The 56378-nt window shown below is 65.0% G+C and carries 53 protein-coding genes and 1 riboswitch (2 of these 54 cut by a window edge); of the genes, 20 read left to right on the plus strand and 33 right to left on the minus strand.

The genetic code is table 11. From position 1 onward, the window contains the following. The 4 genes from mtnA to dhaL all read left to right on the plus strand — a co-directional run. Window positions 1-25, plus strand: the 3' portion of a protein-coding gene (gene mtnA / locus AC04SI_RS19665; RefSeq protein ID WP_488474735.1) for an S-methyl-5-thioribose-1-phosphate isomerase. The gene continues 1070 nt to the left of window position 1, outside the view; the window shows 25 of its 1095 coding nt (coding positions 1071-1095); the start codon falls outside the window, past its left edge; it ends in the stop codon at window positions 23-25. Between the two features lie 245 nt (window positions 26-270). Beyond that, a riboswitch (FMN riboswitch) is annotated at window positions 271-415 on the plus strand. Between the two features lie 77 nt (window positions 416-492). After that, a complete protein-coding gene (locus tag AC04SI_RS19670) occupies window positions 493-963 on the plus strand; it encodes a 6,7-dimethyl-8-ribityllumazine synthase (protein WP_488474736.1) in 471 nt (156 codons plus the stop codon). A gap of 74 nt (window positions 964-1037) precedes the next feature. Next, a complete protein-coding gene (locus AC04SI_RS19675; RefSeq protein WP_488474737.1) occupies window positions 1038-2045 on the plus strand; it encodes a dihydroxyacetone kinase subunit DhaK in 1008 nt (335 codons plus the stop codon). A gap of 8 nt (window positions 2046-2053) precedes the next feature. Beyond that, window positions 2054-2692, plus strand: coding sequence for a dihydroxyacetone kinase subunit DhaL (dhaL, locus tag AC04SI_RS19680; RefSeq protein WP_488474738.1), 639 nt, complete (start codon window positions 2054-2056; stop codon window positions 2690-2692). Here dhaL and derI read toward each other — a convergent pair. The 3 genes from derI to AC04SI_RS19695 are packed head-to-tail and all read right to left on the minus strand — an operon-like array spanning window position 2689 to window position 4698. Continuing rightward, on the minus strand, window positions 2689-3129 hold the full coding sequence (derI, locus tag AC04SI_RS19685) for a D-erythrulose-4-phosphate isomerase (RefSeq protein WP_488474739.1): 441 nt from the start codon (window positions 3127-3129) through the stop codon (window positions 2689-2691). The genes dhaL and derI overlap by 4 nt on opposite strands. A gap of 27 nt (window positions 3130-3156) precedes the next feature. After that, window positions 3157-3915, minus strand: coding sequence for a triose-phosphate isomerase (locus AC04SI_RS19690; protein ID WP_488474740.1), 759 nt, complete (start codon window positions 3913-3915; stop codon window positions 3157-3159). A 12-nt stretch (window positions 3916-3927) separates the two neighbouring features. Beyond that, window positions 3928-4698 (minus strand): DeoR/GlpR family DNA-binding transcription regulator, encoded by a 771-nt coding sequence (locus tag AC04SI_RS19695; RefSeq protein ID WP_488474741.1) that lies wholly within the window; start codon window positions 4696-4698, stop codon window positions 3928-3930. 273 nt (window positions 4699-4971) lie between these two features. On the opposite strand from AC04SI_RS19695, the gene fba reads away from it, so the two are divergent. Next, complete coding sequence (gene fba, locus AC04SI_RS19700; RefSeq protein ID WP_120014302.1) at window positions 4972-6036, plus strand: class II fructose-bisphosphate aldolase; 1065 nt, start codon at window positions 4972-4974, stop codon at window positions 6034-6036. 59 nt (window positions 6037-6095) lie between these two features. Here the strand turns inward: fba and AC04SI_RS19705 are convergent, their stop codons facing one another. The 11 genes from AC04SI_RS19705 to AC04SI_RS19755 form a co-directional block, all read right to left on the minus strand. Continuing rightward, the gene (locus AC04SI_RS19705) at window positions 6096-7037 is read right to left on the minus strand and encodes a sugar phosphate isomerase/epimerase family protein (protein ID WP_404279497.1); all 942 of its coding nucleotides are present in this window, start codon (window positions 7035-7037) and stop codon (window positions 6096-6098) included. Between the two features lie 83 nt (window positions 7038-7120). Next, window positions 7121-8194 carry a class II aldolase/adducin family protein gene (locus AC04SI_RS19710; protein ID WP_404279495.1) on the minus strand — a complete coding sequence of 358 codons (1074 nt, stop codon included), beginning with the start codon at window positions 8192-8194 and terminating at the stop codon, window positions 7121-7123. Continuing rightward, a complete protein-coding gene (locus AC04SI_RS19715) occupies window positions 8194-9711 on the minus strand; it encodes a glycerol-3-phosphate dehydrogenase (protein WP_404279493.1) in 1518 nt (505 codons plus the stop codon). Before AC04SI_RS19715 ends, AC04SI_RS19710 begins: the two co-directional genes overlap by 1 nt. 45 nt (window positions 9712-9756) lie before the next feature. Continuing rightward, window positions 9757-10797, minus strand: coding sequence for a 2-hydroxyacid dehydrogenase (locus tag AC04SI_RS19720; protein WP_404279491.1), 1041 nt, complete (start codon window positions 10795-10797; stop codon window positions 9757-9759). Window positions 10798-10807: 10 nt separating this feature from the next. After that, window positions 10808-12361 carry an FGGY-family carbohydrate kinase gene (locus AC04SI_RS19725; protein WP_404279489.1) on the minus strand — a complete coding sequence of 518 codons (1554 nt, stop codon included), beginning with the start codon at window positions 12359-12361 and terminating at the stop codon, window positions 10808-10810. After that, window positions 12361-13485, minus strand: coding sequence for an ABC transporter ATP-binding protein (locus AC04SI_RS19730; protein WP_404279487.1), 1125 nt, complete (start codon window positions 13483-13485; stop codon window positions 12361-12363). The genes AC04SI_RS19725 and AC04SI_RS19730 overlap by 1 nt, the downstream gene beginning before the upstream one ends. After that, window positions 13482-14600 (minus strand): ABC transporter ATP-binding protein, encoded by a 1119-nt coding sequence (locus tag AC04SI_RS19735; RefSeq protein WP_006206390.1) that lies wholly within the window; start codon window positions 14598-14600, stop codon window positions 13482-13484. The genes AC04SI_RS19730 and AC04SI_RS19735 overlap by 4 nt, the downstream gene beginning before the upstream one ends. A gap of 5 nt (window positions 14601-14605) precedes the next feature. Continuing rightward, on the minus strand, window positions 14606-15463 hold the full coding sequence (locus AC04SI_RS19740; protein ID WP_192183112.1) for a carbohydrate ABC transporter permease: 858 nt from the start codon (window positions 15461-15463) through the stop codon (window positions 14606-14608). A 9-nt stretch (window positions 15464-15472) separates the two neighbouring features. Next, window positions 15473-16396, minus strand: a complete 924-nt coding sequence (locus AC04SI_RS19745; RefSeq protein ID WP_404279483.1) for a carbohydrate ABC transporter permease — start codon at window positions 16394-16396, stop codon at window positions 15473-15475. Window positions 16397-16554: 158 nt separating this feature from the next. Then, window positions 16555-18000 carry an ABC transporter substrate-binding protein gene (locus tag AC04SI_RS19750; protein ID WP_006206393.1) on the minus strand — a complete coding sequence of 482 codons (1446 nt, stop codon included), beginning with the start codon at window positions 17998-18000 and terminating at the stop codon, window positions 16555-16557. Between the two features lie 45 nt (window positions 18001-18045). Continuing rightward, window positions 18046-19020 (minus strand): sugar-binding transcriptional regulator, encoded by a 975-nt coding sequence (locus tag AC04SI_RS19755; RefSeq protein ID WP_404279479.1) that lies wholly within the window; start codon window positions 19018-19020, stop codon window positions 18046-18048. Window positions 19021-19217: 197 nt separating this feature from the next. Here AC04SI_RS19755 and AC04SI_RS19760 point away from each other — a divergent pair, with 197 nt between their 5' ends. Beyond that, window positions 19218-19943, plus strand: a complete 726-nt coding sequence (locus AC04SI_RS19760; RefSeq protein ID WP_404279477.1) for an MgtC/SapB family protein — start codon at window positions 19218-19220, stop codon at window positions 19941-19943. A 25-nt stretch (window positions 19944-19968) separates the two neighbouring features. Here the strand turns inward: AC04SI_RS19760 and AC04SI_RS19765 are convergent, their stop codons facing one another. The 5 genes from AC04SI_RS19765 to AC04SI_RS19785 all read right to left on the minus strand — a co-directional run bounded on the left by AC04SI_RS19765 (window position 19969) and on the right by AC04SI_RS19785 (window position 27372). Further along, a complete protein-coding gene (locus tag AC04SI_RS19765; RefSeq protein ID WP_404279475.1) occupies window positions 19969-21192 on the minus strand; it encodes a VWA domain-containing protein in 1224 nt (407 codons plus the stop codon). Between the two features lie 10 nt (window positions 21193-21202). Further along, window positions 21203-23452 carry a DUF5682 family protein gene (locus AC04SI_RS19770; protein WP_488474742.1) on the minus strand — a complete coding sequence of 750 codons (2250 nt, stop codon included), beginning with the start codon at window positions 23450-23452 and terminating at the stop codon, window positions 21203-21205. Between the two features lie 5 nt (window positions 23453-23457). After that, window positions 23458-24537 carry an ATP-binding protein gene (locus AC04SI_RS19775; RefSeq protein WP_404279471.1) on the minus strand — a complete coding sequence of 360 codons (1080 nt, stop codon included), beginning with the start codon at window positions 24535-24537 and terminating at the stop codon, window positions 23458-23460. Between the two features lie 19 nt (window positions 24538-24556). Further along, window positions 24557-25756 carry a DUF5691 domain-containing protein gene (locus AC04SI_RS19780; RefSeq protein WP_404279469.1) on the minus strand — a complete coding sequence of 400 codons (1200 nt, stop codon included), beginning with the start codon at window positions 25754-25756 and terminating at the stop codon, window positions 24557-24559. 230 nt (window positions 25757-25986) lie between these two features. Continuing rightward, window positions 25987-27372 carry an SWIM zinc finger family protein gene (locus AC04SI_RS19785; protein ID WP_404279466.1) on the minus strand — a complete coding sequence of 462 codons (1386 nt, stop codon included), beginning with the start codon at window positions 27370-27372 and terminating at the stop codon, window positions 25987-25989. 215 nt (window positions 27373-27587) lie between these two features. On the opposite strand from AC04SI_RS19785, the gene AC04SI_RS19790 reads away from it, so the two are divergent. Together AC04SI_RS19790 and AC04SI_RS19795 are read left to right on the plus strand one after the other, a co-directional pair. Beyond that, the gene (locus tag AC04SI_RS19790) at window positions 27588-28364 is read left to right on the plus strand and encodes an ABC transporter substrate-binding protein (RefSeq protein ID WP_404279464.1); all 777 of its coding nucleotides are present in this window, start codon (window positions 27588-27590) and stop codon (window positions 28362-28364) included. A gap of 67 nt (window positions 28365-28431) precedes the next feature. Continuing rightward, complete coding sequence (locus AC04SI_RS19795) at window positions 28432-29547, plus strand: aminomethyl transferase family protein (RefSeq protein ID WP_404279462.1); 1116 nt, start codon at window positions 28432-28434, stop codon at window positions 29545-29547. A 136-nt stretch (window positions 29548-29683) separates the two neighbouring features. On the opposite strand, the gene hpaR is transcribed toward AC04SI_RS19795, so the two are convergent. The 7 genes from hpaR to AC04SI_RS19830 all read right to left on the minus strand — a co-directional run bounded on the left by hpaR (window position 29684) and on the right by AC04SI_RS19830 (window position 36322). Then, window positions 29684-30085 carry a homoprotocatechuate degradation operon regulator HpaR gene (gene hpaR / locus AC04SI_RS19800; RefSeq protein ID WP_404279689.1) on the minus strand — a complete coding sequence of 134 codons (402 nt, stop codon included), beginning with the start codon at window positions 30083-30085 and terminating at the stop codon, window positions 29684-29686. Between the two features lie 433 nt (window positions 30086-30518). Then, a complete protein-coding gene (locus tag AC04SI_RS19805; protein WP_404279460.1) occupies window positions 30519-31538 on the minus strand; it encodes an isopenicillin N synthase family dioxygenase in 1020 nt (339 codons plus the stop codon). Between the two features lie 175 nt (window positions 31539-31713). Then, window positions 31714-32370, minus strand: coding sequence for a methionine ABC transporter permease (locus tag AC04SI_RS19810; RefSeq protein ID WP_488474743.1), 657 nt, complete (start codon window positions 32368-32370; stop codon window positions 31714-31716). Next, window positions 32351-33442: a methionine ABC transporter ATP-binding protein gene (locus tag AC04SI_RS19815; RefSeq protein ID WP_488474744.1), complete on the minus strand. Its 1092-nt coding sequence runs from the start codon at window positions 33440-33442 to the stop codon at window positions 32351-32353. Before AC04SI_RS19815 ends, AC04SI_RS19810 begins: the two co-directional genes overlap by 20 nt. Before the next feature lie 83 nt (window positions 33443-33525). Next, complete coding sequence (locus AC04SI_RS19820; RefSeq protein ID WP_404279453.1) at window positions 33526-34380, minus strand: MetQ/NlpA family lipoprotein; 855 nt, start codon at window positions 34378-34380, stop codon at window positions 33526-33528. Between the two features lie 231 nt (window positions 34381-34611). Beyond that, window positions 34612-35301 carry an SDR family NAD(P)-dependent oxidoreductase gene (locus tag AC04SI_RS19825; protein WP_404279450.1) on the minus strand — a complete coding sequence of 230 codons (690 nt, stop codon included), beginning with the start codon at window positions 35299-35301 and terminating at the stop codon, window positions 34612-34614. A 160-nt stretch (window positions 35302-35461) separates the two neighbouring features. Continuing rightward, window positions 35462-36322: a MurR/RpiR family transcriptional regulator gene (locus tag AC04SI_RS19830; protein WP_404279448.1), complete on the minus strand. Its 861-nt coding sequence runs from the start codon at window positions 36320-36322 to the stop codon at window positions 35462-35464. A 141-nt stretch (window positions 36323-36463) separates the two neighbouring features. On the opposite strand from AC04SI_RS19830, the gene murA reads away from it, so the two are divergent. The 9 genes from murA (at window position 36464) to AC04SI_RS19875 (ending at window position 47081) form a co-directional block, all read left to right on the plus strand. Beyond that, window positions 36464-37720 (plus strand): UDP-N-acetylglucosamine 1-carboxyvinyltransferase, encoded by a 1257-nt coding sequence (murA, locus tag AC04SI_RS19835; RefSeq protein WP_404279446.1) that lies wholly within the window; start codon window positions 36464-36466, stop codon window positions 37718-37720. Beyond that, window positions 37717-38607 (plus strand): glucosamine kinase nucleotide-binding domain-containing protein, encoded by an 891-nt coding sequence (locus AC04SI_RS19840; protein WP_404279444.1) that lies wholly within the window; start codon window positions 37717-37719, stop codon window positions 38605-38607. Before murA ends, AC04SI_RS19840 begins: the two co-directional genes overlap by 4 nt. A 183-nt stretch (window positions 38608-38790) precedes the next feature. Further along, window positions 38791-39714, plus strand: coding sequence for an N-acetylmuramic acid 6-phosphate etherase (gene murQ, locus AC04SI_RS19845; RefSeq protein WP_404279442.1), 924 nt, complete (start codon window positions 38791-38793; stop codon window positions 39712-39714). Between the two features lie 101 nt (window positions 39715-39815). After that, window positions 39816-41339 carry an ABC transporter substrate-binding protein gene (locus AC04SI_RS19850; protein WP_404279439.1) on the plus strand — a complete coding sequence of 508 codons (1524 nt, stop codon included), beginning with the start codon at window positions 39816-39818 and terminating at the stop codon, window positions 41337-41339. 34 nt (window positions 41340-41373) lie between these two features. Then, on the plus strand, window positions 41374-42333 hold the full coding sequence (locus AC04SI_RS19855; protein WP_404279437.1) for an ABC transporter permease: 960 nt from the start codon (window positions 41374-41376) through the stop codon (window positions 42331-42333). Then, window positions 42333-43172, plus strand: a complete 840-nt coding sequence (locus AC04SI_RS19860; RefSeq protein ID WP_404279435.1) for an ABC transporter permease — start codon at window positions 42333-42335, stop codon at window positions 43170-43172. Before AC04SI_RS19855 ends, AC04SI_RS19860 begins: the two co-directional genes overlap by 1 nt. After that, window positions 43169-44917, plus strand: coding sequence for an ABC transporter ATP-binding protein (locus AC04SI_RS19865; RefSeq protein ID WP_404279433.1), 1749 nt, complete (start codon window positions 43169-43171; stop codon window positions 44915-44917). Before AC04SI_RS19860 ends, AC04SI_RS19865 begins: the two co-directional genes overlap by 4 nt. 37 nt (window positions 44918-44954) lie before the next feature. After that, window positions 44955-45959 carry a serine hydrolase domain-containing protein gene (locus tag AC04SI_RS19870; protein ID WP_404279431.1) on the plus strand — a complete coding sequence of 335 codons (1005 nt, stop codon included), beginning with the start codon at window positions 44955-44957 and terminating at the stop codon, window positions 45957-45959. A 6-nt stretch (window positions 45960-45965) separates the two neighbouring features. Next, window positions 45966-47081, plus strand: coding sequence for an anhydro-N-acetylmuramic acid kinase (locus AC04SI_RS19875; RefSeq protein ID WP_488474745.1), 1116 nt, complete (start codon window positions 45966-45968; stop codon window positions 47079-47081). Here the strand turns inward: AC04SI_RS19875 and AC04SI_RS19880 are convergent. Next, window positions 47078-47503 carry a GNAT family N-acetyltransferase gene (locus tag AC04SI_RS19880; RefSeq protein ID WP_488474746.1) on the minus strand — a complete coding sequence of 142 codons (426 nt, stop codon included), beginning with the start codon at window positions 47501-47503 and terminating at the stop codon, window positions 47078-47080. The two genes, AC04SI_RS19875 and AC04SI_RS19880, sit on opposite strands and share 4 nt — an antisense overlap. Before the next feature lie 75 nt (window positions 47504-47578). Next, entirely contained in the window at window positions 47579-48763 is a 1185-nt protein-coding gene (locus tag AC04SI_RS19885) for an MFS transporter (protein WP_488474747.1), read from the minus strand. Between the two features lie 48 nt (window positions 48764-48811). Between AC04SI_RS19885 and AC04SI_RS19890 the strand changes: the two genes are divergently transcribed. Next, window positions 48812-49351 (plus strand): Lrp/AsnC family transcriptional regulator, encoded by a 540-nt coding sequence (locus AC04SI_RS19890; protein WP_488474748.1) that lies wholly within the window; start codon window positions 48812-48814, stop codon window positions 49349-49351. 19 nt (window positions 49352-49370) lie between these two features. Here the strand turns inward: AC04SI_RS19890 and AC04SI_RS19895 are convergent, their stop codons facing one another. The 3 genes from AC04SI_RS19895 to AC04SI_RS19905 form a co-directional block, all read right to left on the minus strand. Further along, on the minus strand, window positions 49371-49859 hold the full coding sequence (locus AC04SI_RS19895) for a nucleoside deaminase (protein WP_488474749.1): 489 nt from the start codon (window positions 49857-49859) through the stop codon (window positions 49371-49373). Between the two features lie 85 nt (window positions 49860-49944). Beyond that, complete coding sequence (locus tag AC04SI_RS19900; protein WP_488474750.1) at window positions 49945-51231, minus strand: D-tagatose-bisphosphate aldolase, class II, non-catalytic subunit; 1287 nt, start codon at window positions 51229-51231, stop codon at window positions 49945-49947. Continuing rightward, on the minus strand, window positions 51228-52178 hold the full coding sequence (locus AC04SI_RS19905) for a sugar kinase (RefSeq protein WP_488474751.1): 951 nt from the start codon (window positions 52176-52178) through the stop codon (window positions 51228-51230). Before AC04SI_RS19905 ends, AC04SI_RS19900 begins: the two co-directional genes overlap by 4 nt. Window positions 52179-52487: 309 nt before the next feature. On the opposite strand from AC04SI_RS19905, the gene AC04SI_RS19910 reads away from it, so the two are divergent. After that, entirely contained in the window at window positions 52488-53510 is a 1023-nt protein-coding gene (locus AC04SI_RS19910) for a LacI family DNA-binding transcriptional regulator (RefSeq protein ID WP_488474752.1), read from the plus strand. Here AC04SI_RS19910 and AC04SI_RS19915 read toward each other — a convergent pair. Next, complete coding sequence (locus AC04SI_RS19915) at window positions 53507-54490, minus strand: alpha/beta hydrolase (RefSeq protein WP_488474753.1); 984 nt, start codon at window positions 54488-54490, stop codon at window positions 53507-53509. The two genes, AC04SI_RS19910 and AC04SI_RS19915, sit on opposite strands and share 4 nt — an antisense overlap. A gap of 13 nt (window positions 54491-54503) precedes the next feature. After that, complete coding sequence (locus tag AC04SI_RS19920; RefSeq protein WP_488474754.1) at window positions 54504-55652, minus strand: Gfo/Idh/MocA family protein; 1149 nt, start codon at window positions 55650-55652, stop codon at window positions 54504-54506. A 350-nt stretch (window positions 55653-56002) separates the two neighbouring features. Here AC04SI_RS19920 and AC04SI_RS19925 point away from each other — a divergent pair, with 350 nt between their 5' ends. Further along, window positions 56003-56378, plus strand: the start of a protein-coding gene (locus AC04SI_RS19925; protein WP_488474755.1) for an aldolase. The gene runs 425 nt beyond the window's last position; only the first 376 of its 801 coding nucleotides appear in the window; the start codon lies at window positions 56003-56005; its stop codon lies off the right edge, out of view.

A 56378-nucleotide genomic window follows, 5' to 3' on the forward strand; every position in this document is an offset into this window, starting at 1 on the left:
GACGATGTTCCCCGAGCGCGGGTGACAGTCGATCTCCCCCCTTGTGGGGGAGATGTCCGGCAGGACAGAGGGGGGCGCTGTCCCGCCAGCCTCTCCATCCATCGATGTTTGCACCAATGAGGACTGGTGACTGTAAAGATGAAATAAACGTTGGCGATCCTTCGCGCCCCCCTCTGCCCTGCCGGGCATCTCCCCCACAAGGGGGAGATCGGCAGCTTCGCCGACGGCTACAATTGACATCGGTGCACTGCCCTTCCATACAAACGCCGTTAATGTTCTCAGGGCGGGGTGAAAGTCCCCACCGGCGGTAAGGGTTTCGACCTGAGCCCGCGAGCGCTTCCCGGCAACGGAAAGGTCAGCAGATCCGGTGCGATTCCGGAGCCGACGGTCACAGTCCGGATGGAAGAGAACGAACGGAAGACGGCCGCGTCCGCGCGGTCCGGATTTCGTATCGTGCGTCCTGATTCTGGTTCGAAACGGAAGGATGGACCCATGAATCAGCATTCCCCAAAAGACTATGAAATCGTTCGCGTCGCCGTCATTCGCGCGCGCTGGCATGCCGACATCGTCGACCAGTGCGTGGCGGCGTTCGAGGCCGAGCTTGCCGTTCTCGGCGGCCGCTTTGCCGTCGATGTGTTCGACGTGCCGGGTGCCTACGAGATTCCGCTGCATGCCAAGACTTTGGCCGGGACCGGCCGCTATGCCGCGATCCTCGGCACCGCCTTCGTCGTCAATGGCGGCATCTATCGGCACGATTTCGTCGCCGGCGCCGTCATCGACGGCATGATGAACGTGCAGCTGGCGACCGGCGTGCCGGTGCTCTCGGCAGTGCTGACGCCGCACAATTATCACGACAGCGCCGAACATCACCGCTTCTTCTTCGAGCATTTTCAAGTGAAGGGCAAAGAGGCGGCCAAGGCCTGCGTCGAGATTCTCGCCGCGCGGGAACGGATCGCGGCATAAGGTTCTTTGCCGGGTGGAAATCCCGGCAACACCCGGTAATATCTGGGAAAATACCGAAAGTCGGGAGGATGCCGGTGCAGACCAAGAAGATCATCAATGACGGCAACCGCTCCGTCGACGAGATGCTCGAAGGGATCCTCGCCGCGCATTCTCGCCACCTCAGGAGCGTGGACGGCAGCCCGCGCTCGATCATCGCCCGCGACGGGCCGCGACCCGGCAAGGTTGGCCTCGTCATCGGCGGCGGCTCGGGCCACGAGCCGACCTTTCTCGGCTTTGTCGGCAAGGGGCTGGCGGATGCCGCGGCCATCGGCAATGTCTTTGCCTCGCCGCCGCCCGACCCGATCGTCGAATGCGCCAAGGCGGTCAGCGGCGGCGCTGGCGTGCTGTTCATGTATGGCAACTATGCCGGCGACGTGATGAATTTCGACATGGCCGCCGAGATGGCCGCGATGGACGACATTCACGTGCGCACCGTGCTGACCACCGACGACGTTGCGTCCGCGCCGCGCGACCAGCGAGACAAACGGCGCGGCGTCGCCGGCAATTTCTTCATCTTCAAGGCGGCGGGCGCGGCCTGCGACCGCATGCTCTCCTTCGACGAGGTCGAGCGCATCGCCCGCAAGGCCAACGACCGCACCTTCACAATGGGCGTGGCGCTGTCACCCTGCTCGCTGCCGCAAACGCGGCGGCCGAATTTCGAGATCGGCGCCGACGAGATGGAGATCGGCATGGGCATCCATGGCGAGCCGGGCATCGCGCGCGGCAAGCTCAGGACGGCCGACGAGATCACCGACGAGATGCTGGACAGGATCCTTGCCGAGATGGCGCCGTCGCGCGGCGACAAGGTCGCCGTGCTCGTCAACTCGCTCGGCTCGACGCCGCTGATGGAGCTCTACATCATGAACCGGCGGGTCAAGCAGAGGCTCGACGACATCGGTGTTGCCATCCATGCGACCTGGGTCGGCAACTACTGCACCTCGCTCGAAATGGCAGGCGCCTCGGTGACGCTGGAGCATCTCGACGGCGAGCTGCAGACGATGCTCGACCACCCTTGCGACTGCGCCATGTTCCGCGCCGGCTGAGGCACACCATGACAGCCATCGACACGGCCCGGCTGAAGCACATGTTCGATGCCATCGCAGTGGCGATCGAGGCCGACAAGGACCGGCTCTGCCAGCTCGACGGAGTCATCGGCGACGCCGACCACGGCATTGCCATGGCGCTCGGCTTCGGCGCGGTGCGCGATGCGCTGGAGCCGCTCGACCTTGCGGCGACCGAGCCGACAGCGCTGCTGAACACGGCGGCAAAATCGTTCCTCAATGCCGTCGGCGCCTCGTCGGGGCCGCTCTATGCGACGGCCCTCATGCGCGCTGCCGCCGCCGTCAAGGGCAAGGCAGCGCTGGCCGATGCCGACGTCATCGCAATGTTCCAGGCGATGGCGCAAGGCATCAAGGATCGCGGCAAGGCCGAGATCGGCGAAAAGACGATGATCGACGCCTGGCTGCCAGCGGCCGAAGCAGCGGCCGCCGCGCACGCCGCCGGCAAGTCCTTGTCGGAAAGTCTCGACGCCGCCTTCGCTGCGGCCGAGCGTGGTTCGCAAGCGACCAAGGACATGATCGCCGCCAAGGGCCGTTCCTCGCGGCTCGGCGAGCGCTCGCTCGGACACATCGATCCGGGCGCAGCGTCGGCCGTGACCGTCATCGCCGCAATGACAAAGAGCTTGGCCTAGCCCTTCGCCGCATCGAGCCGGTTGATCGCCTGGACATTGCCGGCCGATGGGCCTTTCTCGTCGAACTCCGAGGCCAGCCAGGTATCGACGATCGCCTTGGCCAGTTCCGGACCGATGACGCGCGCGCCCATGGTGATGATCTGGGCGTTGTTGGATTTCGCGGCGCGCTCGGCCGAATAGGTGTCGTGGGTGAGTGCGGCGCGAATGCCCGGCACCTTGTTGGCCGAGATCGAAACGCCGATGCCGGTGCCGCAAAACAGGATGCCGCGGTCATTCTCGCCGTCGACGATCGTCTGGGCGAGTTTTTGCGACAGGTCGGCATAGTAGCCGGCCTGGCTGAGATCGCTGACGGTGAGGCCGGTTTTGGTGGCGAGATGGGCGGCGATGACGTCGAGCAGCGGCTTGCCGGCGCTGTCGGCTCCAATGGCTATTTTCATTTTCTTGTCCTTTCCTGTTCAATTGGTTCAGATCGCCGCCGAGGCGCGGCCGAGGATGTCGATGTAGCCTTCCGCCTGCCAGGCCGAGCGGCCGATGAACAGGCCGTCGACATGCGGCTGGCCGATCAGCTCGGCGGCGTTTTGCGGATTGACGCTACCGCCATAGAGCACCGGCGGCACGGAGGGCAAATGGCCGCCGGCAACCTGCTTGATCAGCGCCTGCTGCCTGTCGGCATAGTCGGAGCTGGCCGGAATGCCCTTGTCGCCGATCGCCCAGACCGGCTCGTAGGCGAACAGGATCTTTGCGCCCTTCGCCTCGCCGTCGAGGAACTGCAGCGCGCCTCGCACCTGCGCCGTCAGCACCGCATCGGCCCGCCCGCCTTCGCGCTCGGCAAGCGTTTCGCCGACGCAGATCAGCGGCACCAGCCCGTGCTTGACCGCAGCCGCCGTTTTCAGGCCGACGGCATGGTCGGTCTCGCCGAAATGTTCGCGCCGTTCGCTGTGGCCGAGTTCGACCAGATCGAGCCCGCAATCCTCGAGCATCAGCGGAGAGATCTCGCCGGTCCAGGCGCCGGCATCGGCCCAATGCATGTTCTGCGCGCCGACCTTGATGCGCGTCGACGACAACGCAGCCTTGACCTCACGCACCGCCGTGAACGGCGGAATGACGAAGGGCTGGATACGCTCGTCGAAACCCGGTACGAAGCCGGCTAACTTCCGCGCGAAATCGAGCGCCTCGGCGAGCGTCTTGTTCATCTTCCAGCTTGTACCGACCCAGTAGACCACGCGTACTGCTCCCTAATCCTTGTTGCCAACCACCATCAGCGAAACGCCGGCGGCATCCAGCGCTTCGCGCACCTGCGGTTCCAACTGGCGACCCGTGAAGACGGTGTCGAACGCCCTGAGATCTGTGAGGAAATGCAAGGCCGTGCGGCCGAACTTGCCATGATCGACCAGCAGATATTTGCGCGCCGCGACAGCCATCATCGTGCGCTTGGTCTGCACCACTTCCTGATCCTGATGGAAGGCCGACGCGCCATGGATGGCGGACGACGACAGGAAGGCGACATCGGCGCGCAGCGACTTCAGCATGTCCTCGGTGAGCAGGCCGAAGAAGCCATGGAACTTCTTGCTGTACTGGCCGCCGAGCGCGATCAGCGTAATGCCGCCGACGCCGGCCAGTTCCTGGATGACGGCCAGATTGTTGGAGATCACCGTCAGCGGGCGAAGATCGGCGAGGCGACCGGCAATGCCGCCCGCCGTCGAGCCGTCATCGATGATCACGGTCTGGCCCGGCTCGATCATCGCCACCGCGGCGGCCGCCAGGCGCTGTTTCTCCTCGGCCGCCTGCTTCTGCCGGTAGCGGAAATCGCTTTCGAACAGGCCGCTCGGCTGGATCGAGGCGCCGCCGCGCACCTTGCGCAGGAAGCCGGTTTCCTCGAGATCGTCGAGGTCGCGATGCACGGTCATCTTCGACACGCCGAAGCGCGAGGCAAGGTCGTCGACCGACGCCGTGCCGGCGTCCATCAGAAAATCCATGATGCCCTGGCGGCGGCCGTCGCTCTTCATCCCGGCGCTTTCTCGCGCAACAAGCTGCGCGTTCAATCCATGATCGGATATATAACGCCGAAAAAGCGCGTTTGCACCAAAATTTTTGTGATAATGTTATCTTTCTCTGGGATATCGGTCCGCCTCTGATTGCGGTCCTGTAACAAGAATTGCTTCGGACGCGCGGTCCACAGGTTGCGGTCCGGCGGAAATCCGGCCAGAAGCATCAACGGGCTGGACGACGGTCGGCCAGCCAACAGACACGGTTCGAAACCAGACACGGGAGACTATTGGGTGGCTCGCATCACACTGAGACAATTGCTCGACCATGCCGCCGAACACGGCTATGGCGTGCCGGCCTTCAACATGAACAACATGGAACAGGGCCTTGCCATCATGGAGGCCGCCGAGGAGACCAAGTCGCCGGTCATCCTGCAGGCGAGCCGCGGCGCGCGCGCCTATGCCAATGACGTGGTGCTGGCCAAGCTGATTGACGCGCTGGTCGAAATCCACCCCGACATCCCGGTCTGCATGCATCTCGACCACGGCAACAACGAAGCCACCTGCGTCACCGCGATCCAGTACGGCTTCACCTCGGTGATGATGGACGGCTCGCTGAAGGAAGACGGCAAGACGCCGGCCGACTATGCCTACAATTCCGGCATCACGCGCCGCGTCGTCGACATGGCGCATTGGGGCGGCGTTTCGGTGGAAGGCGAGATCGGCGTGCTCGGCTCGCTGGAGATGGGCGGCGGCGAGCAGGAAGACGGCCACGGCGTCGAAGGCGCCGTCAGCCACGACCAGCTCTTGACCGATCCGGAACAGGCGGTCGAGTTCGTCAAGGACACGCATGTCGATGCGCTGGCGGTTGCCATGGGCACCAGCCACGGCGCCTACAAATTTTCGCGCAAGCCTGATGGCGCGGTGCTGGCGATGAACGTGATCGAGGAGATCCACCGCCGCCTGCCGAACATGCATCTGGTCATGCATGGCTCGTCCTCGGTGCCGGAGGATCTGCAGGAGATCATCAACAAGTATGGCGGCCAGATGAAGCCGACCTGGGGCGTGCCGGTGGAGGAAATCCAGCGCGGCATCAAGCACGGCGTGCGCAAGATCAACATCGACACCGACAACCGCATGGCGCTGACCGGCGCGATCCGGAAGGTGCTGACCGAGAACCCTTCGGAGTTCGACCCGCGCAAGTATCTGACGCCGGCCATGGCTGCCATGCGCAAGCTTTGCAAAGAGCGCTTCGAGCAGTTCGGCACCGCCGGCAATGCGCAGAAGATCAAGCCGCTGCCGGTCGCCGAAATGGCCAAGCGCTACAAGTCGGGCAGCCTCGACCCGAAGTTCGGCTGAGTTCTATCTGACCGGAATGACCGGTCCAAAGGGCGGGGGTCCAATCGGCTCCCGCCCTTTCATTTTGCCCGCGGCAACAAGTCCGCCCTGCCGGCGTCGATGAAAGGGGTCCAGTAGTCGACCGATTCACGGATCATGGCGACGACCTGGTGGTCGACCGGCTCGCGCTCGCGAAACGACAGTTCCAGGCAGATCTCGTTGTCGGTGCCGCCACCGCGCCGCACGGTCTCCAGGAATTTCTCCGGCGTGATGCGGCCGTCCTTGTTGTAGGCGGCGGTGAACGGCCAGTGGCCGCCCTTGTTCATCGACGACTGCTTGATGTGGATGATCGGCGATTGCAGTGGAAAGGCCTCGGCCCAGGCATAGGGGTCGATGTCGGCCGGATTGCTCGAGGTCACGTCGCCATGGTCGATGTCGACCATCATCTTGAGCGGAATGGCCATGCCGGCCCCCTCGATCTCCTGGTGCAGCGCCCGGCAGCTCTCGATCGTGTGGCCGAATTCGCGGCCAACCGACATCGGCTCCCAGAACAAATAGGTCAGCCCGGCTGCCTTGGCATGCTCGGCGACCTCGCGCCAGCATTCGAGCGCGATGTCGAGAAGCTTCGCGCGGCGCTCGGGATCGTCATAATCCTGGTGGGTGAAGATAGCGAACTGCGTGCCGATGCCGCTGGCACCGAGCTCCGCTGAGATGTCGGCGAAGGTCTTGAACCAGTCGACATAGTAGCGGCGCACATCGGCGTCGGGATGACCGAAATGATTAAGCCGGCCATAGGGGCCGGTCATGCCCGATGTGATGCGCACGCCGGTCCGGTCCAGCGCCGAACGGAACAGGCGCACGAACTTGGCGATCGTCGCCGGCGGCCAGCCCGGATTGACGAACTCATGCGTCAGCTGCACGTCCCTGATGCCGATGCCATAGGCGATCGCGTCGATCAGATCGTCTGGGTCGGCAAAGCGGTTGACCAGCGGATTGGTGTTGAGGGACAGCGTAAAGGCCAAATTCGAAACTCCTGTTCAGGCCTGCCGGGTATCGCGCTTGACGGCACGATCATCCAGACCGCCACCATCGAGGCCGAGCGCCGTCATTGCAGCGTGGTGGCGTTGCGCCGGTTGAGCTCCTGGCGGTATTTCTCGGCGTCCCAGTTCAGCAGCTCGGCATTCTGCTCGAGGCTCAGATAGTTGACGCGCGCCGCAGGATCGATGCGCGCCGCGACATCGGCGAGGCAGCGCGCCATCGCCTCGGCGCCGGCATTGGCGTCCCGGCGCATCAGGATGCCCTTGCCGGGAAAGAGGATGGACGCCGGCGCCGGCTGCCCGGCGGCCGTTGTCCTGGCCACCACGGCGGCTGCGTTCTCGTTCGGACCGGCGATCACCGATCCGGCGCCGAGGAAGATGACATGGTCCGGATAGAGGCTGCCGGATGCGGCGATGCGGCAACTGGCGAGATCGGTGGCGGCGGCATGCGCCTCGACCGCGACGGGAAGCCGGTAGCCGCTGCCCATGGCGAGCCTGATCAGCGCGTCGACATCGGGCGGTGGTGCCGCGCGCGTCGGGCGGGCGAGCAGGCCGGTGACGCGCCGCAGCAACAGATTTGCCTCGGCAACCGTGTCGGCGGCAACGACCAGCCCGTGATTGCCAAGCACCAGCACGTTGGTGCGAGGCTGCAGCCGCTCGGCGATCCCTTGCGCCAGCGGCAGCCCCGGCCGGCGATAGGGCACGAACGCCCAGTCGAGCCCGCGCAGGCGTTCCTCCAACAGGGCCTCGGCATTGGCCTGCACGGCGATCGCGATCGTCTCGACGCAATGGACATGGACGACGATCTTCTGCGGCAGCAAGGCATGCACCGTCGTTTCGATCGAAGGCCGCAGCCGGTGCGGGTTGAGATCCGCCGGTGTGAATTGATCGGCCTTCTCGGCTGCCGGGCTCTTGCGCGCCACCGCGTCGAGCAAGGGAGCCAGTTCCACCGGTACCATGATGTCGGTGGTGGCCGCGTTCATCAGCCAGGTGCCGGATGCCTTGATCCACAGCAGGCCGGCCTCTTTGAGCGAGGTGTTGCCGCCGGCACCCTGGACCAGCAGCGGGTCGGCGCCGACGTTGGCCGACAGCGCGCGCAGCGCCTCCAACTCGGCGGCATCGTGATCAATGTGAGAAGCCATCAGCCGACCTTCGCCAATCGGTTTTCGCACCAGTCCTCGAAGGAGGCTCTCTCAGCGGCGCTGAGATGCAGGCCGTGCTTGGTGCGCCGGTCAAGAATGTCGGCTGCCGTCAGCGCCCATTCGTGCGCGAAGAGGTAGCTCGCCTCGCGCTCGAAGAAATCCTTGCCGAAAGATCGGCCCATATCGGCGAGCGAGCCGGCGGCGCCGACCAGCGCGCGGGTGCGCGTGCCGTAGAGCCGGCCATAGTGCTTGACGAGCGAGGCCGGCATCCACGGATAGTCGCGAGCGAGGTCGCCGAGGAACTGCTCGAAGTCGGCATTGGCGATGTCGCCGCCCGGCAGATGCGCCTTCGACGTCCACGCCTTGCCCATCTTCGGGAAGAAAGGCTGGATCCGGTCCAACGCGTGCTCGGCCAGTTTGCGGAAGGTGGTGATCTTGCCGCCGAAGACGGAAAGCAGCGGCGCCTGCCCGTCCGACGCGTCGAGCTCGAAGATGTAATCGCGGGTCACTGCGCTCGGATTGTCGGCGTTGTCGTCGTAGAGCGGCCTGACGCCGGAGAACGAATAGACGACATCGCTGCGCGCAAGGCCGCGCTTGAAGTAGCGGTTGACGACTTTGATCAGGTAGTCGATCTCGCTCGCCTCCGCCGTAACGTCCTCGGGCCGCCCGTCATAGGGAATGTCGGTGGTGCCGATCAGCGCCAGATCGTTCTGGTAGGGGTTGATGAAGATGACGCGCTTGTCGTTGTTCTGGACGAGATAGGCCTGCCGCCCCTCCCAGAATTTCGGCACGACGATGTGACTGCCCTTGACCAGGCGCACATTGCGCTTGGAGTTCTGCCCGGCGACGCGGTTGACGATGTCGTTGACCCAGGGGCCGGCGGCGTTGATCAGCGCCCTCGCCCGGACTGTGGTCTTCACGCCGGTCCTGCCATCGCGCATTTCAACCGACCACAGCCCGTTCTCGCGGCGGGCAGCGGTGCAGGCGGTGCGGGTGAAAACCTTCGCGCCCCGCTCGGCGGCGTCGAGCGCGTTGATGACGACGAGGCGGGCATCGTCGACCCAGCAGTCGGAATATTCGAAGCCGCGCTTGAAGGCATCCTTGATCGGCGCGCCTTCGGGCGCGGTGCGCAGGTTGAGCGTGCGGGTGGCGGGCAGCCGCTTGCGGCCGCCAAGATGGTCGTAGAGGAACAGGCCGAGCCGCACCAGCCAGGCCGGCCTGTCGTCGGGGCTGTGCGGCAACACGAAGCGCATCGGCCAGATGATGTGCGGCGCTGATTCCAGCAGCACCTCGCGCTCGATCAGCGCCTCGCGCACCAGGCGGAACTCGTAATATTCGAGATAGCGCAAGCCGCCATGGACGAGCTTGCCCGAACGCGAGCTGGTGCCTTCGGCCAGATCGTCCTTCTCGCACAGGATGACGGACAGGCCGCGGCCGGCGGCGTCGCGCGCGATGCCGGCGCCGTTGACGCCGCCGCCGATGACGAAGAGGTCGACGATTTCGCTCTCGCCGCTCATCGCGCCAGACCTTCGCTGCAGACTGTCCGTTTCATGGCGGCGGCCTTAGCACGGATTGACCGGCGGCAGACCGGCGATGAAGCGACGCACCTCCTCGGCCGCCTGCTCGGCGGCGTAGGTGACGGTGCGCACGGAGGCGCCGGCGATATGCGGCGTCAGCGTCACGTTGGGCAATTGCAGCAGCGGCCAGTCGGCAGGCACCGGCTCGACCGCGAAGGTCTCCAGCATGGCGCTGGCGATGTGGCCGGACACCAGCGCATCGTAGAGCGCGTCATAGTCGACCAGCGGGCCGCGTGCGGTGTTGATGAAGATCACGCCGGGCTTCATCCTGGCGATGGTGTCCTTGTTGATCAGCCCACGTGTTTCCGCCGTCACCCGCGAATGCAGGGTGACCACATCGGAACGGGCGAGAAGATCGTCCAGCGCGACCAGCTCGACGCCGGCATTGCGGTCGTCCGCGCTCAGCTGCACATAGGGATCGGAAACCAGGATGCGGCAGCCAAAGGCGCGCAGCAGGCGCACTACCTTCGTGCCGATATTGCCGTAGCCGATGACGCCGACGGTCATTTCGCTGAGCTCGCGGCCGGTGCGGTCGGCGCGGTAGAGATCGCCGCGCCATTCGCCCTTGCGGAGCGCCTCGTGGCCGACGCGGATCAGCCTTGTCTCGGCAAGGATGGCGCCGATGGTGAATTCGGCCACCGCGCTGGCATTGCGTCCCGGCACGTTGACGACGGTGATGCCATGCGTTTTCGCAGCCGCCATGTCGATGTTGATCGGTCCGCCACGCGACACCGCGACCAGCTTGAGCCCAGGTAAGCGCCGCATCATGGCGTCGGAGAGCGGCGACAGCTGGGTGACGAAGATCTCGGCGTCGCCGATGAAATCGACCACCTCGTCCGGATCGCCGAAATACTCCTTGACCTTGTCGAGGCCGAGCGCCGGATTGCCGAACTCCATCGGCTCGTCGGGCCAGGCCATTTCGAGCGTGCGGATGTCGAGGCTGTTGCCGCAGGCCTTCTCGATCTCCGCCCGGAACACGTCCGGAAGCATGAAACGGTCGCCGATGATCGCTATTTTCTTCTGCATGCTCGACTTCTCAACGTGCTCTCGACGCGGCCATCGACCGCCAGACCGGACGCAGCGCCTCATGCGCCAATGTGTAGGACGGAGCCATCGCCTCGTAGATGGCGGCAAGTTTTTGGTCGCTCGGCTCGGCCGCACCGAGCAAGGGCGTGACCCATTCGGCGATGCAATCGTCCATCGAAGCGTATTGGCCGACGCACACCGCCGCGATCATCGCGGCACCCGCCGCACCCGCTTCTTCGCGCTCGCTGGTGCGGATGCCGGCGCCGACCGTGGCACCCAGGATTTTTCGCAAGGCCGGGCTGCGGGCAGCGCCGCCGGTGAGGCGGATTTCCTTGGGCAGCGGACCCATTGCGGCGTAGCAATCGCGCGCCGCGAAGGCCAGTCCTTCGAAGACGGCGCGCACCATGTCGGCATAACCGTGGCGCGAGGAAATGCCGACGAAGCCGGCCCTGGCATTGGCATCGACGAACGGGCCCCGCTCGCCGGCCTCCGACACATAGGGCTGGTAGATCAGCGACGCCGGCTGCGACGATGCTATCCACTGGTCGACAAGCGCGATCATTTCGCCGTTCGAGCGCGAAATCCCTTGCGAGGCGAGGATGCCGGAAGCAAGGCCGAGCACCCAGTCGATGTTGAGCGTCGCCGCCATGTTCGACTGGAGTTGCGCGAACACGCCAGGCGCCGGCATCGCCATCGTATAGCCGGTGGCAGCGTCGTTCAGCTGAACCTCGTCGGGCGTCTCGGCAAGCCGCATATGCATGCCGGTCGAGCCGATGATGGTGCAGCCCGGTTTGCGCTGCCGGTCGAACAGGCCGGCGCCGAGCGCGGTGCAGACGACGTCGACATAGGCGAGCACGACCGGCGTGCCGGCGAGCAGGCCGGTGACATCGGCGGCCGCCTTGGACAGGGCAGCGCTTTGCCTGGTGCCATCGACGATGTCAGGCAGGAGATGCCGGAGATCGCCGACGCCGAGCACATCGAGCACATCGTCGGAGTAGTCGCGGGTGCGGAAGTCGCCGAAGGTGAAGGTCCCTTCCGACGGATCGGTCGCCCGCTCGCCAGTCAGCCGGAAATAGAGCCAGTCCTTGCAGTGGAACGCCGTCGCGGCGCTCGTGAGCATGCCCGGCATGTTGCGCTTGATGAACGCGAACTGCGATCCCTGCTGGCAGGCGGCAAGACCGCTGCCGGTCTTTTCGAAGCGCAGCCGGTCCTCGGGCCGGGCGCGGATCTCCTCGACCACGGAGGCGGCGCGCGCGTCGAGCCACAGCCAGCCCTTGGCGACCGGCTCGCCGTCGGCATCGATCAGCCAGGTACCGTCGCCCTGCCCGGTCACCGCGATGGCGATGACGCGGCTGGCGAGATCAGGCACTTTGTCGGCAAGCTGGCGCAACGTGGTCGCCGTATCGGCCCAGGTGCGCGCCAGATCCTGCTCGGCGCCGCCGCCGGGCAGTGTCTCGTATTTGTTCGGCAGCGCCGCGGCTGCGATCTGCCGGCCCGCCGTTTCGAAGGCGACGGACTTGATGACAGACGTGCCGGCGTCGATGCCGATCAGCACATCCCGCATCAGGCAAGCTCCATCCCGTGCGAAATAGCATTGCCGCTCGCCTGGTCGAAGACATGCAGGTTCTTCGGGTCGATGCTGACATTGATCGGCGCGCCCAACTCCAGGCGGGTCCGGTCATGCTCGACCAGCACCAACGAGCCGCCGGCGAAATCGGCGGCGATATGCGTCTGGTCGCCGAGCCACTGGTTGGCAGAAACGGTGGCCGGCACACCGTCCTTGGAGCGGCGCACCGCATAGGGCCTGACGCCGATCACCACGCGCTCGCGGTTGAGGAGCTGGTCGCGGACCGGGGCGCTGAAGGCGTCCTTGTCGTAGTCGAGCGAGAGCCCATCGGGCAGCTTGAGACTGATCTTGCCGGCGGCATTGCCGACATAGGCCTCGAAGACGTTCATCGGCGGTTCGCCGACGAAGGTGCCGGTGAACAAATTGGCCGGCCGCCGCTTGATCATGTCGGGCGTATCGAACTGCTGCAGCACGCCGCCCTCCATCACCGCGATGCGGTCGGCCAGCGCATTGGCCTCGGTCTGGTCGTGCGTGACCAGGATCGCGGTCAGGCCGCGTTCCTTGATGAAATGCTTGATGCGGCCGCGCAGAACGGCGCGCAGCTGCGGTTCGAGCTGGCCCATCGGCTCGTCGAGCAGATGCAGGTCGGCATTGCGGATCAGCGCCCGGCCAAGGCTGGCGCGCTGCTGCTGGCCGCCGGAGATGGAGCTCGGATAGCGCTCGAGGATGTCCTCGATCTCGAGCAGCTTGGCGATGCTGGCGACCTTGGCGTCGACCTCGCTCTTCGGCAGCCGGGCCGCCTTCAGGGCGAAAGCCATGTTTTCGCGTACGGTGAGCGGCGGATAAAGCGAGTATCCCTCGAAGGCCATCGCCACATTGCGCTTGACCGGCGCCAGCGTGTGCACCTTGCGGCCGCCGACCGAGATCGCGCCGCGCGAAACCTCCTCGAAGCCGGCGATCATGCGCAGTGTCGAGGTCTTGCCGCAGCCGGACGAGCCGAGCAGCGCCACGATCTCGCCCTTGGCGATCTCCATTGTCAGGTTCTTGACCGCGTGCACGCCACGGTCGATCGGACCGTAGAACTTGTCGACGCCGGAAATGGTGATTGCCCTGGCGCTCATGCCGCTTCTCCGCTGCGCAAATTGACGACCTTGTTCGCGCCGATGCGCTCGCCGCTCGCATGATCGAACAGAAGCGCGCTTTTGCTGTCGACGGCAATGTGGGCCTTGCCTTCGGCCTGGCCCGGGGCTCCGGCCGGGCGCGAGACCAGGATTTCGCGGCCGCGCACGGTGCGCACCAGCGTGACGATCTTTTCGTTGAGCGGCGTCTCGGCCTCCACCGTCACGGGAAAAGCGCCGGGTGTGGCCTCATTGACGAAGCTCAGCGCTTCGGGCCGCAGACCGATGACGCAGTCGCGCCCGACCGCTGCCTCAAAGGCGCCGGCGAGATGGACCTGGACATTCGACAGGCCGACATAGATGCCCTTGGCGTCGCGCGCCGGCTTGACGTCGAGCAGGTTGATGGTCGGGTCGCCGAATAGCCTGGCGATCTCTATATTAGCCGGCTCACGATAGATCTGCTCGGGCGTGCCGAGCTGCCGGATGACGCCTTGCGACATCACGGCGATGCGATTGCCGAGCGCCATCGCCTCCTTGTAGTCCTGGGTGACGTAGATGACGGTCGCGCCACGATCGTGCAGAAGCCTCGGCAGCTCGAGCCGCATCTCGAAACGCAATTTGGCGTCGACGTTGCGCAAGGGATCGTCAAGCAGCAGCAGCGGCGGCGAGCCGACCAAAGCGCGGGCAAGCGCCGTGCGCTGCTTCTGGCCGTTGGACAGGGCACGCGGCTTGTGGCTCAGCACATGGTCGATCTTGAGCAGCTTTGCGACGCTTTCGACGCCGGCCTTGATCACGCCTTTCGAGGAGTGCCTGGCTTCGAGCGGCGACGCGATGTTGTCGAAGGCGGTCATGTGGGGGAACAGCGCGAAATTCTGGAACGCCATGCCGACGCCGCGGAACTCGGCATCGACGTCCGTCATGTCCTCGCCGCCGATCAGGATCTTACCCTCGTCGGGATCGATGACGCCGGCGACCAGCCGCAGCAGCACCGTCTTGCCGGCGCCGGACGGACCGAACAGGACCAGCGTCTCGCCATCGGCGACGGTCAACGACAGATCGTCCAGCACGGTCTGGCTCTTGTAGCGCTTGACGACATTTTTCAGTTCGAGGCTTGCCATCGGACCTATCCTTTCACGGCGCCGAGCGACAGGCCTTCGACGAGGTAGCGCTGCGCGTAGAGGGCAAGCGCCAGCGTCGGCGTGATCGACAGCACGATCGCGGCCGAGATCTGGCCATACTGGATGCCCGACGAGGTGATGAAGGCCAGCGCGCCGACGGTCACCGGCTGCTTGTCGGCCGAAGCCAGCACCAGGGCGAAGACGAAATTGTTCCAGGCGAAGATGAAGGCGAGCAGGCCGGCGGCCGCGATGCCGGGGCCGGCGAGTGGCAGCGCGATCTTGCGGAAGGTGGCGAACCAGGAATGGCCCCCGATGCGATAGGCGTATTCGATGTCGGCCGGAATGTCCTCGAAATAGCCGCGCACGATCCACAGGATCAGCGGCAGGCAGATCAGCTGGTAGACCCAGATCAGGCCGAAATAGGTGTTGGCCAGCCCGAGCTTCTGGAAATAGAGGGTCAGCGGCAGGAGCACCAGCAGCGCCGGCGCGAAGCGGAAGGACAGCAGCGTGAAGGCGATATCCTCAGAGCCGCGGAACTTGTGGCGGGCAAAGGCGTAGGCGGCGGGAACGCCGAGCAGCAGCGCGACGGCAACCGAGGTGACCGACAGGAACACCGAGTTCCACAGGTTGCGCATGAAGGCGATGTCGAGCGTGCCGGCCGCAGTCATCAGCTTGCCGGTGATCAAAGCGGTGTAGTTGGCCAGCGTCGGCTCGAAGACCAGCTGTGGCGGAATGCGCAGGATGGTCTCGTTGGTCTGGAACGACATCATGAAGATCCAGACGATCGGGAACATGAAGAAGATGACGACCAGCGTCAGCGCTATGCCACGCAGGATGCGTTCGAGAAGCGAGGTGTGTTCCATCCCGGCCTCCTATGCCTGGCCGCGGGCGCGTTCGCGCAGTCGCAGCCAGTTCTTGATGAAGATGTTCGACAGGAAATAGGTGATCGCCCACAGGATGATCATCAGCGCCGCCGAGCGGCCGACATTGGTCGACTGGAAGAAGTTGAGATAGGCCTCGACCTGGAAGACGGTCAGCGTGTCGCCGGGACCACCCTGGGTCATCGCGTAGATGATGTCGAACTGCTGGATGGAATCGAGCAGTCGGAACAAGGTCGCGGTCAGGATATAGGGCATCAGCATCGGCAGCGTGATGCGGAAGAAGACGAAGCTCCTCGGCACACCGTCAAGGGCGGCCGCCTCGAAGGGCTGCGTCGGCAAGCTGCGCAGGCCGGCAAGCAAAAGGATCATGATGAAGGGTGTGTAGACCCAGATGTCGACAAGGACGACGGTCAAAAGCGCCGTCGACGGCGACGAGGCCCAGCGGAAATCATGCAGGCCGATGAGGCTGGCGAGATAGCTCAGCACGCCGAAGCCCGGATTGGTCATGAGCTTCCACATCAGTGCGGCCAGCGCCGGTGCCGTCATCAGCGGCATCAAAAGCATGATCGAAATGAAATTGTTGAGCGTCGAGCGCTTCTGCAGCAGCATGGCGATGGCGAGGCCGAGGAGCAGTTCGAGCACGACGGTGATGCCGGCATAGAGCAGCGACACCTGCAGCGTGTTCCAGAACTTCGGGTCGGTGAAGAAGGAGATGTAGTTGTCGCCCCAGTTGAACTGCCGTGCCCAGGGCTGGCTCAGGCGGTAGCGCTGGAAGGAATAGACCACAGAGGTCAGGAACGGGATCAGGATGCCGATGCAGACCAGCAGGGCCGGCAGGCTGAGGAGGTAGGGCAGAACCCGCTTGCTGATCCTGAAGCCGGAGGGTCTGGCCCTCTGCACTGTCGCCGCAGTCATCTGCTGCTCCATCATTCCTGTTGCTTCGCCCTGCCGGGCCGCCCAGGGAGCCAGGCGGCCGGTCGGGCGAATTGGCGACGCCACCCGGCGCCGCATCGCGAACATGTAACCGACGGTCGAGGCTGGCCCGCCTCGGGCGGGCCAGCCTTCGTCCGATCCTAGCCGAGACCAGCTTCCTTGAGCTGACCATTGATGCTCTCGGCCAGCTTGTCGAGGCCTTCGTCGATCGGCACTTCCTTGGCCACCATCTTCTGCAGCGTCGCCGCCCATTCGGTGGTGAGGTCGAAGAAGAGCGGCTGCGCCGTGAACTTGATGCTGGCGCCCGGTGCGGAAGCGTCGAACATCTCGACATAGCCAGGATAGCTCTTGTTCAGCTTCTCGCGGAACACATCGTCCTTCCAGACCGACTGGCGGACCGGATTGACGAAGTCCATCTTGGTGGCGCCGAACAGCGCATGCTCGGGTCCGGAGGCCCACTGCATGAAGTACCAGGTGGCATCCTTGTCCTTGGAGAAGTTGGACATCGACAGCGACCAGATCCAGATGTTCGGGGTCGGCGCCTTGGCGGCCGGATTGGCCTTGAAGCCGGCGAAGGCGAGCTTGCCTGCCATCTTGTTGTCGCCGCCATTCATGAAGTAGCCAAGGATATCGGCGTCGAAGATCATCGCCGAGGCGCCGGCGCCGAGATCGGTGCCGACCTGGTACCAGGTGTAGGTCGACCAGTCCTTCGGACCGCTCTCCTGGATCATCTGCACCCACTGCTTGTGGAAGGCCTTGGATTCGGCGGTGTTCATGGCGGCCGACAGCTTGCCGTCGGCCGACACGTTCAGGTCCTTCTGGTCGAAATTGGCGTAGGCCGACAGGAAGCCGGGATGGATCGTCGCCCAGGAGCGCGAGCCGCGCACGCCGATGCCGTAGACGCCGCCACCGACATCCTTGGTGAGCTTGGCCGCCGCGGCCACCAGCTCGTCCATGTTGCCGGGCACCTTGACGCCGGCCTTCTCGAACATGCCATGATTGTAAGTGATGTTGTTCTGCTCGAAGCCCCACGGAATGCACCATTGCTTCGCGTCTTCCGAACCCAGTTCGCCGCCCGGCTTGCCGTTCCAGGCGCAGGAATTCCTGACGCCGGGCAGGAAGTCGTCCCAGGCATAGTTCGGATTGGTCTTGGCCGGATCCTTGATCCATTCGTTGAGGTCGGTGATCCAGCCGGCTGGGCCGTAGGTCCAGGTCATGTAGGCGCCGGTCATGAAGGCATCATATTCCGGCGAACTTGCCGAAAGGGCTGCGGTGACCTTGTCGAAATAGACGTCTTCCGGGAACACGTCATAGACGACGTTCATGCCGGTCAGCTGCTTGAAGTTCTCGAGGTTGGCGATCATCGCATCGGCATAGGGATGCTTGTTGAGCAAGAGCTTGATGGTCTTGCCCTTGTGCGCCTGCCAGTCGAAATCTGCGGCGAGCGCACGGGTCTGTCCGAAGTTGAGCAGCGTGCCGGCCGTTCCGGCGGCAAGGCCAAGTGCTCCGAGGCCCCTGATCAGGCCGCGGCGATCGACTTGTCCGCGCATGAACGCGTCGATCAGGTCTTTCTCTTTCTCGTACATTTTCTCTTCTCCTCCACAGGGTAGTTTCAACCAAAGCTTTGCCGGCTACCCGACCGGCGTCTGTTCCACGAGCGATCGCGCCGTCCGCTCGTCGGTTATCAGGCCCCTGAGATAGCGGCCCTCCAGCACTGACTTGATGGCACGAACCTTCACCTTGCCGCCGGCGACGGCGACAATCCTGCGATTGGCGATGTCCTCGCGCGCCAGCGCCAGCGCCCGGCTGGACACCGTCGTCGCCACCGGCTTTCCGGCCGCGTCGAAGAAATGGCCGAGCAACTCGCCGACGGCGCCGTTGCCGCGGGTCTCCTCCATCTCGCCCTTCTCGATCATGCCGGTGGCAACCAGCGAAGCCTCGCGCTCGGCGGTACCGATGCCGGCGATCAAAAGGTCGGCCGACCGCGCCAAATCGAAGACCTCGCTGATGCCCTTCTGGCCGAGCAGCACCGTGCGGTCCTCGGCGGTGTTAGCGAACATCGGCACCGGCATGACATAGGCTTCGGCACCGGTGCGTTCAGCCAGCCGATGGATGACGTCATGCGGGTTGGCCGAGAATTTGCGCGTCAGGCCGCCAAGCAGCGAGACGAAGCGGACCCCGTCGGCCGATATGCGCGGCAGGTATTCGACGCAGGCGGCGAGCGTGCGGCCGTGGCCGACGCCGATCAGCGTGCCCTCGCCGCGTTCGATCTCGCGTTTGAGGAACTGCGCGCCGGCAATGCCCAGCGCCTTCAGCGGCAGGTCTTCGGAATCGAAGTTCGGCACCACCTCGCAATAGTGGAGGCCGTAGCGGCCGGAGAGCTGGTCTTCCAACGCGACGCATTCGGAGACTTCGCCGTCGATATAGACTTTGACCAGCCCTTCCTGGTTGGCCTTGGTGATCAGGCGGTGCGCCTTGAGGCTGGTCAGGCCGAGGCGCTTGGCAACCTCGGACTGGGTCAGGCCGCCGGCATAGTGGAGCCAGGCGGCGCGGGTCGCCATGCTGGTCTCATCGTCGCGCAGCAGGCCGTTGCCGAACCCAACCATTTCCACCCTTTGATATTTTTATCAGTTGCTGCAAAATTTTTCACAAGGTTTTGCCGGAGTCAAGCGCCGCCTGTTCAAATCGTGCAACGGAGTGGCGGCGGCGAAGGGGAACCATCACTGCCCCAGCGATGTTGAGGGACGGTGGGGACGCGAATGTATGCGAGGACGCGGCGCGCCCAGGCCGCCAAGGTGGGACGATGTTCGAGCCGTTTTGCTGCGAGATGCCGCTTCATCCGACCTGGCCCGACCTCGCCGCGCGGCTTCTGCTCACGCTGCTGGCAGGCGTCCTCATCGGCTTGAACAGGGAGTCGCGCGGCCGCACCGCCGGGCTTCGAACGACTATCCTGGTTGGCCTTGCGGCTGCCATCGCCATGATCCAGGCCAACATCCTGCTCGACATGGCGGGCAAGGAGCCGGACACTTTCGGCCGCATGGACGTGCTGCGATTTCCGCTCGGCGTGCTGACCGGCGTCGGCTTCATCGGCGGCGGCGCCATCCTTCGGCGCGGCGAGCTCGTGACCGGGGTCACCACCGCCGCCACGATGTGGATCATGACGATGATCGGACTGGCGTTTGGCGGTGGCCAGTTCGGCCTGGCGGGGATTGCGACGCTGCTCACCCTGGTGACGCTCCAGGCCTTGAGATGGGTCGATCTCCGGATCCCGCGCGACCATCATGCGATCCTTTCGGTGTCCTGGGCAAAAGGATTGCCGCCCGACCTTCAGGAGATGGTGCGGCCGCTCGGCTACGCGGCGCGCTTTGTCGGCATGGAGCATGACGCCGGTCGCGACCGCTTCGTGTTTTCCTTCAACCTCGAATGGAAACAGCCCGATGCGATCGAACCTTCGACGGACGTGCTGGCGGTGGTCGGCCAGCACTGCGAGGTCGAGCGCTTTGAACTGGTCGGCGAGAAGACGTCCTGACCGGTGCCGGGACCACCGACGAAGCTCAGTCGCCTGGCTTCGGTGCTTCGGTCTCGGCGCGAACGACCTTGATGTCGGCCCCCGCCGCCCAGGCGCCGATATCCTCCCGCCGCAGGGCCGCCGCCATCATGTCCGGAAACAGGTCCGGCGTGCAGGCAAAAACCGGTATGCCAAGTCCGGCGACCGAACCGGCCATGGCGGGGTCATAGCCGGGCCGGCCCTGATCGGTGAGCGCCAGAAGCACGACAACATTGACGCCGGACCGGACCAGCGCTGCCAGCCCGCGCAACAATTCCTGGCCGTTGCCGCCTTCGTAGAGGTCGGTGATCAGCACGAAATGGGACTTGGTCGGCCGCTCGATGCGCTCGGCGCAATAGGCGACCGCCTGGTTGATGTCGGTACCGCCGCCAAGCTGGACGCCGAACAGCACTTCGACGGGATCGTTGAGGTCCTCGGTGAGATCGACAATCGCGGTGTCGAAGCAGACAAGTTTGGTGCGCACGACCGGCAGCGAGGCCATCACCGCGGCGAAGATCGAAGCGTAGATCACCGAGCTCGCCATCGAACCGGACTGGTCGACACACAGCACGACCTCGTCGAGGTCGACCAGCCGGCGTTGCTTGCGCATGAAGCCAACCAGCTTTTCCGGCACGATGGTCTTGTGCTCATGCTGGTAGTGGCGAAGGTTTGCCGAGATGGTGCGCGGCCAGTCGATATCGCGTTGGCGCGGGCGGTTGGTGCGTCTCGACCGGTCGAGCGCGCCGCGTATCGCTTCAGCGGTTTTCTGTTCGAGCCGCTGCATCAGCTTGGCGACGATGTCGGCGATGATGGTGCGGGCGATGTCCTTGGTCTTGGACGGCATCACCGAGCGAAGCGAAATCAGGTCGGCAACCAGATTGACGTCCGCCTCGATCGCCTTGAGGAATTCCGGCTCCATCAGCATCTGCTTCAGGTTCAGCCGTTCGAACGCGTCCTTCTGGACGATCTGCACGACCTGCGCCGGAAAGAAGGAGCGGATGTCGCCCATCCATTGCGCCACGCGCGGCGCCGACCGGCCGAGACCGCCACGCCGCTTGCGCGGATCGGCGGCAGCATCGCCGGCGCTATCGCCATAGAGGGCGTCGAGCGCGGCCGAAAGCCGCTTGTCGTCTTCGGAAAGCGCTGGCGATGTTTCGTCGGCGGCGCCGATCGCCAGGCGCCAGCGACGCTCCCTCTCGCCGTCCGGCGTGAGTGCACCTGGCTCGTTCATTTCGGCCTCGTCATCCATTGCCACCCCCCATGAGCAATGGTCCGAGCCGTTCCAGATGCCGGCGCCAGGCCTCGCCACCATCCGGCGCCGGCGTCAGGCCAGCCGGCAGGCGCGCGGCGCGGCCGAGAACCGCCTCGATCAGCCGCCGGCGCTCCATGCTGTCCAGATTGGAAAAGACGCGGCGCAGCAATGGCAGATGCGCGACGAAAGCCTCTTCGTCGAGCGATTTCAGCCACGCATCGACCGCGCCGCGCAGACCCTCGTCATAGATCAGCCGTTGACCGGCGGTGCTGAAGAAGCCCTCGAAGAACCCCGCCGCTTCAATGACCGGCGTTCCGGGAGACAGGCGTCGCCCGAGCAATCCGGCGGCGGCTTCGGCGGATAGCTGGCCGGCTTCGTAAAGCAAGTGCGCGGCGCATCCGGCCAGCAGCGCCGTGGATCGCGGCCCATCGAGCACGGCGGCCAGCCCGTCGCGCCATCCGTTCAGCACATCGTCCCCGGGTTCGATCAGCCTGATGGCTTCGTCGGCCTTGCGCAGAGCGCCGACCAGTGAAGCGGCAGCCTGCTGATCGAGATCGCGCACGGCATAGGCCAGCGCGATCGCCGCTTCGACGATCAGCCGCTCCATGAGGCCGGACAGGCGGTGCGTCTCCGTCTTGCGCGCCTCGCCATAGCGGATGATGTCGGCAAGCGGCGGCACCGACGCCAGGATTTCCAGGCATTCGCTGCTGTGCGCCGCGCGTGCCTCCAGCGCAACAAGGCCGGCGCTCGAGGCTTCCGACAGGTCGGCCGTGATCGCGCTCTGGACCAGGGCGGCAAGCGTGTCGAGGGTTGCCGCGGCGCCGATCATCTGGATCAGCCGGCCATTGGCGGCCTTTTCGATGGTCGGGCCGTAGACAAGGTTCTCGACCAGCCGAACGGCATATTCCGGCTCCCAGGCCAGCGTCCAGCGCTCGCGGAAGGTGCCGCGACTGCGCCCGGCGTCGGTCAATCTGCCCCAATGCACACCAAGCACGTTCAGGCGGTGCAGCAATGTCGAACGGAAAAGCCCGCTTTCGCTGCGCAGATCGACCGACAGTTCGCGCTCAAGCGCCTCGGGCTTCAGCCGCGCCGCCTTCTGGTTGCGCTGCAGATCCTCGATCAAGGGCGCCAGCGGCGTGTCGGGTGGAATTTCGCCAACGTCCGCACCCAGGAGCAGCTCAGCCTCGACCAGCGCCCACAGCAGCGCTTCGCCGTTGAACAGGGCGGCGACGGCAGCGTCGCGCAATTCCTCGAAACCGGGTTTCGGCCGCTCGCGAATGGCGGCGAGCGTACGGGCAAGCCGCTCCGCTTCGATCAGAGAAGCGGTCGAGATCAGATGACCCTTCTCGCGCAGCACCGCCGCAATCATCGCCAGCCACAGGGTTGCCCCGTCATGCCGGCCGCGCGTGCGCCAAAGATGCTTGCACCAGCCTGGCGCCACGACGCCCGCGCCATAGCCAAGGCCCGACGCCAGGCGCGGCCCCGTCCACGGCGCCCAGGTCATCGTGCTTTTGCGCCGGGCGATGCCCTTGAGCAGCGCCTGATCGGCTTTCTGGACGTGCGCTGCCTGGAGCGCCGGCACGTGCCATGCGCCGCAGACCACCGCTATCGGTCCCTCGAACTCCTTTCGCGCCGCGGCGATTTCGAGCCGCATATGCGCTTCGCGCCTGGCTTCGAACTTTGCGATCGACCCTTCACCTTCGCGCAGCGTCGCCATGGCGTCCGCGATGGCCGCGAAAATGGGGCCCGGCTCAGGGTTCTGTTCGACGATATCCGACCACCAGCTTTCGCCATCCTCGTAGCCGGCGGCATGCGCCAGAGTGCCGATCGGATCACGGCGATGCGGGTCCTCGTCATCGCCGGCTTCGCTGGCTTCGGCGGCGTCGGTGTTTTCCGCGGCATCGATCGCCTCGGCGGGCGACCGCGCCGACGACGGCAGATCGATGAAGCGCAACGTCGCCTTGTTGCCGACCGCCCAGAGGACCGCCTGATATTCGGGAGAGAACTCGGCAAACGGCCAGAAGCTGGTCGAGGCCGGGTCGTCCTCCGGGTAGCAGAGCAATGCCACCGGCGGCTGCATTTCCGGGCGGGCCAGCAGCGGCAACAACGCCGAAGCGTCACTCGGCCCTTCGATCAGGACGGCGACCGGCCGCAATTCCTGCAGCGCCTGTACCAGGCTGTCGGCGGAGCCGGGCCCGTGATGGCGTATGCCGAAATAGGCGATACCGCTGTGCCGCATCGGTATCAGATCGCCGCGTTCAGCGCCGCATAGTAGCCGGAATAGTCGGGCCGCTTCTTGAGCACCGTTTCCAGATATTCTTCCAGCACCACCTTGTCCTGCACCGGATCCTTGACGATCGCACCGACAAGGCTGGCGGCGAGACCTTCGGCGCCAAGCTTGCCGCCGTCGAACCAGGCCGCCTGACTGAGACCGCCAACCATGGTGGCGATGGCCTCTGCCGTCGATAGCGAGCCCGACGGTGTCTTCAGCGTCACCTTGCCGTCGGCGGTCGAGCCTGAGCGCAATTCGCGGAAGATGGTCAGCACGCGGGCGATCTCTTCGGCGACATTCTTCGGCACCGGCAGGTCGAGGCCGCCAGCCATCTCACCGACGCGCTTGGAGACGATCGAGACCTCTTCCGCCATGTCTTCGGGCAGCGGCAGCACCACGACATTGAAGCGCCGCTTGAGCGCCGAGGACAGCTCGTTGACGCCCTTGTCGCGGTTGTTTGCCGTGGCGATGATGTTGAAGCCGCGCTGGGCGTAGATCGAGGTGTTCAGCTCCGGGATCGGCATCATCTTTTCGGACAGCACGGTGATCAGCGTGTCCTGCACGTCCGAGCCCATGCGCGTCAGCTCTTCAAGCCGGCACAGCTTGCCGTCCTGCATGGCGCGATAGAGCGGCGTCGGCACCAGCGCTTCCTGGCTCGGGCCTTTCGCCAGAAGCTGGGCATAGTTCCAGCCATAGCGGATCTGGTTCTCGTCGGTTCCGGCCGTGCACTGCACGATCAGCGTCGAGTCGCCCATGATTGCCGCGGCGAGATGTTCCGAGACCCAGGATTTGGCGGTGCCCGGAACGCCGAGCAAAAGCAGCGCACGGTCGGTGGCCAAAGTCGCCACCGCGGTTTCCATCAGCCGGCGGCGGCCGACATATTTCGGCGTTATCATGGTGCCGTCGCTGGCCTTGCCGCCCAGCAGATAGGTCAGGACGGCCTTTGGTGAGAGGCTCCAGCCGGCGGGCTTTTGCTTGTCGTCGCCGCGCGCCAGCGCTTGCAATTCGCTGGCATAGGCCTGCTCGACCGGGAGACGGATGGCTGCGTTCATGGGTTCTTCTCCGGATTGATCATGTGTTGGTTCCCGCCAAGGCTGCGTTGAGGCGCAGGAAAGCGAGCGAAGTGGCCGCCGGCGGCATGCCGGCCGCGACGACGTCGCCAATCAGTTTTTCCGCCGTTGCCGCGGTGGCAAGGAAACCTATCGTTTCCAGTACTTGGTCTACACTTCGCTTCACGGGTTCGTTGTTTCCCGCAACCGTGGAACGTAGTGCCGACAGCGTCTTGCCGTTTGTCAGGTCACCCCATTCCAGCCAGCTTGCTTCAATGCCTTCGACCAGGTTGAGCGCATCAAGATTTTGCGCGTCCTTCAGGATTTGCCTGATCAGGCTACGCTTCCTGCTGCTGTCCAAACGCAACATGAGATGGAGGACGAGAAGGGCCGACTTGCCGCCTTCGGCGACAAGTGTATCCGCCAAAAGCGCCACCGCGGCATCGCCGCCGGACACCGCGACCATTCGAACGAGAGAGAGATCAGCATTGTCGTCGACGCCGAATTGCCATGCCCCGATGAAATCGCACTCTGTTTTGCCGAAGCTCGCGGCAAGATCGACCAGGTAGCAGGTTGCAAACAGGTCGACGCGACGACTTTCCTGCGCAGGCGATTTGAGTTTTACCGGTGCGTAAGTGGTTCGGCGGCGTATGAAGCCGGATTTCCCTTCTGCGATGAAGACGGCGAGTTCCGCCGTTCGATCTTCCGGCCCGCTATCGCCTGGCTGGCCTTGCTGCCCTAACCTTGCCAGCAGTCGGCCAGCCATTTCGCGCACCTTGCCGGAGCGATCGGCGGAGAGGCTCTTCAGGAACGGCAAGTCATCGTCGCCCAAGCCGAAGCGCATGAGCTCGATGAGCGCGAGCCTGACCTCCGCCGGCTCACTCGATCCCTTGGTCTCGATGAGCATCCTGGCCGTGGCCGGTTCGATGCGGCGCATGTCGGCCAGCGCGATGCGGCGCGCTGCGGGATAGAAGTCATCCCAGTTTTCCGCCGTCAGTTTCTCGCGCGGGGCATGCGTCTGCCCTTCGACGCCGGCCTGCCAGTCGATCCACGGGGCGTAGACGTCCGGGCTGTTCTGGTCCGACACGGCAGGCATCCAGTCCATTGGATGGAGCACGAAGCCGCGGCTGGCGACCAGCGTCACCACACGCACCTTGCGCCTCGCATCGGCAGCCTGTTTCAGCGCGGCCCTCAACAGCGGCCGCAACCGCTCCGGCAGCATGGGCAAGGCAAGCACAGGCAGCGCCGGACGACGCTTCAGAACCTTCGGCGCCGCAGGCCGCAAGCCGATGTCGAGCGCCTGCGCGGCGATCGCCAGAAGCCGGCGCTCCCGTTCGTCGGGGCCTGCGGTGCCGGCGATCTCCTTCCACGCGGCTGGAGCGAGGTCGAATGTCGGTCCGCCGGTGATCCAGCAGTCGCGCATTGCCGCCAGGCCTGTCTGCTCGAGCTCGTTCACGACAGATCGAGCCTCCCGAACCTGCTCTGCGCCGCCAGAAGGTCAAGCCGGGCGCCGTTCCACAGCGCCGCGGCGGCGCCAAGGTCGATGCCGAGCAAGGTTTGATCGACAGCACCGGCGATCGGCAAGGCGATCCCATGCGGATCATCGGCTGCCTGCCACCAGGCGGTGCCGCGGTCGTCGAGCGAGATCGCGCCGGGAGGCAGGATGAGAGGACTGTCGGTAAGCCATGGCGCGCCATCCTGCTGGGATGCGCGCGCCGCGAGCGGTTCTTTCAACGCGCCGAAATCAGGCCACGCCTCCCCGGAAGAGACGTCACCGATGCGCTCCGCCACCAGCGCGCGCAGTGGTGCGCGCGATGGATAAAACACCAGCCGGGCGTTGAAGCGGTCGCCCGGCGCGAAGGCGTTCGATCTGCGTCCCGCCGATGCGGGAAAATAGTCGAGCAGCAGGGCAAATTGCGGCGCAGCACTCTTCAAATCGAGCAGCCAGGTCGAATGGCTGACGAGACCGTCGCGGCGGGTTTCGATCTTCTCGCCGAGAACTTCCCAGTGGCTTTCCACCTGCCGGGCGTCCGGGTTGGCCAGAATCTGTTCACGGGTTTCGGATGTCGATACGAGCCGCTTCAATTCAGGGTCGTCAGGCTCCGATCGCCAGGCCTTGGCCAGCAGCACCAGCTTGCCGAGCTCGCGGATCGCCGCGTCCGGTCTTTCCTCGCTGCGCAGCGCCATCAGCCGCGACGGTATCTCGTCGATGCGCCCGGCGAGCGCGGTCGCCTTGAGGTCGACGAGCCGCGCGGCAATGCGGCGGCAGCGCTCGCTGCTGGCGTCGACAAATCCGGAAAGGCCAAGCCGCAACTGGTCGGCGATCCATTGGTCGAGTTCATCGAGCGCCGCCGACACCGCGGACCGTGTCTCTTGCGCCCGCTTGCGCTGCGCCGCCTCGCGGCGTTCTACGGCCGCGGCGTCCTCTACGACGGCACCCTCATCCGGTCGTAAAGCGTCGTCGATGCTCTTGGCTGCCGCGCCGGGTACGGGCCCCGTCGCCTGCGGCGTCGTCTTCCGGCGCCGGCCAAGCCAATCATTCACCCATTCCGGCGTCGATTGAGCGGGAGCAAAACTGGCTGGCGCCGTGGCGGCGATCCACATCAAGGCTAGCGTGTGCTTGCAGGGAAACTTTCGCGATGGGCAGGTGCATTTGTAGCCGTGATCGCCTGTATCGACCACGACCCGATAGGGATTGGAGCCGGAGCCCTGGCACTCGCCCCAGATCAGGGCCTGCTGCTCATTCCGTTCAAGGCGCGGCCAGTTCGATCGCTTGGTCAACTTGGAGGCGGCGCTGAGCGACGCCTGGTCGGGAGCCAGCGCCTCTATGGTTTTCAAGTCGAATTCCAAGCCGCCCCCCTCGTGACCTGAACCAAACGTCGTCGCCAGTATAGGTAGCCGTTTGTGAAGAATTGTTGTAGGTCGGACTTGCGGGCCGAGCTGCGTGCTTTGAAGAGCCGACATCGCGCCGTGATCGGCGCATGACATGTCGTTTCCGTCTCCGCCGCGGGCCTGAAAGACCTTGACTTCGCCGGTCAACGGAGATCTGGACCATGCGTCTTTTCGGTCGTTTCGTGCTTGCCGCTTCAGTTGCCTGCTGCCTCGCCTCGGGCGCGGCTTTCGCCCAGGACAAGAAACTCAAGCTCGGCACCGAGGGTGCCTATCCGCCTTTCAACTACGCCAATGCCGATGGCACGCTGGGCGGCTTCGACATCGATCTCGGCAAGGCGCTGTGCGCCGAGATGAAGACCGAATGCGAGTTCGTCGTGCAGGATTTCGACGGCTCCATTCCCGCGCTGCAGGCCGGCAAGTTCGATGCCATCATCAACATAACCATTACGCCCGAGCGGGCCGAAAAGGTCGACTTCACCCACAAATACTACCAGACGCCGCCGGCTATCGCGGTGCCGAAGGAATCGACGATCTCAGGCACCTCGCCGGGCGATCTGAAAGGCAAGGCGTTGGGCGTGCAGAGCGCGACCATCCATCACAACTTCGCCGAGCAGAAATACAGCGGATCGACCATAAAAGCCTATCCGACCGGCGATGATGCCCGCACCGACATGGCCAATGGCCGGCTCGACGCGATGATGGATGGCTCGATCATCCTGACAGAATGGCTGAAGAAGCCCGACGGCGCCTGTTGCAAGCTGCTTGGCACCCTGACGGCCGATCCGGCCATTCACGGGCCCGGCGTCGGCATCGCGCTGCAAAAGGGCAACAAGGAACGGACCGACAAGCTCAACGCCGCCATCGATGCGCTGCGTGCCAATGGAAAATACAAGGAAATCAACGACAAGTATTTTTCGTTCGACGTCTACGGTACCTGACATGACGACAGTCCACTTCGGCAGCGCCGCCGGGCGCTGCCGTTTTTCATGAACGATGGAGACCTTCTTGGCTGAGCGGCGATCCCCCTTCTACGGCAGCATCGTCGGACTGGGTGCGACCATGGGGCGGGTCGGCGGCGATTTCATCTCGGCCAAATATTATTCCGGCATCGCCGACGAGCACCTGAACACCCGCGCCAATGTCGGCGTCCAGGACCTCAGCACCATGGGCAAGATGGACATCAAGGGGCCGGATGCCGAGGCGCTGGTCAACCATGTCATGGTCAACGACGCGTCGGCGATGAAGCCGGGCCAGGTGCGCTACTCCACGGTGTGCCGCGAGGACGGCGGCATCATGGACGACCTCACCGTGTTCCGGCTGGCGCCGGAGCATTTCATGCTGGTGACCGGCTCGGTCAATCGCCTCAAGATGTTGCCCTGGCTGCTGCATCATGCCGAGGGGCGAAACGCCTATGTCACCGATATCACGGCGGCCATCGCCTTCCCGACGATCCAGGGGCCATGCTCACGCCAACTGCTGAAAGTGCTGGTTTCGGACACCGATCTGGATGGGCTGAAACGCTGGTCGTTCACATCAGGGCGCATCGGCGAGACGCGCGTGCTGATCTCGCGCACCGGCGTGACCGGCGAACTCGGCTTCGAGTTGTTCGTGCCGGCCGACGAGGCGGCTGCGGTCTGGGACATGCTGATGCGCAGCGGCCGGGATTTCGGCCTCAAGCCATATGGCGTGCTGGCAATGTTCACGCTGGGGCTGGAGAAGGCCTATCCGGCGCATGGCATCGACATGGACGAAAGCCGCACACCGTTCCATGTCGGCCTCGATCGCTGGATCAGGTTCGACAAGGGCGACTTCGTCGGCCGTGACGCTTTGCTCAAGGTTCGCGAACAAGGCCTCGACGAGCGCTGGACCGGTCTGATCCTCGACGGCGACAGACCGGCCGAGACTAACGCCCGGGTCATGGCCGGCGACAAGGATGCCGGGGTGGTGACCTACAGCGACCATGGCTATTCCCTGGGCAAGGTGCTGGCGACCGCGCATCTCAAATTGCCCTTCACCGCTGTCGGCACCGAGCTCAGCATCGACATTGACGGGACGCCGACACGAGCGACCGTAGCGCCGATGCCGTTCTTCGATCCCGAAGGCCTGCGGCTGAGAGTCTAGAGCGGTTCAGCTTTTGATTGAATCGCCGGCCCGCTCTAAGTATTTGTTTTTACGCATTCCGGACCGCCACGCACTTTTCTTGGAGTTGCTCTGGAGCGTGGCGCCGACCTTCAGCCCAGCGGTGGCGTTGAGAAGCTCATCCTTCCGACTCCGACTGGATCAGGATTTCGAGAAGGTCGAGCAGACACTCCTGCTGTTCGACGCCGTAGCGTTTCTGGATCGCCTCATAGATGGCGGCGCGCTCAGGTGACAGATCCTCGATCACCGCCAGCCCGGCGGAGCTGATGGCCAGCAGCGCCCGACGGCCATCGTCCTTGACCTTATTGCGGGTGATGAACTGCCGCTCCTCCATCGCCTTGATGATGCGGGTCAGGCTCGGCGGCAGGATCGAGGCGCGATTGGCGAGCTCTGTGGCCTCAAGCGGGCCGGCTTCGGCCAACACGAGCAACACGCGCCATTGCTGTTCGGTGATATCGTGCCGGGCGAGCATCGGCCGGAAGCGCGCCGTTATTGCCTCGCGGGCGCGCAGGAGAGCCATCGGCAAGGAGCGGCGAACGCTAGGCGGTAACAAGATCAGATCTCCGAAGGAATACCAATTACGTCCCTGAGCGGACCGCACAAGGCGTGCTCGGTGGACATGCCGCTGTATCAACGATTTTGCCGAGAGCGGCAATGCCGTCCGTCAGAGCGCGTACCAAGAACGCCGGATGAAGAGCAATATTGCACCGCGCCGCCCGATCGAAGATGATCGCAGTGCCATGTGGCCGGCGACCACTCAAAAGAAAAAGGCCGGGCGCGAATGCCCGGCCAAAAATGAAGGTCAAACCTTCAGAGGGGAACACCGTTCGGGGAATGGGAGGAAACCGCCGAACGATAATCCTTATGTGGGCTTGCCCAGGCGCTTTTGCGACGAACAAAATTCCAAAAAACGCGCCGACGGCGAAAAATTCGGCTCCATTGCTGCAGCAACATCAGCCGGCCGCGGTGGCCGTTTCCAGCAGATCGGCATAGTGTCGCTTCGCCACGTCGGGATGCGAGCGCAGGCGGCTTTTCAGCACATTGGTGCCGACATCGCGAAACAGCGGATTGTCGGGATCGCTGGCCGGCCCCCGCGCCTCGGCCGTAAGGTCCTCGGGCAAGGTCAGCAGCGGGATCGTCGCGTCGAGCCGAGCGCTGAAGAAGAAGGGAACGGAAATCCGCTCGACACCGGGCGGCGGTGTGACGACGCGATGGACGGTCGCCCGGAGATAGCCGTTCGACGCCAGTTCGAGCAGCTCACCGATGTTGACCACCAGCGTTCCGGGAAGCGGGTCCACATTCACCCAGCTGCCGTCATACTCGACCTGCAAGCCTTTGTTGTCGTCCTGCAGCAGCAGCGTCAAGAAGCCGCCATCCTTGTGCGCGCCGACGCCCTGGTCGTCGCCGGTCGCGTCACGGCCGGGATAGCGCACGATCTTCATGCGGTGGTTGGGCTCGTCGCGATATATAGGATCGAAAGCCTCCTCGGCCTGGTCGAGCGATTGGGCAAAGGCCTTCAAAAGGCGGATCGCCACCTCGGTCGCCCGCGCCTGCCATGCCAGCAGCGCCGGCTTCAGCTCCGGCAGGGACGCCGGCCATTGGTTCGGCCCTTGCAGCCGCGTCCAGGCAGGAACGCCTAGCCCTTGCGGGATGATCGGGCGCTCGACGCCGATGTCGAGCTGCTCGCGCCAGTCGGCCTTGCCCTTGGTCAGCTCGCCGCCGGCGCGCGTATAGCCGCGGAATTGCGAGGACTTGACCATTTCGATGGCCAGCTTGTCGGCCTCCGGCAAGGCAAAGAAGCGGCGCGAGGCATCGAGCACGTCGGCGATCTCCGCTGCCGATATGCCATGGCCGCTGAGATAGAAGAAGCCGACATCGCGAGCGGCGGTGCGCAGGTCGAACAGAAAGGTCCGGCGCTCCGATGCGCCCTGTTCGAGACGGTCAAGATCGAGCACAGGGACAATTCTGGGCATGCTCAGGCTCCTTACGCGAGACGTTGCGCCTGGCCGCCACGGTGGCACGCTGGCCTTTGCGATCCAAGCAACGGACGATCCAAACTCGACGCCGATGGGAGAACGCCGGCCTGCATTTTGCTACCAGCGGGCAAAGAACGTCCGAACGGATACCCAGCCTGCTTGCGTCCGGCGGTCATGCGCGGTGGTCCAGCCTGGCGACGAGCCGGTCCCCGGCCCACTGGATGCCGCAGACCAGGATGATGAGCACGATGACGACCGCCACCATGACGCTGGTCTCGAAGCGCTGGTAGCCGTAGCGGATGGCAAGGTCGCCCAGCCCTCCGGCGCCGATGGCGCCGGCCATGGCCGAGGCGCCGATCAGCGTCACCAGCGTCACCGTGAAGCCGGCGACGATGCCGGGTAGCGCCTCCGGCACCAGCACCTCGCGGATGATTGGCCAGCGGTTGCCGCCCATGGCGCGCGCCGCCTCGATCAAGCCGTGGTCGACCTCGCGCAGCGACACTTCGGCGATGCGAGCATAGTAGGGCGTGGCGGCGATCGAAAGCGGCACGATCGCCGCCCAGGTGCCGATCGAGGTGCCGACGATCAGCCGCGTCACCGGGATCAGCGCCACCAGAAGGATAATGAAGGGCACCGAGCGGAAGCCGTTGATGATGGCACCGAGCGCGCGATTCACCCACAGGCTTTCGGCGATGCCGCCGCGATCGGTGGCGACCAGTGCAAGACCGAGCGGCAGGCCGAAAACCAGCGAGATGAGGCCGGAGGCCCCGGTCATCAGGACCGTCTCCCAGATCGAACGAATGAGAAGCTCAAACAGAACCGGCGACATGGCCAAGCACCTCCACCCGCGCCTGGCGGGCTTTCAGGAATGCGATCACTTGCGACAGATGATTTTCATCGTTGCCTGCCACCGCCAGGAACAGCGTGCCGACCGGCTGCTGCTGGACATGGTCGATGCCGCCATGGACGAGGCGGAACGGACCCGGCACGGCATCGGCAAGGTCCGATAGCAGCGGGCCGCGCGCGGCCTCGCCGGCGACGTCGATCCTGAGGATCGTTTCCGCGCCGGCTCCCGGCACGAGCCGGCTGGCGATCTCGGCCGGCAGTTGCGGACGGATGCCGCCGAGCAGGCTTTTGGTGATCTCGGAACGCGGGTCGGCAAACACCGACCAGACCGGGCCTTGCTCGACGATCCGCCCGGCGTCGATCACCGCCACGCGGTCGGCGATCGAGCGGATCACCTCCATCTCGTGGGTGATGAGCAGTATGGTCAAGCCAAACTGCCGGTTGATATCTTTCAGCAGAGCCAGGATCGAGCGCGTCGTCTCCGGGTCCAGCGCCGAGGTCGCTTCGTCGGAAAGCAGCAGCGCCGGGCAAGCGGCGAGTGCCCTGGCTATGCCGACACGCTGCTTCTGGCCACCCGACAGCGAGGCCGGATAGGCTTTCGCCTTCTCCGACAGGCCGACGAAGTCAAGCAGTTCTGCCGCGCGTGCCAGGCGCTCGGCTTTGGGGCGGCCCTCGATCTTGAGCGGCAGCGCGACATTGTCCTCGACGGTCTTGGCCGACAGCAGGTTGAAATGCTGGAAGATCATGCCGATGCGGCGCCGCAGCGGCTGCAACTCGCGCTCACCGAGCCGGCTGATCTCGCGGCCTTCGATGAACACCGCGCCGGAATCCGGCCGCTCCAGCCCGTTCAGGCAGCGGATCAGCGTCGACTTGCCGGCGCCGCTGCGGCCGATGATGCCGAGGATCTCGCCCTTGCGCACCGTCAGCGAGACGCCATCGAGCGCCGGCGTTGCGCCGAAGCGCCGCTTCAGGTCGATGAGACGGACGACATCTTCCGAAGCGGGAGGATGGCTGGCCGCCGCCAGATCGGCCGATGCTTTGATATGCTGGTTCATCGAGGTTCCTGTTTCGGCGTTCCGCAAATGCAATGGCGGCCCGCTCCGTGGCGGACCGCCTGTTTCTGCCAGCCACGCGCCGATCAATAGGCGCTGATCCCGGTGCCCTTGTAGACCTTGTCGAACTCGGCCTTGACCGTCTCGTTCTGGTAGGCCGCGACCAGCGTCTTGACCCAGGGCTCGTTCTCATTGCCGGCCTTGACCGCGATGAAGTTGCGGTAGGGATTGTCGGCCACCGGCTCCTGGGCGATGCGGTTGTCAGGGCCGAGGCCGCTCTTCAGCGCCCAGTCGGTGTTGACTACGGCAGCGTCGAGATCTTCCACCGAACGCCCGACAATGCCGGCATCGAGCTCCTTGATGACGACCTTCTTCGGGTTCTCGGCGATGTCGGCGGTGGTCGCCAGGATGCCGGTGCCGTCCTTCAGCTTGAGGACGCCCTCGTTCTGCAGCACGCGCAGCGCCCTGCCTTCATTCGATGGGTCGTTGGGCAAGCCGATGACGGCGCCCTCACGCAGGTCGGCGACCTTGGCGTATTTCTTGGAATAGAGGCCGATCGGCCAGACGCCGGTATAGCCGACCGGGACGATGTGATAGCCTTGCGTCTTGATCTGGTTGTCAAGATAGGGCTTGTGCTGGAAGGCATTGGCGTCGATCTCGCCACGCTCCAGCGCCTCGTTGGGCTGGGTGTAGTCGTTGAAGACGACGGTCTCGATCGTCAGGCCTTTTTCGGCGGCCTGGGCCACGACGACGCGCCAGACATCCTCGTCCTCGCCGCTGATGATGCCGACCTTGATGGCCTTCTTGTCCTCGGCGAAGGACGGTGTCGGCGCGGCCAAGGCAACAATGGCAAGCGCCGAAGCCAGAAGCGCGGCAAGACCTGCGCGCCTGGTGACTGATGTTGAAACGAAAGGCTTAAAAGCGTTTCCTCGTTCGGACATGATGCGTTCCTTGCAATGCTGAAATCATATCGGCCAGGCGGGATGCGAAGCCTTGATGACAGGATCGGCAATGCTGCGCTTCCGATCAAAGAACCGGTTTTCTTCTTCAACGCGAAGCAGGAAATATTCTCTCAAAGATTTTGCGACAGCGAGCACGCCCGCCAGCGTGCGGCACAATGCAGGCGGCGAGCGACAGCCGCTGTGCAGAATCGCCGGCTTTGGATCAAAAGATCAGAACGTCTCGACCCATGGCCTGAGTTCGACCTCAAAACTCCAGGCACTGCGATGCTGGCGGTGGATCGCGAGATAGGCCTCGGCGATCGCGCCCGGCGACAGACGGCGATCCGGCCGGTCCGGCTCCTCGGCCTGCCCGGGCGGCTGGATGGCACCGTCGATGATGAAATGGGCGACATGGATGTTCTTCGGGCTGAGCTCGCGGGCCATGGACTGCGCCAGCCCGCGCAGTCCGAATTTCGGCATGGCAAAGCCTGCCGAACCGGGAAATCCTTTGACGCTGGCGGTGGCGCCGGTGAACAGGATCGAGCCGGAACCGCGCGCCAAAAGCCGCCGCGCCGCCTGCTGGCCGACCAGGAAGCCGCCATAGGCGCCGACCAAAAGGGCCTGCTTGACGGCGTCCGGATCGAGTTCGGCGATCGGACCGCGTGTGCGGCCGCTGGCGTTGAAGACGGCAAGCGCTGGCGGGCCGGCCTTGTCGGCGGCGTCGAACAGGCTTGCGACGGAGGCCGGGTCGGAAACGTCGGTTTCGACGGTGAGCGCTCCGGTCTCCTCGACCAGCGGGGCGAGCTTGCCGGTGTTGCGGGCGGCCAGCACGACGCGAAAGCCCTCTTTGGCGAGAAGGCGCGCGAGCGAAGCGCTGAGCCCCTGCCCTGCGCCTGCGATGACGGCGACGTCGGATGCCATGATTTTTTCCTCCTTGCGAACGGATGTCCTGCGTTTCGCAACGTCGCGCCTTCGGCGGCGAGAGGCAAGAAAAGCCTTGCTGGAATTTTGGAGTCAGGCGGATGCGGGTGCTAAAAGCTGCATGCTGCGGCGGCCTTGCTTGGCTCTCCGTGCGGAGTATCTACGAAGACCGCTCAGCCTTCAGCACGGAAACAGCCAGTTCACTGTTGTGGATATGTTCGTTGGCATCCGGCTGCCGCTGCACGAGCAGGATGAACAGCAGGTCGGTCAAGGTCAGCTGCGCGTCGCGCGCGGTGATCGAGGACGAACGCGCGCGCTCCTCGTCGGCGATGGTGTAGAGGCGGATGTCGGCGACGCGGCTCAGCGGGTTGTCATGTAGGCCGGTGACGGCGATCACCGTGGTGCCGCGCTTGCGGGCAAGCTCGGCGATGCGCAGGGTTTCGATGCTGGCACCGGAATGAGAGAGCGCGAACAGCACGTCACCCGGCCCGAGCGTCGAGGCATTGGCCATCTGCACATGGCTGTCGCTGTCATGCAGCACGTTGCGGCCGAGCTTCATCAGCTTGTAGGAGAAATCGCGCGCCACCAGCGAGGAGGCGCCGACGCCGACCAGATGGATGCGGCGCGCGCCGTCCAGCATCTGCAGCGCCCTGGAGATGATCCGCTCAGAGTTGGCGGCGACGGTCTGTTGCATCGACAGAAGCTTGCTGCCGATCAGCTTCTTCAGCATGACCTGGTACTTGTCGTCGACCTCGATCGAACCGTGGATCATTCCGGCCGGCACGTGCCATTCCTGCGCCTTGGCCTCGCTGACGGCGAGCTTCAGCTCCTGATAGCTGGCGTAGCCGAGCTTCTGGCTGAACTTGACGACGCTCGACTGGCTGCGACCGATCTCGGCCGCAAGGGCTGCCGTCGACAGGCGCAGCATCTGGTCGGGATTGCCGACGATGTACTGGCCGATCTCGCGATCGCCCGGCGCCATCGTCTCGAGCTTGGCCTCGATCTTCTTCAGGACGGACATCAGTTCCCTTGCAGGTTCAATTTTGCCGGCCGGCGGCCGGCGATGCCGAGACAAGGAATAAAATATTCCAATTCCAATTGACAGCAAAGAATGATCGATCGACTGTCAGGCCGATGCGGGAGCGGCCGGGACCGAAGAGCCATGGACAGATTGCGGATCGTCGGCGGACAGCGGCTCGAAGGCGCGGTGACGATCTCGGGCGCCAAGAACGCGGCGCTGCCGCAGATCGCGGCGGCCCTGCTCAGTCCGTACCCACTGGAGCTGACCAACCTGCCCGCCGTCACCGACGTGGAAAACATGCTCGGCGTCGTCGGGCTTCACGGCGCCGTGGTCACCAGATCCGCCCATGCGGCGACGATCGACACCAGGGCCGCCGTTTCCAAGGAGACCTCCTACGACACGGTCCGAAAAATGCGCGCGACGGTGCTGGTGCTCGGCCCGCTGCTTGCCCGCTTCGGCCATGCCAGGGTGTCGCTGCCCGGCGGCTGCGCCATCGGTGCGCGGCCGGTCGACATGCATATCGCGACGCTCGCGGCGTTGGGTGCCGATATCGGCATCGAGGGCGGGCTGATCGTCGCCTCTGCGTCGAACGGCTTGCGAGGCGCGCGTATCGTGCTGAGCTCGCCCTCGGTCGGCGCGACCGAAACGGCTATGATGGCGGCGACGGCGGCGAAGGGCGAAACCGAGATCCTCAACGCGGCGCGCGAGCCGGAGGTGGCGGATCTCGCCGCCTGCCTCAACGCCATGGGCGCAAAGATCGAGGGCGTAGGCACGCACCGCATCCTGGTCGAGGGCAGCACCAGCTGGCGTGCCGCCACGCATGACATCATCCCCGACCGCATCGAGGCCGGCACCTATGCGGTGGCGGCCGCCATCACCGGCGGCCAGCTCGAGCTGACCCATGCGCGGCTGGAGCAGATGGCATCGGTGGTGCAGTTGCTCGAGGCGGCCGGGGTGAAGATCTGGCCGGGCGACCGCGGGCTGATCGTATCGCGGGATGGACCGCTCACGGCGGTCGACGTCACCACCGAGCCCTATCCGGGTTTTCCGACCGATCTGCAGGCGCAGTTCATGGCGCTGATGTGCTGCGCCGACGGTGCCTCGCTGCTGCGCGAGACGATCTTCGAGAACCGTTTCATGCATGTGCCGGAACTGATGCGGCTCGGTGCCAACATCAAGCTGCAAGGCACGATGGCGCTGGTGCGCGGCGGCGAGCGGCTCAAGGGCGCGCAGGTGATGGCGACCGATCTGCGCGCCTCGGTGTCACTGGTGCTGGCGGCGCTGGTGTCGGAAGGCGAGACGGTGATCAATCGCGTCTACCACCTCGATCGCGGCTATGAGCAGCTCGACCGCAAGCTGCGTCTTTGCGGCGCCCATATCGAGCGGATCAGCACATGAGCGCCGGCGCGGCATCGCCGCAGTTTTTTCTCGGCGTCGACGGCGGCGGCACCGGCTGCCGTGCCCGCATCGAGGACGAGGCGGGAGGTGTGCTCGGACAAGGCCTGTCTGGCCCGGCGACGACACGGCTCGGCATCAATGAGGCCTGGGCCTCGGTTGCCCGAGCTTTTGCTGCGGCGATCGAGGAAGCCGGTTTTGGATCAGCGGAGATCGCCTGCATCCATGCAGGCATCGGCCTTGCCGGCATCGGCCGCAAGGGCGCGCTGGATGCGCTCAGGGCGATCGCGCATCCGTTTGCCAGCATCGCCTTCGTCAGCGACGGCGTCGGTGCCTGCCTTGGCGCGCATTCAGGCCAGGACGGCGCCATCGTCATTGCCGGCACCGGCTCGATCGGCCTCGGTTTCGTCGAGGGGCGCGATCTGCGCGTCGGCGGCTACGGCTTTCCGATCTCCGACGAGGGCAGCGGCGCGGCTCTGGGGCTGAAGGCGGTGCAGCTCGCCCTGCGCGCGCATGACGGAAGGCACGAGCGGACGGCGCTGCTCAGCGAGGTCATGCAGCGCTTCAAGGACGACCCGATGGAGGCCGTCGCCTGGATGGACCGCGCCACCGCGACCGACTACGCCGCCTTCGCCCCTATGGTGATCCGTCATGCCGACCAGGGCGATGCGGCCGGGCGGCGCATCGTGCAGAATGCCGCCGAACAGGTCGACACATTCGTGCGGGTGCTGTTCGACAAAGGCGCGCCGCGGGTGACGCTGCTCGGCGGCCTGTCCAGCCCGCTCGAGCCCTGGCTTTCGCCCGATGTGCGCCGCCGTTTGAAACCCGCCGACGGCGACGCGGTTTCGGGGGCGATCATCCTCGCCAAGAAGTCGCTCGATGACCGATAGTTCGGATCGAAGGAGGAATATTATATTCCAATAACTCGTTGACACTTAGAATATCCAATTCTAAAAAGTTAACGAAGCGGAACCCAAGCAGCCAACACGGGAAGCCAATGCCACTGCCGGCACTGGTCAAGGTCGTGCGCTGCGTCACATTCCTGCTGACGGCGGCGTTTTGAAAGCAAGTGGATGAGCGAACACGGCCTGATGTCCGAGCTGGAACGGCTGGTTTCCGAAGACCGGAACCCCCGGACGATGGACATCGACCTGCTGCCGACAGTCGATGTGCTGCGCCGGATCAATGACGAGGACAAGGGCGTCGCGGCCGCTGTCGAAAAGGTCATTCCGCAGATCGCTTCTGCCGTCGACCGGATCGTGCAAGCCTTCCAGAAGGGCGCGCGGCTGATCTATCTGGGCGCCGGCACCAGCGGCCGGCTGGGCGTTCTCGATGCGTCCGAGTGCCCACCGACCTTCGGCGTTCCCGAGGATATGGTCATCGGCCTGATCGCCGGCGGCACTGAGGCGCTGGTGCGGGCAGCGGAAGGCGCCGAGGACGATCCGAAACAGGGCGTCAGGGATCTGCAGCATATCAAGCTTACAGCGGACGACGTCGTGGTCGGCATCGCGGTCAGCGGCCGCACGCCCTATGTCATCGGCGGCCTGAACTACGCGAGGGAAGTCGGCGCGACGACGGTGGCGCTGTCCTGCAATCCGCGCTCGACGATTGCCGGCATTGCCGACATCGCCATCTCGCCGGTCGTCGGCCCCGAAATCCTCACCGGCTCGACGCGGCTGAAGTCGGGCACCGCGCAGAAGCTGGTGCTCAACATGCTGACCACCGCCAGCATGATCCGCATCGGCAAGAGCTACCAGAATCTGATGGTGGACCTGAACCCTTCCAACAAGAAGCTGGTCGCCAGGGCGGTCAGGATCGTCATGCAGACGACCGGCTGCACGGCGCAGGAGGCGCGCCATGCGCTTGAAGCAACCCGCAAAGACGTGAAGCTGGCGATCCTGGTGGTGATCACCGGCTTGGGGGTGGAAGAGGCGCGCGCGGCACTCGCCAAGGCCGGAGGGTTCCTGCGCAAGGCAATCAGCGAAAGGACGGTGTGAAACCGCAAGGAGATACTGGGCCGACATTCCGGGGCGCGTGCCCCTTTGAAGCGGTCCGGCGAACTGCAAGGCATCATTTTCGACAATAATGGGAGACGACAATGGTACAGCATCTCACCAGGAAACTGCTCTCAGGCATGACGCTCGCTGCCATGCTCGGCATTGCGGCGGTGCCGCTGCAGGCAAGTGCTGCGACGCTGCACATGGCCTGGTCGCAGGACGCCACCGGGCTTGACCCGCACAAGCAGACCGCCTTTTCGTCGCTCAGGCTGCTGGAGCTGATCTACGAGCCATTGGTCCGGGTCGATGCCAGCCTGCAGATCGTGCCGGCCATCGCCGATTCCTGGCAGTTCTCGGCCGACGGCAAGGAACTGACCTTCAAGCTCAATCCGAAAGCCAAGTTCCAGAATGGCGCCACTGTCACCTCCGCCGACGTGAAGGCCTCCTTCGAGCGCATCCTCGACGAGAAGACCGGGGCGGCGGCGCGTGCCAATTTCCTGTCGATCGCCAGCATCGACACGCCCGATCCGGCGACGGTGGTCTTCCATTTGTCGCAGCCGGACGTGCCGATCCTGACGGCGATGAGCGACGTCAACGCGGCCATCGTTCCGGCGAGCGAAATCACCGCCGGTTCGATCGGCACGACGGCGATCGGTTCTGGCCCGTTCAAGCTCGACAAATGGGATCCGAATGCCAAGGAGGTGCTCAGCGCCAATAAGGATTGGGCCGGCGGCGCCACCGGCGTCGATGGCATCGAGATCAGCGTGCTGCCGGACGAGACGGCGATCCTGGCGGCGATGCGGACCAAGCAGATCGACTTCGCGCTGCTCAACGACCCGCTCGTCGCCACGCTGGTGCCGAAGGAGGCCAGCCTGCAGCTCAACCGCGTGCCGGTGCTTGCCTATCACGTGCTGCAGCTCAACCCTTCGCGCAAGCCGATGACCGAGTTGAAGGTGCGCCAGGCGATCTCCTGCGCCATCGACCGGCAGGAGGTGCTGGACACCGCTTCGCTCGGCGAAGGCAAGGTGACGGGACCGTTGACCATCCCTTCGCTGGCCACCGATCCCAGCCAATTGTTCTGCTACAAGCGCGACGTCGAGAAGGCCAAGAAGCTGATGGCCGAAGCCGGCTTTGCCGACGGCTTTTCGGCGACCGTGATTGGCGCCACCGGCGAGCCGCCGACGGCGGCGGCGGAGGCGCAGGTCATCCAGTCGCAGCTCGCCGAAATCGGCGTCAAGCTCGACATCAAGATGATGGAGCTCAACGTCTATGTCGACGCCTGGCTGAAGGGCGATTTCGACATGGCCGTGGCGCTCAATGGCGGCAGAGCCGACCCCTACACAATGTACAACCGCTACTGGACCAAATCGGGCAATCTGCAGAAGGTGGCGAACTATATCGACGACACGCTGGACAGCCAGATGCAGCAGGGCCGCGCCGAGACCGACCCGGCCAAGCGCAAGGCGATCTTCGCCGAGTTCGAAAAGCACCTCGCCGAGGTTTCGCCGTGGATCTGGCTCTACACCTCCTACAGCTACACGGCGCAGCAGAAGAACGTGGCGGGGTTCGTGCCGACACCGACCGGCACGCTGTTCAGCCTGAGCAAGGTCACGATCCAGCAGTAGCGGCCAAAGTGAGCGGACGAGAGGTGTTCTTCGCGTGACCTATCTGCTGCGACGGCTGGCGGTGTTTCCTCTCGTTTTGATCGGCGTCTCCATCGTCGTGTTCGTGGCCATCCGGATGGTTCCGGGAGACTCGATCACGGCGATGCTGGGGACCGAGGCCGGTCTTTTGACGCCGCCGCAGCGCGATGCGCTGGCCGCCTATTTCGGCATCGACCAGCCCTGGTTCGTCCAGTACGGGCGCTGGCTGCTCGGACTCGTGCAAGGCAATCTCGGCATCTCCCCCACCTATGGAAAGCCTGTGCTCGACGTCATCCTCGAGCGCTTCCCGCTGACGCTCGAACTGGCGCTGCTGTCGATGATCATCGCCCTTGTCGTCGGCGTGCCGGCGGGCGTCTTTGCCGCCACCCGCAATGAGAAATTCTCCGATCTCGGCGTGCGCATCGCCGCCATGATCGGCCAGTCGACGCCGAACTTCGTGCTGGCGCTCTTGATCATCTACACGCTCTCGGCCGGCTTCGGCGTGCTGCCGGCGATGGGCGAATTCTCGCCGCTCTGGCGGGATCCGCTGCGCAATCTCGGCCAGCTGATCCTGCCCGCGATCACGCTCGGCTTCGCCTTCGCAGCCTCGGTCACCCGAATATCCCGCTCGGCCATGCTCGACGTGCTCAGCGATGACTATGTCAGGACCGCCCGCAGCAAGGGCGCCTCGGCCCGCACCGTCATCTGGCGGCATGCGCTGCCCAATGCGCTGATCCCGGTGGTGACGCTCAGCGGCATCGAGTTCGGCTATCTGCTCGGCGGCGCCGTCATCGTCGAGCAGATCTACGCGCTGCCCGGCCTCGGACGGCTGGTGCTCGATGCGATCCTGCAGCGCGACTATGCGCTGGTGCAGGGATGCGTGCTGTTCATCGCCTTCAACTTCATGATCGTCAATCTCCTGGTCGATCTCGCCTATGTCGCGCTCGATCCGCGCATCCGGCTGGGAGAGCATTGATGCGCGTGCTGAGCGCGATCTTCGCGCATACCAGCGGCCGCATCGGCGGTTTCATCGTCGGGCTCTATCTGCTGCTTGCCGTGCTTGGCCTGCTTGGGCTGACGCCGCACAATCCGCTGATGCAGTACCGCATAGACCGGCTGCATGCGCCCGACGCCACTTACTGGATGGGCACCGATTTGTTCGGCCGCGACGTGGCGAGCCGGCTGATGATGGGCATCGGCCAGTCGTTCATCGTCGCCATTTTCTCGGTCGCCTTTGCCACCCTCGCCGGCACTGTTCTGGGGCTGGCGGCAGCCTGGTTCGGGCGCCGCTGGGACGGCATCGTGATGCGGGTCATGGATGTGCTGCTGGCCTTCCCGGCGATCCTCCTGGCGCTGCTCATCGTCGCCGTCGCCGGGCCGGGAACCTCGACCAGCATCATCGCCATCGCCATCGTCTACACGCCGATCTTCACGCGCGTCGTGCGCGGCCCTGCTTTGTCGCTCAAGGCGCGCGAATTCGTCGACGCCGCGCGCACTTTCGGCAGCAGCTCGAGCTACATCCTGACGCGGCATCTCCTGCTCAATTTGGTAGCGCCGCTGACCGTGCAGGTCACGCTGGCGCTGGCCTGGGCGCTGCTGACCGAAGCCGGCTTGAGCTTCCTTGGGCTCGGCACGCAGCCGCCCGCCGCATCGCTCGGCCTGATGCTGAGCGACAGCCGCAATCTGATGGAAACCGCACCCTGGCTGATGATCTTTCCGGGCATCGCCATCATGATCAGCATCCTCGGCTTCAACCTGCTTGGCGACGCCTTGCGCGACATCCTCGATCCGAAGATGCGGAGGGCGATCGCGTGACCCCGCTGCTCTCCGTCTCCGATCTCAGCGTCGGCTTCGGCCGCAAGCCGCAAGCCAATGAGGTGGTGCGCGGGGTCAGCTTCGAGCTGGCCGACGGCGAGACGCTGGCCATCGTCGGCGAGAGCGGCTCGGGCAAGTCGGTCACCGCACTGTCGATCAACCGCCTCGTCGACTTTGGCGGCGGCCGCATCACCGGCGGCTCGATCAGGCTCAAGCGTGCCGACGGCAGCATCTTCGACCTGACGACGGCGACCGAGCCGCAGCTGACGAAGATCCGCGGCGCCGAGATCGGCATGATCTTCCAGGAGCCGATGACCTCGCTCAACCCGGTGCTGACCATCGGCACGCAGATCGCGGAATCGTTTCGCCTGCATCGCGGCCTGACCGGCCGCCAGGCGACGGCGGCGGCCAAAGATGCGCTCGACCGCGTACGCATCCCCGACGCGGCGCGGCGCCTCAAATACACGCCCAACCAGCTCTCCGGCGGCATGCTGCAGCGGGTTATGATCGCCACAGCACTCGCCTGCAATCCGCGCCTGCTGATCGCCGACGAGCCGACGACAGCGCTCGACGTCACGGTGCAGGCGCAGATCATGGCGCTGCTTGCCGAGCTGAAGCGCGAAACCGGAATGTCGATGATCTTTATCACCCATGATATCGGCCTCGTCGCCGGCATCGCCGACAAGGTGATGGTGATGCAGAACGGAGAGGCGGTCGAACAGGGCGGACTGAACCAGATCCTCGACCATCCACGGCATGCCTACACGCAGCATTTGCTGCACGCGGTGCCGCATTTCGCCAGCGGCCGCGCGACGCGCTCGGATGGGTCGCGTGTCAAGGCGCAAGACGCCGGGCCGGCGCTGAAGGTCGACGGGCTGGTGGTGCGGTTCCCGGTCAAGAGCGGGTTCTTCGGGCGCGCAACCGGCGCGGTGCATGCGGTGGACGGCGTCGATTTCGACCTGATGCAAGGCGAGACGCTGGCCATCGTCGGCGAGAGCGGTTCCGGCAAATCGACCACGGCGCGCGCGGTGCTGGGGCTGGTGCGCTCGACGCGGGGTACATTCTCTGCCCCCGCTCGGAAGGTCGCGGCCGGGCAGAGCGCGCTGCCGATCCAGATGGTGTTCCAGAACCCCTATGCCTCGCTCAATCCGAGGCTTTCGATCGCGAGCATTCTTGCCGAACCGGTGATCGCCACCGGCGGCCGCGTGGATGTGGAGACCCGCGCGAAGATGACGACTTTGCTCAAACGCGTCGGCCTGCCGGAAAACAGCCTCGAGCGCTATCCGCACGAATTTTCTGGCGGCCAGCGGCAAAGGCTTTGCATTGCCCGGGCGCTGATGCTCAACCCTTCCGTCGTCGTGCTCGACGAAGCCGTTTCGGCACTCGATGTTTCGGTGCAGGCCAGGGTGCTGGAGCTGCTGGTCGACCTGCAGCGCGAGTTCGGTTTGGCCTATCTGTTCATCTCGCACGACATGGCGGTTGTGGAGCGCATCGCGCACCGGATTGCCGTGGTCTATGCCGGCCAGATCGTCGAGATCGGTGACGCAAAATCCGTGCTGTCGGCGCCGAAGCATGCCTACACGAAGAAGCTCATCGCGGCCGTTCCGACCATCGAACGGCGCCGCGAGCGTTTCGAGCTGGACACGCGGCAGGTGCCGTCGCTGGTAAGGCCGTTGGGATTCGAGCCGGCTCCGGCGAAATGGCAGCAGTTCGGGACGGACCATAGGGTGAGGATGGAAGCGTGAGCACGGCGGATCGCCCACTTTCGAGCGGAGGCCTCCATTGACCGCCCTCGCCCAGCTTTTCGACTGCGCCTTCGCCCCTCTCGAAACAGCGGTGAACGAGCGCCGCATTCCGGGCGGCGTGCTTGGCCTGGTCGACCGCGACGGCGCCCGCATCGTGCGGGCTACCGGCCTTGCCCAGCGCGTGCCCGATGCCAGGCCGATGCATGAAGGCACCTGGTTCGATCTTGCCTCGCTGACCAAAGTCATCTTCACCACGCCGCGCATCCTCAAGCTGGCGGAGGACGGCGTCATCGACCTCGACGCGCCGCTGATTTCGGCCCTGCCCGACCTTCGCCAATATGACGAGAAGGCGTGGGAGCGGAAGGCGACGTTTCGCCAGTGCCTCGGCCACCAGACGCCCTTCCCCGCCGTGGCGCCGATCTACACTTATGGCCGCGATCCCGACCTGCTGCGCGCCTTCATCCTGCAGCGCGAATGGCAGGCCGGCTTGCCCGTCTATTCCGACATCAACTTCATCCTGCTCGGCTTCGCGCTGGAGCGCCTGACGGGGAAAACCCTCCGCGCCATGGACCCAGGACCGGGTTTCGCCTTCTCGGCAGCATCGGATCAGGCGGCGGCGACGGAGGACTGCACCTGGCGCCATCGCGTACTCTCAGGCGAAGTGCATGACGACAATTGCTCGGCGCTTCAGGGCGCCGGCCATGCCGGCCTTTTCGGCACGGCGGACTCGATCCTCGATTTCGCGCAAGAGCTGCTCACCGGAACCAGCACCTCGCCGGCCTCGATCGCGCTGATGCGGACGCCGCTCTCCGCCACCCGCACCCATGGCTGGGAGCACCCTTATGACAACTGGTCCGGCGGCAGGCTGTGCAGCCCCGGCACGATCGGCCATACCGGCTTTACCGGCACCGGTCTGTGGATCGATTTCGACAAAGGCAGGGCGTGGACCTTGCTCACCAACCGGATCCATCCGACACGTCATTTCGACAGCGGAATCGCGACGCTTCGCCAAATGGTGGGCGATCTCGTCAACGGAGGCTAGGCACTTATGGAACCAATCTGGGCCGTCGGCCTGATGACCGGCACCGTGCTTGACGGCAATATCGATGTCGCGCTGATCAAGACCGACGGCGAGCGCATCGCCGATTTCGGCACCTATACGCTGGCGCCCTACCCGCAATCGATCCGCACCCTGCTGGAGGAGACGCTGCGCCAGGCGCGGGTGTGGAATTTCACCGGGCCTGAGCCGGCCATCTTTCGCGAAGCCGAAGAGGCGCTGACGCGGGCGCAGTCGGCGGCGGTCAAGGACCTCGTCGAGAGCCATGGGCTGACCATGGCCGATATCGGCGTCATCGGCTTTCACGGCCAGACCGTGCTGCATCGCGCGCCTGAGGTCGGCCGGCTCGGCCAGACCCGCCAGCTCGGCGACGGCGAATTGATGCACGCCATTCTCGGCACCAAGGTCGCCTACGATTTCCGCTCGGCCGACATGCGCGCCGGCGGGCAAGGCGCGCCACTGGCGGCGGCCTATCACACCGCGCTGCTGCGCGCGGCGGACGCCGGCGGCGACATGGCGGTGCTCAATCTCGGCGGCGTCGCCAACATCACCTGGTGGGACGGCAAGGACAATGTCGTCGCCTTCGACACCGGCCCGGCCAACGCGCCGCTTAACGATTTCATCAAGGCGAAGGGGCTCGGCGACATGGACCGCGACGGCGCGCTGGCCCGCGCCGGCACGGTGGACGAAGCGCGGCTGGCCAATTTGTTGCAGCACCCCTATTTGACCAAGCCTTATCCGAAATCGCTCGACCGTTTCGACTTCGGCGCGGCGATGGCCGACGGGCTCAACGCCGAGGATGGCGCCGCTTTGCTGACGGCCTTCACCACTGCTGCCGTCGGCAAGGCGCTCGACCTTTTGCCGCATCGGCCAAAGAGACTGGTGGTCAGCGGCGGCGGCCGCCATAACCCGGCGATGATGGCGATGCTCGCCAGCCGCGCCGGCGTCGAAGCCGTGCAGGCCGAGACGCTCGGCTGGAAAGGCGATGCGGTGGAAGCCGAATGCTTCGCCTTCCTGGCGGTGCGCGTGCTGCGCGGCCTGCCGATCAGTTTTCCGAGCACGACCGGCGTGCCGCAGCCGATGCGTGGCGGACGGCTGGCAGGTTAGCCAGCCAGCTTCTTCTGCAGGAAGATGCGGCTGCGGCCGATGGGAAAGTCGGGCAGCGTGCCGAAGGGCTGGTAGCCCTGACGCTCATAGGCCTTGGCGGCTTTCGGATTGAAGGTGTCGATCCAGGCGCCGTGGCAGCCGCGCGCCACCGCTTCCCGCTCGGCAGCCTCCAGCATCTGGCCGGCCATATGCTGGCCGCGCAGCCTTTCGTCGACCCAAAGCCATTGCACGAAGAGCCAGCCCCAGGCGGTGTAGCCCGAAATGCCGGCGACGACCTTGCCATCCTCGCCGCGCACGAAGACGGCAAGCGCTTTGCGTCTGGACGCGCCGACATCGCTGTCGTTAAAGGCCGTCAGCCGCTCGCCCAGAAAGGCGAGCTCCTCCGGCAAGGGATCGGCGGTGGTCTCAAGCGTCGTCTTCATCGCGGGCCAGGCTCGGGTAGTGAGCCAAACCTGTAGCGAAGGACGGGACGAGGACGCAAGCCTTGCGGCAGCCGCTTAGGTCCGGATGGGCGAAGGCCAGGCCGCCGCCGAGGCGGCGACCAGCATCAGCAGTGCGGCGACAATCGCCGAGGCGGCAAAGCCGAAGGCAGTATAAAGCGGGCCGAAGCCTGTGGTGCCGACAAAGACCGCGAAATAGGTCACCGCGCTGTTCAGGCCCATGATGGTGCCGCGCCGCGACGGATCGAGCGCGGTGAGCCGCATCACCAGCACGTTCAGGCCGAAATGGTTGGCAAGGCCCCAGACCGCCACCATCGCCAGCGTCAGGCCGAAGCTGCCGCTTGCCGCGGCGATCGCGACATAGACGCCCGCGACCAGCAGATAGGCGAAAGGCATGACGCGGCGCGCGCCGAGTCGATCGATGACGCCGTCGAGAAGTGCGGCCGCGCCGAAGCCGGCACCATAGGCAAGTGCCGCCCAGCCATTGGCACTGACCGGCTGGCCCAGTCCACTGTGAAGGTGATCGCCGAGATAGCCGTAGACGCCATAGAAAGCGGTCATGAAGGCAGCACAGGCGATGAGCAGCGGCACGATGCCGGGAACGGCCAAGGCGCCGAACGGCGTCGGCGCCGGACCGCTCTTCCTGCTGTCGCTGAGCGACGTCAGCGTCAGGCCGGCCAGGGCAATGGCGGCAAGCACCGCGACCGTGCCAAAGACGGCGCGCCAATGCACGAGATCGGCAATCACGGCCGACAGCGAGACGCCGGCCACCATGGAGAGCGTCCAGCCGGTCAGCACGACGCCGATCGTGCCGCTCTCGCGGCCGGGCGGCGCGATCGCTGCCGAGCTGGCGTAGATGGCCGGCATGGCAATGCCGGCGGCTATGCCGGCGACGAGCTGGGCGGCGACCAGCGCCGTCACCGTCGGCGCCAATGCGGAGGCGACCAGCCCGATCGCCAGCAACAGCAGCGCCCCTTGCAGCATGCGGCGGGCGCCGATGCGATCGATGTATCGCGCCAGGAAGAGCGCGCTTGCCGAGGTGCCGAGCCCGAAGGCGGCGGACGCGATCATCACCCCCGGCACTCTTGCGCCGAACGACGCCGCCACGGCCGGTGCGATCGGACCGAGGACCAGCGAGTTCGAGCCGATGACGGCGATGCATCCGGTGAGCAGATAGGCGATCGCCGGGATCGGCGGCCGGGGCGCCGCCACGAAAATTGCTGATTGATCACTGTTCGACATACGACCATAATGACCGAATGAAATTCAGCATCAACAAGGAATTTCCATATGGATGAAGAAACAGATGGCATTCAGCGGAACCGGCCGGCGGCCCGGGACGTCGATGCGACGGACCGAAAGATATTAGGCGTTCTGGTCGACGACGCGACGATCAGCTACGCCGATCTCGGCGATCGTGTCGGCCTGTCGCCGCCGGCGGCGCATGAACGGGTCAAGCGCCTGCGCCGCAGCGGCGCCATCCGCAGCACCGCGGCGATCATCGATCCCAAGGCGGTGAAGAAGCCGCTGCTCGCCTTCGTGCATATCGACACCAAGGGCTGGGGCAAGACGCCGGAGCTGATGGCGGTTTCCGAATATCCGGAAGTCGAGGAGATCCATTCGGTGGCCGGCGACACCTGCATGCTGCTCAAGGTGCGCACCGAGGACACAAGGGCGCTCGAAGGTCTGCTGTCGCGCCTCTACGAGACGCCGGGCGTGACCTCGACGCGAAGCTATGTCGTGCTGTCGACCTATCTCGAGCGGCCGGTTCAGCCCGGCATCACAACCGAATGGCCGACGCCAAGGCACATGGCCCAGCCGCTGTACTAGAGCGCGCGCGGCAAACGAGCTACTTGTCTTTCCAGAAATCGGCCTGGAGTTGCGCCGCTTCATCGGCAAGCAGCGGGCCGACGACTTCGGTCGGACGCTGCCCTGCTTCGAAGACGATCGTGCAGGGCAGGTCGAGCGTCGGATTCTCGTCGTGTGCGCCCGTCAACGCCTTGAGGTCATGTTCGCTCTGCCCAAAGACGACCCGTCCGATGCCCGCCCAATAGATTGTCCCGGAGCACATCGCGCAAGGTTCGGCCGACGTGTAGAGTGTGCAGGAGGCCAGCTCTTCGAGGCTGAAATTCATCCCCGCCCACCGGGCCAGCAGACTTTCGGCATGAGCGGTGCGGTCGCCCCCTCCGGATTTGTAACCGTTGAGTTGCTCGCGCAAAACATTGCCGTCCTTGTCGGCGAGGAGCGAACCAAATGGATGTTCGCCAGCATCGCGGGCCTTGCGCGCGACGTCGAATGCCTGACGGAGCAGGCGCTCATCATATTGGCGTTGTGGCATCGGCAGATCCTCCGGCGGTACCGCTTGATCATGTGCCGAACAATCCGTCGACTCAAGTCGGCAGCTGGAACGGGCGGTGGGGCGGCTACTGCCTGGTCGCACCGGCATAGATATCGAGAACACGGGTGATGCTGCCGATCAGCAGCTCATGTGCTGTGGGCTTGACCTGGCCGGCCGCAACCGCCGCATCGAGCTGTCCGAGGTATTGGCCGATCAAGGTGCGGGGGATCTCGCGGTCGCCCAGCACATCGAGCAGCGCCTGGGTCGCGCGTTGCGCGTCGGGCGCCGGCCAGTAGTAGCGGATGCGGTCGCTGAAGGAGAAATGCCGCTCGATGCGCTGCTCGTCCGGCGTGCCTGGATAGTACTTGCGCCAATTGTCGGGCGCGGCCAGCATGATGCGTTCCATCGCCGCCGGCAGGTTTTCGCGCGACGGGTCCGGCGCAAGCACGTCGGCGATATGGCTCAGCCCATAAAACGCCTCGCGCAGCGCGAAGGTCAGCCACGGGCCGACCTTGAGGATGGCGAAGCCGTCGCGCACCAGAGCACCAAGTGCTGCGTCCGGCTGGTAGTCGGTCGAATGCGCTTCGAAGACGAATTGCGGCATGCGGTCCAGCACGGCGACCAGCTCCGTCGCCTTCTGCGGCGCATAGGCGATGATCTCGGCATTGCCGAATTCGACGCCGGGCTGGACGACGACGCCGACCGCACGGACAAAGGCGGCGTCGAGGCCGGCGCGCGAAAAAGCCTGGCGGTGGATCTCGACGGTGCGCAGGGCGTCATCAGGTTCGGTGACATGCATATGGTCGAGCGCTTCGAGCGCGCCGCCCGGCACCGGCACTTCGGTGCCGATGATGTAGACCGGCTTCTCGCCGCCAATACGTTCGACCGCTGTCTCGGCGACGGCGGCAAGCTCAGCGGCGCGGGCGGCGATGGTCTCGTCGGCGAGAGCGGCGGGATCGTCGGCGCAGGCCATGCTGGTGTCGAGATGCAGCTTGGTGAAGCCGGCGCCGGCATAGGCGTCGATCATCGCCTTCGCCTTCGCCATCGCCTCCGCGGAAGGAAGATGCTTCCACGGGTTGGGACCGAGATGGTCACCGCCGAGGATCAGGCGGTCGAGCGGAAAGCCGGCCTTCTGTGCATGGCCCTCGACGAAGCTACGGAAGCCGGCCGGCGTCATGCCGGTGTAGCCGCCTTCGTGGTTGACCTGGTTGCAGGTCGCCTCGATCAGCACATCGGAGCCGCGCGCCGCGCCGTGGCGCAGCGTCGCCTCGATCACCAGCGGGTGCGCCGAACAGATCGAGGCGATGCCGCCTTTCTCGCCCGCGACGCGCTTCGCCGCGATGCTGGCAAATCTCTGCGTCGCGGCGCTCATGGCTGGCCTCTCCCGGCGGTGGTTGCGAAGGCGTCGACCTCGGCCAGCGGAAAAATACCTTCCATCGGCCCCTTGCGGGTGACGGCGAGCGCGCCGCAGGCATTGGCGATGCGCAGCGCCTCAACGGGAGCCGCGCCGCGCAGCCAGAACGAGACGAAGGCGGCGCCGAAGCAGTCGCCGGCGCCGGTCGGATCGACCTCGTCGACGGCAAAGCCAGCCAAGGCAACCGTGCCGTGGCGGTCGTGGTAGGCGGCGCCATCGGCGCCCTTCTTGAGGACGATGCAGGACACGCCGCGCTGCAGGAGGTCGTCGACCGCGCCCTTTTCGTCGCCGGCCGATGAAAACAGGAACAGCTCGTTGCCGCTCGGCAGGAAGACATCGGTTTGCTTGAGCACCTGGTCGAGCGCCTCGCGCATGCCGGAGGCCTGCATGATCTCGCGGCGGATGTTGGGGTCGAAGGAGACGGTCCCGCCCTTGGCCTTGACCGTCTGGATCGCCGACAGTGCGACCTCGGTGGCGCGGTCGGAAAACAGCGAGGAGCCCATGACATGGACGTGGTCGGTGCCGGCCAGCATGCTGTGTGCGGCGGCATCGATGCCGACCAGGCCGGCAGCACTGTTGCGGATGTTGAAGACAAAGTGCCGGCTGCCATCGGCCCGGTAGGTGACAAAGGCAGTGCCCGTCGCGTGGCCCTTGTGGACCGCGATTGCCGACACGTCGGCGCCCAGGGTCCGCAGCCGCTCGATGTTCAGCTGGCCGAAATCGTCCTCGCCGACCGCGCCGATCAGGCCGGCGGGCTGGCCGAGCGCCGCGGCCTGGCCGATGAAGATGGCGGGGGCGCCGGACGGATAGGGACCAAGCAACGGACCGGGCTCGAGAAAGCTCTGGCCAATGCGCTCGGCCATGATCTCGACGAGGATCTCGCCGGCTGAGACCAGCTTCTTCATCTCGCGGAATTCCTCCCGGCGTTTCGCCCCAGGCCCCTGCCTCGGATGCAAGGCAAGCATAGTGGCCAGACTCCAAAGTGAATACGGCTTGTACTTTTTCGCGTCAATTAATAAATTTACGCATGGCAACTGTTGAATTTGTCTGTAAAATTTCACCTTGCGGTTGCGCGCCGGCGCACCGTATGTAGGGCCGGGCAGCGCTTATCCTTTTGTTTTGGCGCAATTCCGGACGGAAAACCGCTACGCACTTTTCCTGGGATTGCTCTAGGGAACAGCCAGGGATTGGATGTCCGGAACGCGAGGGTATCGATGGCAATGACGCACAAGACGATGGAGGATTTCGCCCGCTCCTGTGGCGTCTCCAGGCCGACATTGTCGAAATATTTTGACGATCCGACCAGCGTCAAGCCGGCGACACGAAAGCGCATCGAAGAGGCGCTGCGCTCGTCCGACTACCAGCCCAATCTGTTTGCCCGCAACCTCAACCGCAAGCGCACGCGCAGCATCGGCATCTTGGTGCCGACGGTGGCCGATCCGTTCTATTCGGAGATGGTCAGCCGCATCGAGCTTCGGCTGCGCGACGAAGGCTACTGGCCGATCGTGATCTCCTCCCACGGCTCGCGCGAACTCGAAGTGGAGGCGACGCGAACCATCCTGTCGCTGAAGGTCTCCGGGGCGCTGATCGCGCCGCTCGGCCTGCGCTCGGATCGCCGCACGCTGGAGAAGCTGACGCAGGCCATCCCCGTCGTCTATTTCGACACCTATCTCGAAGGCGGAACGCCCTTCGTCGGCAACAACAATGCCCAGAGCATCTCGACCATCGTCGAATATCTGTGCCGGTCCGGCGATGCCCCGGTCTATTTCGACATCCCGCATGTCAACCACAATTCGCCGGAACGACTGGAGAGCTATGTCGCCTCGATGAAGCGGCTCGGCCATGAGCCAGTCGTCATCGGCGACACCGACGACTACACATGGGATTTCGAACGGATCGGCTATGAGCAGACGGAAAAGATGCTCGCCAATGGCGGCCTGCCAGGCAAGACCATCCTGTGCAACAACGACCGCCTCGCCTTCGGCGTGATGGCGGCGGCTTACGCGCGCGGCCTCAAGGTCGGCCGCAAGGGCGATTGCGACCTGCGCGTCGCGGCCCATGACGATCATCCGCTGAGCCGCTACACATGTCCCGGTCTCACCACCATGGCGCAGGATTTTGCCGCCATGGCCGGGCGCAGCGTCGAGACGCTGCTCGCCTTGCTCAACGAGGACGACACGGCGGTTTCGCCCAAGGTCAGCCTCGACGCGACGCTGGTGATGCGTCAATCCGCCTAAGCCTTCCCGAAAGCCGGATCGAAGCCGCGCCATGCGGCGGCCGCAGCCCCAACAGCCTGCCGCGCCGCCGGGCCATGACGGCCCATAGAGACGAAGCCGTGGATCTGGCCTGGCCAGCGGCGCAGCACGACAGGCACGCCGTCCTCTTCCAGACGCCTGGCATAGGCTTCGCCTTCGTCGGCGAGGATGTCGTGACCGGCGAGGGCGATGAAGGCCGGCGGCGCGCCGGCGAGGCTTTCGGCTTTGAGCGGCGAGGCGCGCCAGTCGTCGATGTCGCTGGGATCGCGGACATAATGATCGCGGAACCAGGCCATGGTTGACGCGGTGAGGCCAAAACCTTCGCCGAAGCGACGATAGCTGTCGGCCGTCTGCGCGGCTTCGGTGTTGGGATAGAACAGCAATTGCGCGGTCAACGGGATGCGATCGCCCCGCGCGGGCAGGCTGAGCACGGTGGCGAGGTTGCCGCCGGCGCTGTCGCCGGCAACGGCAATGCGCCGTGCATCGATGCCGAGATCGCCGGCGACATCGCGCATAAATTGCAGCACGGCGAGGCAATCCTCGACCGCCGCCGGAAACTTATGCTCCGGCGCCAGCCGATAGGCGGGCGAGACGACGACGCAAGCCGCCAAATTGGCGAACCAGCGGCATATCTCGTCATGCGAGTCGAGATTGCCGATCACCCAGCCGCCACCATGCAGATAAAGCAGCGCCGGCGCGTCTGCATCAGGCGCGCCCTGCCCGCGATAGATCCTCAGCGTCAACGGGCCGCCGGGTCCGGCGATAGTCCGCTCGCTGACCGAGACCACCGGCTCGCGCTCGCCCTGCAGATCCGGAAAACCTTCATCATAGGCCCGGCGCGCCTGTTGCGGCGTGCCGGCCTCGAATGGCGGGGCGTCGGCCTGGCGGCCGAGGTCGAGCACATGCCGGGCTTCCGGGTCGAGCGCGGACAGGGACGGCGTTGCCGAGAGGATCGGTGTCATTCGAACCTCCGCGTCAGGCAAGCAGACTTGCCGCCTCGTCCTCGCCAAGCAGCGGCGGCTGATCGACGGTTCCAACGACGGCAACCGATCCCTGGCTCTCGCCCGAGGCCAGGATCGCCTCCATGATCTCCAGCACATGCAGCGCCAGCTCGCCCGAGGCGCGCGGCTTGCGTCCACTGATCAGAGCGCGCGCAAGATCGGCGACGCCGAGCATGCGGTAGTTGGCGCGATCGGGTGCGGTATAGGGCCAGTTGCGCGCGCCGTAGAGCTCGGCCTCGCTGGCGAAATCGGCCCAGTCGGCGCCGCGCGCCGACAGCGAGACGGTGCCGCCGAACGTGTCGGGATCGGGCAATCTCAGCGAACCTTCGGTGCCGTGCAATTCGATCGGGTGGTTGGAATGTTTGAAGACATCCCAGGAGGCGCCGAACGTGACGGTGGCGCCGGAGCGGAACTCAAGCAACGACAGGATGTTGGTCGGCGTGCCGACCTTGAAGCTGGTGTTCTTGTAAGGGCCTTCGGCCGTGATCAGCCGCTCCTCCTGGCCGCGCGTCGTCATCGCCATGACGCGCTCGACCGGTCCGAGCAAATTGACCAGCATGGTCAGGTAATAAGGCCCCATGTCGAAGACCGGGCCGCCGCCCGGCTGGTAGTAAAATTGCGGATTGGGATGCCAGTGCTCCATGCCGCGTCCCATCATGAAGGCGGTGCCGGTCACCGGCTTGCCGATGGCGCCCTCGTCCATCAGCCGGCGCGCCCGCCGTCCGGCGGCGCCGAGGAAGGTGTCGGGAGCCGAGCCGAGCAGCAGCCCGCGCTTTGCCGCCTCGGCGACAAGGCGGCGGCCGTCGGCGGCCGAGGTCGCCAGTGGTTTTTCGGTGAAGACATGCTTGCCCGCCGAAAGTGCGGAAAGCGAAATGTCGAAATGCGCCGCCGGTATCGTCAGGTTCAGCACAAGGTCGATGTCCGGATCGGCCAGCAGCGCATCGACGCCGAGCGCGCGGATGCCATATTCGTTGGCGCGGAGGGCGGCCATGTCAGCCGAAATGTCGGCACAGGCTCGCAACTCGACGCCACCGAACAGAGCCGCATTGCGCAGATAGGTCATCGAGATGTTGCCGCAGCCGATGACACCAATGCCGAGCTTCGTCTTTGATTTTCCGTGCATTTTCGATCGTACCTCCCAATGCGGCAATGGTCTCGCTGAACCGTCGCACCGGCAACGGATCATAGTCGAAAGCCGCTATACAACATTTTAAATCTTGACGCGCGTAAAATTATTATAGAACATGCGAAAATGCTGGCGCGGGAGGCTGCCAGCCCCACGGAGGAGAAAATGACAGATATGAAAAAACGGCCGACCGCCGATACGAATCCCGTGGGTCATGCGCGGACTGGATCTTTCCGTCGCGGTCAGGGACCGAGACGGGTTCAGGCATAGATCACCTTGGCCCCGGTCATATCTCGGAAACACTGGGTCCGGGAATTGAAATCAAACGAATTGGGAATTTTGCACTCATGAGCCTAGGAACCAAGGTGCGTCTTGCGCGCCTCTTTTCGCATCCATCGGGGAAACTTTTTGGCGGCGCGGTCGACCACTTCGTCGGCTATGGCGACGTGCGCAAAGGCGGCCTTGCCGACCTGCCGGGTGCGCTCGCACGCGTCATGGTGGGCAAACCCGACTACGTCAGCATCCAGCCTGGCACCGCGCGCCATCTGTGGCCGCAATATGCGGGCAAAGCTTCCCTGGTGATTCAGGCGGGCTGCTTCACTCCGGACGATCGCATCAGCGAGTTGATCGCAACGCCCGAGGATGCGGTGCGCGCGGGGGCCGATGCGTTGGCCGTGGCCATTCCGGTGCGCGGCGCGACCGAGGGCAAATACATACGCTGGC

This window comes from Mesorhizobium sp. CNPSo 4689, from assembly GCF_057784325.1.

What these genes read in the sequence shown, in the direction of transcription:
- AC04SI_RS19825 (WP_404279450.1), bottom strand. Translation starts at nt 35,301, where the DNA reads ATGGCATCCGACGTCGCCGTCATCGCAGGCGCAGGGCAGGGGCTCAGC.
- AC04SI_RS19910 (WP_488474752.1), top strand. Translation starts at nt 52,488, where the DNA reads ATGGCAATGACGCACAAGACGATGGAGGATTTCGCCCGCTCCTGTGGC.
- AC04SI_RS19805 (WP_404279460.1), bottom strand. Translation starts at nt 31,538, where the DNA reads ATGCCCAGAATTGTCCCTGTGCTCGATCTTGACCGTCTCGAACAGGGC.
- AC04SI_RS19745 (WP_404279483.1), bottom strand. Translation starts at nt 16,396, where the DNA reads ATGACTGCGGCGACAGTGCAGAGGGCCAGACCCTCCGGCTTCAGGATC.
- murA (WP_404279446.1), top strand. Translation starts at nt 36,464, where the DNA reads ATGGACAGATTGCGGATCGTCGGCGGACAGCGGCTCGAAGGCGCGGTG.
- AC04SI_RS19820 (WP_404279453.1), bottom strand. Translation starts at nt 34,380, where the DNA reads ATGTCCGAACGAGGAAACGCTTTTAAGCCTTTCGTTTCAACATCAGTC.
- AC04SI_RS19875 (WP_488474745.1), top strand. Translation starts at nt 45,966, where the DNA reads ATGGAACCAATCTGGGCCGTCGGCCTGATGACCGGCACCGTGCTTGAC.
- AC04SI_RS19765 (WP_404279475.1), bottom strand. Translation starts at nt 21,192, where the DNA reads ATGAACGAGCCAGGTGCACTCACGCCGGACGGCGAGAGGGAGCGTCGC.
- AC04SI_RS19810 (WP_488474743.1), bottom strand. Translation starts at nt 32,370, where the DNA reads ATGTCGCCGGTTCTGTTTGAGCTTCTCATTCGTTCGATCTGGGAGACG.
- AC04SI_RS19670 (WP_488474736.1), top strand. Translation starts at nt 493, where the DNA reads ATGAATCAGCATTCCCCAAAAGACTATGAAATCGTTCGCGTCGCCGTC.
- AC04SI_RS19850 (WP_404279439.1), top strand. Translation starts at nt 39,816, where the DNA reads ATGGTACAGCATCTCACCAGGAAACTGCTCTCAGGCATGACGCTCGCT.
- AC04SI_RS19900 (WP_488474750.1), bottom strand. Translation starts at nt 51,231, where the DNA reads ATGAGCGCCGCGACGCAGAGATTTGCCAGCATCGCGGCGAAGCGCGTC.
- AC04SI_RS19750 (WP_006206393.1), bottom strand. Translation starts at nt 18,000, where the DNA reads ATGTACGAGAAAGAGAAAGACCTGATCGACGCGTTCATGCGCGGACAA.
- AC04SI_RS19915 (WP_488474753.1), bottom strand. Translation starts at nt 54,490, where the DNA reads ATGACACCGATCCTCTCGGCAACGCCGTCCCTGTCCGCGCTCGACCCG.
- AC04SI_RS19760 (WP_404279477.1), top strand. Translation starts at nt 19,218, where the DNA reads ATGTTCGAGCCGTTTTGCTGCGAGATGCCGCTTCATCCGACCTGGCCC.
- AC04SI_RS19710 (WP_404279495.1), bottom strand. Translation starts at nt 8,194, where the DNA reads ATGGCTTCTCACATTGATCACGATGCCGCCGAGTTGGAGGCGCTGCGC.
- AC04SI_RS19695 (WP_488474741.1), bottom strand. Translation starts at nt 4,698, where the DNA reads ATGAAGAGCGACGGCCGCCGCCAGGGCATCATGGATTTTCTGATGGAC.
- AC04SI_RS19735 (WP_006206390.1), bottom strand. Translation starts at nt 14,600, where the DNA reads ATGGCAAGCCTCGAACTGAAAAATGTCGTCAAGCGCTACAAGAGCCAG.
- AC04SI_RS19830 (WP_404279448.1), bottom strand. Translation starts at nt 36,322, where the DNA reads ATGTCCGTCCTGAAGAAGATCGAGGCCAAGCTCGAGACGATGGCGCCG.
- AC04SI_RS19880 (WP_488474746.1), bottom strand. Translation starts at nt 47,503, where the DNA reads ATGAAGACGACGCTTGAGACCACCGCCGATCCCTTGCCGGAGGAGCTC.
- AC04SI_RS19840 (WP_404279444.1), top strand. Translation starts at nt 37,717, where the DNA reads ATGAGCGCCGGCGCGGCATCGCCGCAGTTTTTTCTCGGCGTCGACGGC.
- AC04SI_RS19860 (WP_404279435.1), top strand. Translation starts at nt 42,333, where the DNA reads ATGCGCGTGCTGAGCGCGATCTTCGCGCATACCAGCGGCCGCATCGGC.
- dhaL (WP_488474738.1), top strand. Translation starts at nt 2,054, where the DNA reads ATGACAGCCATCGACACGGCCCGGCTGAAGCACATGTTCGATGCCATC.
- AC04SI_RS19895 (WP_488474749.1), bottom strand. Translation starts at nt 49,859, where the DNA reads ATGCCACAACGCCAATATGATGAGCGCCTGCTCCGTCAGGCATTCGAC.
- AC04SI_RS19890 (WP_488474748.1), top strand. Translation starts at nt 48,812, where the DNA reads ATGGATGAAGAAACAGATGGCATTCAGCGGAACCGGCCGGCGGCCCGG.
- hpaR (WP_404279689.1), bottom strand. Translation starts at nt 30,085, where the DNA reads ATGGCTCTCCTGCGCGCCCGCGAGGCAATAACGGCGCGCTTCCGGCCG.
- AC04SI_RS19780 (WP_404279469.1), bottom strand. Translation starts at nt 25,756, where the DNA reads ATGCTGCCGGAGCGGTTGCGGCCGCTGTTGAGGGCCGCGCTGAAACAG.
- AC04SI_RS19905 (WP_488474751.1), bottom strand. Translation starts at nt 52,178, where the DNA reads ATGAAGAAGCTGGTCTCAGCCGGCGAGATCCTCGTCGAGATCATGGCC.
- murQ (WP_404279442.1), top strand. Translation starts at nt 38,791, where the DNA reads ATGAGCGAACACGGCCTGATGTCCGAGCTGGAACGGCTGGTTTCCGAA.
- AC04SI_RS19715 (WP_404279493.1), bottom strand. Translation starts at nt 9,711, where the DNA reads ATGAGCGGCGAGAGCGAAATCGTCGACCTCTTCGTCATCGGCGGCGGC.
- AC04SI_RS19790 (WP_404279464.1), top strand. Translation starts at nt 27,588, where the DNA reads ATGCGTCTTTTCGGTCGTTTCGTGCTTGCCGCTTCAGTTGCCTGCTGC.
- AC04SI_RS19770 (WP_488474742.1), bottom strand. Translation starts at nt 23,452, where the DNA reads ATGCGGCACAGCGGTATCGCCTATTTCGGCATACGCCATCACGGGCCC.
- AC04SI_RS19720 (WP_404279491.1), bottom strand. Translation starts at nt 10,797, where the DNA reads ATGCAGAAGAAAATAGCGATCATCGGCGACCGTTTCATGCTTCCGGAC.
- AC04SI_RS19815 (WP_488474744.1), bottom strand. Translation starts at nt 33,442, where the DNA reads ATGAACCAGCATATCAAAGCATCGGCCGATCTGGCGGCGGCCAGCCAT.
- AC04SI_RS19775 (WP_404279471.1), bottom strand. Translation starts at nt 24,537, where the DNA reads ATGAACGCAGCCATCCGTCTCCCGGTCGAGCAGGCCTATGCCAGCGAA.
- AC04SI_RS19740 (WP_192183112.1), bottom strand. Translation starts at nt 15,463, where the DNA reads ATGGAACACACCTCGCTTCTCGAACGCATCCTGCGTGGCATAGCGCTG.
- AC04SI_RS19725 (WP_404279489.1), bottom strand. Translation starts at nt 12,361, where the DNA reads ATGCGGGATGTGCTGATCGGCATCGACGCCGGCACGTCTGTCATCAAG.
- derI (WP_488474739.1), bottom strand. Translation starts at nt 3,129, where the DNA reads ATGAAAATAGCCATTGGAGCCGACAGCGCCGGCAAGCCGCTGCTCGAC.
- AC04SI_RS19885 (WP_488474747.1), bottom strand. Translation starts at nt 48,763, where the DNA reads ATGTCGAACAGTGATCAATCAGCAATTTTCGTGGCGGCGCCCCGGCCG.
- AC04SI_RS19730 (WP_404279487.1), bottom strand. Translation starts at nt 13,485, where the DNA reads ATGAGCGCCAGGGCAATCACCATTTCCGGCGTCGACAAGTTCTACGGT.
- AC04SI_RS19755 (WP_404279479.1), bottom strand. Translation starts at nt 19,020, where the DNA reads ATGGTTGGGTTCGGCAACGGCCTGCTGCGCGACGATGAGACCAGCATG.
- AC04SI_RS19920 (WP_488474754.1), bottom strand. Translation starts at nt 55,652, where the DNA reads ATGCACGGAAAATCAAAGACGAAGCTCGGCATTGGTGTCATCGGCTGC.